The 56,856-nt window shown below is 58.6% G+C and carries 54 protein-coding genes and 4 pseudogenes (2 of these 58 cut by a window edge); 32 read left to right on the plus strand and 26 right to left on the minus strand.

Annotated features, from left to right (window positions below; translation table 11 throughout):
* Together INT39_RS05470 and INT39_RS05475 are read left to right on the plus strand one after the other, a co-directional pair.
* Window positions 1-231: the final stretch of a flavin prenyltransferase UbiX gene (locus tag INT39_RS05470; protein WP_193072623.1), read on the plus strand. Its footprint begins 375 nt before the window's first position; the window shows 231 of its 606 coding nt (coding positions 376-606); the start codon falls outside the window, past its left edge; its stop codon occupies window positions 229-231.
* Entirely contained in the window at window positions 231-785 is a 555-nt protein-coding gene (locus INT39_RS05475) for a sn-glycerol-3-phosphate transporter (RefSeq protein WP_193072626.1), read from the plus strand. Before INT39_RS05470 ends, INT39_RS05475 begins: the two co-directional genes overlap by 1 nt.
* Window positions 786-819: 34 nt before the next feature.
* Here INT39_RS05475 and INT39_RS05480 read toward each other — a convergent pair whose 3' ends face one another.
* Together INT39_RS05480 and INT39_RS05485 are read right to left on the minus strand one after the other, a co-directional pair.
* Entirely contained in the window at window positions 820-939 is a 120-nt protein-coding gene (locus tag INT39_RS05480; protein WP_319021325.1) for a hypothetical protein, read from the minus strand.
* A gap of 31 nt (window positions 940-970) precedes the next feature.
* A complete protein-coding gene (locus INT39_RS05485) occupies window positions 971-1,312 on the minus strand; it encodes a hypothetical protein (RefSeq protein WP_193072632.1) in 342 nt (113 codons plus the stop codon).
* A 268-nt stretch (window positions 1,313-1,580) separates the two neighbouring features.
* Between INT39_RS05485 and INT39_RS05490 the strand changes: the two genes are divergently transcribed.
* Window positions 1,581-2,081 (plus strand): pilin, encoded by a 501-nt coding sequence (locus INT39_RS05490; RefSeq protein WP_193072636.1) that lies wholly within the window; start codon window positions 1,581-1,583, stop codon window positions 2,079-2,081.
* Window positions 2,082-3,109: 1,028 nt separating this feature from the next.
* Here INT39_RS05490 and INT39_RS05495 read toward each other — a convergent pair.
* Together INT39_RS05495 and INT39_RS05500 are read right to left on the minus strand one after the other, a co-directional pair.
* Window positions 3,110-3,445, minus strand: coding sequence for a type II toxin-antitoxin system HicB family antitoxin (locus INT39_RS05495; protein WP_193072640.1), 336 nt, complete (start codon window positions 3,443-3,445; stop codon window positions 3,110-3,112).
* A complete protein-coding gene (locus tag INT39_RS05500; RefSeq protein ID WP_193072641.1) occupies window positions 3,442-3,696 on the minus strand; it encodes a type II toxin-antitoxin system HicA family toxin in 255 nt (84 codons plus the stop codon). Before INT39_RS05500 ends, INT39_RS05495 begins: the two co-directional genes overlap by 4 nt.
* A 236-nt stretch (window positions 3,697-3,932) precedes the next feature.
* Here INT39_RS05500 and INT39_RS05505 point away from each other — a divergent pair, with 236 nt between their 5' ends.
* The 3 genes from INT39_RS05505 to INT39_RS05515 all read left to right on the plus strand — a co-directional run bounded on the left by INT39_RS05505 (window position 3,933) and on the right by INT39_RS05515 (window position 6,161).
* Window positions 3,933-4,358, plus strand: a complete 426-nt coding sequence (locus INT39_RS05505; RefSeq protein WP_193072643.1) for a MarR family winged helix-turn-helix transcriptional regulator — start codon at window positions 3,933-3,935, stop codon at window positions 4,356-4,358.
* 12 nt (window positions 4,359-4,370) lie between these two features.
* Window positions 4,371-5,117, plus strand: coding sequence for a siderophore-interacting protein (locus tag INT39_RS05510; RefSeq protein WP_193072645.1), 747 nt, complete (start codon window positions 4,371-4,373; stop codon window positions 5,115-5,117).
* Between the two features lie 138 nt (window positions 5,118-5,255).
* Window positions 5,256-6,161 (plus strand): DUF4351 domain-containing protein, encoded by a 906-nt coding sequence (locus INT39_RS05515; protein WP_193072646.1) that lies wholly within the window; start codon window positions 5,256-5,258, stop codon window positions 6,159-6,161.
* Window positions 6,162-6,391: 230 nt separating this feature from the next.
* On the opposite strand, the gene INT39_RS05520 is transcribed toward INT39_RS05515, so the two are convergent.
* The 3 genes from INT39_RS05520 to INT39_RS05530 all read right to left on the minus strand — a co-directional run bounded on the left by INT39_RS05520 (window position 6,392) and on the right by INT39_RS05530 (window position 8,916).
* Window positions 6,392-6,847, minus strand: a complete 456-nt coding sequence (locus INT39_RS05520) for a MaoC family dehydratase (protein ID WP_193072647.1) — start codon at window positions 6,845-6,847, stop codon at window positions 6,392-6,394.
* Window positions 6,848-6,984: 137 nt separating this feature from the next.
* Window positions 6,985-8,214, minus strand: a complete 1,230-nt coding sequence (locus INT39_RS05525) for a DedA family protein (RefSeq protein ID WP_193072648.1) — start codon at window positions 8,212-8,214, stop codon at window positions 6,985-6,987.
* Window positions 8,215-8,916, minus strand: coding sequence for a DNA-3-methyladenine glycosylase (locus INT39_RS05530; protein WP_193072650.1), 702 nt, complete (start codon window positions 8,914-8,916; stop codon window positions 8,215-8,217).
* Window positions 8,917-9,004: 88 nt separating this feature from the next.
* Between INT39_RS05530 and INT39_RS05535 the strand changes: the two genes are divergently transcribed.
* From INT39_RS05535 to lipB, 11 genes are all read left to right on the plus strand, one after another.
* Entirely contained in the window at window positions 9,005-10,270 is a 1,266-nt protein-coding gene (locus tag INT39_RS05535) for a glutamate-5-semialdehyde dehydrogenase (protein ID WP_226944567.1), read from the plus strand.
* Window positions 10,267-10,905 (plus strand): nicotinate-nucleotide adenylyltransferase, encoded by a 639-nt coding sequence (nadD, locus tag INT39_RS05540; RefSeq protein WP_193072652.1) that lies wholly within the window; start codon window positions 10,267-10,269, stop codon window positions 10,903-10,905. The genes INT39_RS05535 and nadD overlap by 4 nt, the downstream gene beginning before the upstream one ends.
* 21 nt (window positions 10,906-10,926) lie before the next feature.
* Window positions 10,927-11,289, plus strand: coding sequence for a ribosome silencing factor (rsfS, locus tag INT39_RS05545; protein WP_193072661.1), 363 nt, complete (start codon window positions 10,927-10,929; stop codon window positions 11,287-11,289).
* Window positions 11,290-11,294: 5 nt separating this feature from the next.
* A complete protein-coding gene (rlmH, locus tag INT39_RS05550; protein ID WP_193072663.1) occupies window positions 11,295-11,762 on the plus strand; it encodes a 23S rRNA (pseudouridine(1915)-N(3))-methyltransferase RlmH in 468 nt (155 codons plus the stop codon).
* A 3-nt stretch (window positions 11,763-11,765) separates the two neighbouring features.
* Window positions 11,766-13,649 carry a penicillin-binding protein 2 gene (gene mrdA, locus INT39_RS05555; protein ID WP_193072664.1) on the plus strand — a complete coding sequence of 628 codons (1,884 nt, stop codon included), beginning with the start codon at window positions 11,766-11,768 and terminating at the stop codon, window positions 13,647-13,649.
* A 59-nt stretch (window positions 13,650-13,708) separates the two neighbouring features.
* On the plus strand, window positions 13,709-14,788 hold the full coding sequence (gene rodA / locus INT39_RS05560) for a rod shape-determining protein RodA (RefSeq protein ID WP_226944590.1): 1,080 nt from the start codon (window positions 13,709-13,711) through the stop codon (window positions 14,786-14,788).
* 28 nt (window positions 14,789-14,816) lie between these two features.
* Complete coding sequence (mltB, locus tag INT39_RS05565) at window positions 14,817-15,833, plus strand: lytic murein transglycosylase B (RefSeq protein ID WP_413468901.1); 1,017 nt, start codon at window positions 14,817-14,819, stop codon at window positions 15,831-15,833.
* On the plus strand, window positions 15,830-16,723 hold the full coding sequence (locus INT39_RS05570) for a septal ring lytic transglycosylase RlpA family protein (RefSeq protein ID WP_193072668.1): 894 nt from the start codon (window positions 15,830-15,832) through the stop codon (window positions 16,721-16,723). The genes mltB and INT39_RS05570 overlap by 4 nt, the downstream gene beginning before the upstream one ends.
* Before the next feature lie 111 nt (window positions 16,724-16,834).
* Window positions 16,835-17,962: a D-alanyl-D-alanine carboxypeptidase family protein gene (locus INT39_RS05575; RefSeq protein WP_193073039.1), complete on the plus strand. Its 1,128-nt coding sequence runs from the start codon at window positions 16,835-16,837 to the stop codon at window positions 17,960-17,962.
* A gap of 16 nt (window positions 17,963-17,978) precedes the next feature.
* Complete coding sequence (locus INT39_RS05580) at window positions 17,979-18,254, plus strand: YbeD family protein (RefSeq protein WP_193072670.1); 276 nt, start codon at window positions 17,979-17,981, stop codon at window positions 18,252-18,254.
* A complete protein-coding gene (lipB, locus tag INT39_RS05585; protein ID WP_193072672.1) occupies window positions 18,254-18,883 on the plus strand; it encodes a lipoyl(octanoyl) transferase LipB in 630 nt (209 codons plus the stop codon). The genes INT39_RS05580 and lipB overlap by 1 nt, the downstream gene beginning before the upstream one ends.
* A gap of 66 nt (window positions 18,884-18,949) precedes the next feature.
* Here lipB and lipA read toward each other — a convergent pair whose 3' ends face one another.
* Window positions 18,950-19,999, minus strand: a complete 1,050-nt coding sequence (lipA, locus tag INT39_RS05590; protein ID WP_193072674.1) for a lipoyl synthase — start codon at window positions 19,997-19,999, stop codon at window positions 18,950-18,952.
* A 167-nt stretch (window positions 20,000-20,166) separates the two neighbouring features.
* On the opposite strand from lipA, the pseudogene INT39_RS05595 reads away from it, so the two are divergent.
* Window positions 20,167-20,358: pseudogene (locus INT39_RS05595) on the plus strand (transposase domain-containing protein); the annotation flags it as partial.
* Between the two features lie 60 nt (window positions 20,359-20,418).
* Here the strand turns inward: INT39_RS05595 and INT39_RS05600 are convergent.
* Window positions 20,419-20,604: pseudogene (locus INT39_RS05600) on the minus strand (hypothetical protein); the annotation flags it as partial.
* A 104-nt stretch (window positions 20,605-20,708) separates the two neighbouring features.
* Here INT39_RS05600 and INT39_RS05605 point away from each other — a divergent pair.
* Window positions 20,709-21,512, plus strand: a complete 804-nt coding sequence (locus INT39_RS05605) for a FadR/GntR family transcriptional regulator (protein ID WP_193072675.1) — start codon at window positions 20,709-20,711, stop codon at window positions 21,510-21,512.
* Between the two features lie 122 nt (window positions 21,513-21,634).
* Window positions 21,635-22,792 (plus strand): L-talarate/galactarate dehydratase, encoded by a 1,158-nt coding sequence (locus INT39_RS05610; RefSeq protein WP_193072677.1) that lies wholly within the window; start codon window positions 21,635-21,637, stop codon window positions 22,790-22,792.
* Window positions 22,793-23,332: 540 nt separating this feature from the next.
* Here INT39_RS05610 and INT39_RS05620 read toward each other — a convergent pair.
* From INT39_RS05620 to INT39_RS05635, 4 genes are read right to left on the minus strand one after another with little or no spacing between them, the layout of a single operon-like run.
* A complete protein-coding gene (locus INT39_RS05620; RefSeq protein WP_193072679.1) occupies window positions 23,333-24,853 on the minus strand; it encodes a tripartite tricarboxylate transporter permease in 1,521 nt (506 codons plus the stop codon).
* Window positions 24,854-24,862: 9 nt separating this feature from the next.
* On the minus strand, window positions 24,863-25,390 hold the full coding sequence (locus INT39_RS05625; RefSeq protein ID WP_193072680.1) for a tripartite tricarboxylate transporter TctB family protein: 528 nt from the start codon (window positions 25,388-25,390) through the stop codon (window positions 24,863-24,865).
* A gap of 58 nt (window positions 25,391-25,448) precedes the next feature.
* The gene (locus INT39_RS05630; protein WP_193072682.1) at window positions 25,449-26,429 is read right to left on the minus strand and encodes a tripartite tricarboxylate transporter substrate binding protein; all 981 of its coding nucleotides are present in this window, start codon (window positions 26,427-26,429) and stop codon (window positions 25,449-25,451) included.
* 34 nt (window positions 26,430-26,463) lie between these two features.
* On the minus strand, window positions 26,464-27,861 hold the full coding sequence (locus tag INT39_RS05635; protein ID WP_226944572.1) for a glucarate dehydratase family protein: 1,398 nt from the start codon (window positions 27,859-27,861) through the stop codon (window positions 26,464-26,466).
* Between the two features lie 780 nt (window positions 27,862-28,641).
* Between INT39_RS05635 and kdgD the strand changes: the two genes are divergently transcribed.
* From kdgD to INT39_RS05675, 8 genes and pseudogenes are all read left to right on the plus strand, one after another.
* A complete protein-coding gene (gene kdgD, locus INT39_RS05640) occupies window positions 28,642-29,553 on the plus strand; it encodes a 5-dehydro-4-deoxyglucarate dehydratase (RefSeq protein WP_193072684.1) in 912 nt (303 codons plus the stop codon).
* 57 nt (window positions 29,554-29,610) lie between these two features.
* Window positions 29,611-31,053 (plus strand): aldehyde dehydrogenase family protein, encoded by a 1,443-nt coding sequence (locus INT39_RS05645; protein WP_193072686.1) that lies wholly within the window; start codon window positions 29,611-29,613, stop codon window positions 31,051-31,053.
* A 146-nt stretch (window positions 31,054-31,199) separates the two neighbouring features.
* On the plus strand, window positions 31,200-32,546 hold the full coding sequence (gene gudD / locus INT39_RS05650) for a glucarate dehydratase (RefSeq protein WP_193072688.1): 1,347 nt from the start codon (window positions 31,200-31,202) through the stop codon (window positions 32,544-32,546).
* Window positions 32,547-32,612: 66 nt separating this feature from the next.
* Complete coding sequence (locus INT39_RS05655; protein ID WP_193072690.1) at window positions 32,613-33,950, plus strand: MFS transporter; 1,338 nt, start codon at window positions 32,613-32,615, stop codon at window positions 33,948-33,950.
* A gap of 25 nt (window positions 33,951-33,975) precedes the next feature.
* The gene (gene garD / locus INT39_RS05660) at window positions 33,976-35,532 is read left to right on the plus strand and encodes a galactarate dehydratase (protein WP_193072691.1); all 1,557 of its coding nucleotides are present in this window, start codon (window positions 33,976-33,978) and stop codon (window positions 35,530-35,532) included.
* A 1-nt stretch (window position 35,533) separates the two neighbouring features.
* Window positions 35,534-36,952 (plus strand): FAD-binding oxidoreductase, encoded by a 1,419-nt coding sequence (locus tag INT39_RS05665; RefSeq protein ID WP_193072693.1) that lies wholly within the window; start codon window positions 35,534-35,536, stop codon window positions 36,950-36,952.
* Between the two features lie 21 nt (window positions 36,953-36,973).
* On the plus strand, window positions 36,974-37,912 hold the full coding sequence (locus INT39_RS05670) for a 2-hydroxyacid dehydrogenase (protein WP_193072695.1): 939 nt from the start codon (window positions 36,974-36,976) through the stop codon (window positions 37,910-37,912).
* A gap of 126 nt (window positions 37,913-38,038) precedes the next feature.
* Window positions 38,039-38,352 (plus strand): annotated as a pseudogene (locus tag INT39_RS05675) (DDE-type integrase/transposase/recombinase); the annotation flags it as partial.
* A 70-nt stretch (window positions 38,353-38,422) separates the two neighbouring features.
* Here the strand turns inward: INT39_RS05675 and INT39_RS05680 are convergent.
* The 3 genes and pseudogenes from INT39_RS05680 to INT39_RS05690 form a co-directional block, all read right to left on the minus strand.
* Window positions 38,423-38,787 (minus strand): annotated as a pseudogene (locus INT39_RS05680) (transposase); the annotation flags it as partial.
* Window positions 38,788-39,059: 272 nt separating this feature from the next.
* A complete protein-coding gene (locus tag INT39_RS05685; protein WP_193072697.1) occupies window positions 39,060-40,637 on the minus strand; it encodes a TerC family protein in 1,578 nt (525 codons plus the stop codon).
* Window positions 40,638-40,827: 190 nt separating this feature from the next.
* Complete coding sequence (locus tag INT39_RS05690; RefSeq protein WP_193072699.1) at window positions 40,828-42,108, minus strand: lytic murein transglycosylase; 1,281 nt, start codon at window positions 42,106-42,108, stop codon at window positions 40,828-40,830.
* 294 nt (window positions 42,109-42,402) lie between these two features.
* On the opposite strand from INT39_RS05690, the gene INT39_RS05695 reads away from it, so the two are divergent.
* Window positions 42,403-43,668: a sialidase family protein gene (locus tag INT39_RS05695; RefSeq protein ID WP_193073043.1), complete on the plus strand. Its 1,266-nt coding sequence runs from the start codon at window positions 42,403-42,405 to the stop codon at window positions 43,666-43,668.
* Complete coding sequence (locus INT39_RS05700) at window positions 43,665-44,294, plus strand: hypothetical protein (protein ID WP_193072701.1); 630 nt, start codon at window positions 43,665-43,667, stop codon at window positions 44,292-44,294. Before INT39_RS05695 ends, INT39_RS05700 begins: the two co-directional genes overlap by 4 nt.
* A 5-nt stretch (window positions 44,295-44,299) precedes the next feature.
* Here the strand turns inward: INT39_RS05700 and holA are convergent, their stop codons facing one another.
* Genes holA through leuS form a run of 3 tightly spaced genes read right to left on the minus strand, consistent with a single transcriptional unit; the run spans window position 44,300 to window position 48,512 of the window.
* On the minus strand, window positions 44,300-45,337 hold the full coding sequence (holA, locus tag INT39_RS05705) for a DNA polymerase III subunit delta (protein WP_193072704.1): 1,038 nt from the start codon (window positions 45,335-45,337) through the stop codon (window positions 44,300-44,302).
* Between the two features lie 3 nt (window positions 45,338-45,340).
* Window positions 45,341-45,886, minus strand: a complete 546-nt coding sequence (gene lptE / locus INT39_RS05710) for an LPS assembly lipoprotein LptE (RefSeq protein WP_193072705.1) — start codon at window positions 45,884-45,886, stop codon at window positions 45,341-45,343.
* A gap of 19 nt (window positions 45,887-45,905) precedes the next feature.
* Window positions 45,906-48,512, minus strand: coding sequence for a leucine--tRNA ligase (gene leuS, locus INT39_RS05715; RefSeq protein ID WP_193072708.1), 2,607 nt, complete (start codon window positions 48,510-48,512; stop codon window positions 45,906-45,908).
* A 192-nt stretch (window positions 48,513-48,704) separates the two neighbouring features.
* Between leuS and INT39_RS05720 the strand changes: the two genes are divergently transcribed.
* Window positions 48,705-49,013 (plus strand): hypothetical protein, encoded by a 309-nt coding sequence (locus INT39_RS05720; RefSeq protein WP_193072710.1) that lies wholly within the window; start codon window positions 48,705-48,707, stop codon window positions 49,011-49,013.
* On the opposite strand, the gene lnt is transcribed toward INT39_RS05720, so the two are convergent.
* The 5 genes from lnt to miaB form a co-directional block, all read right to left on the minus strand.
* On the minus strand, window positions 48,963-50,489 hold the full coding sequence (lnt, locus tag INT39_RS05725) for an apolipoprotein N-acyltransferase (protein ID WP_193072712.1): 1,527 nt from the start codon (window positions 50,487-50,489) through the stop codon (window positions 48,963-48,965). The genes INT39_RS05720 and lnt overlap by 51 nt on opposite strands.
* A 67-nt stretch (window positions 50,490-50,556) precedes the next feature.
* Window positions 50,557-51,396, minus strand: coding sequence for an HlyC/CorC family transporter (locus INT39_RS05730; protein ID WP_193072714.1), 840 nt, complete (start codon window positions 51,394-51,396; stop codon window positions 50,557-50,559).
* Between the two features lie 14 nt (window positions 51,397-51,410).
* Window positions 51,411-51,869, minus strand: coding sequence for an rRNA maturation RNase YbeY (ybeY, locus tag INT39_RS05735; RefSeq protein WP_193072717.1), 459 nt, complete (start codon window positions 51,867-51,869; stop codon window positions 51,411-51,413).
* Window positions 51,859-52,872, minus strand: coding sequence for a PhoH family protein (locus INT39_RS05740; RefSeq protein ID WP_193072719.1), 1,014 nt, complete (start codon window positions 52,870-52,872; stop codon window positions 51,859-51,861). The genes ybeY and INT39_RS05740 overlap by 11 nt, the downstream gene beginning before the upstream one ends.
* Before the next feature lie 124 nt (window positions 52,873-52,996).
* Window positions 52,997-54,337: a tRNA (N6-isopentenyl adenosine(37)-C2)-methylthiotransferase MiaB gene (miaB, locus tag INT39_RS05745; protein WP_193072721.1), complete on the minus strand. Its 1,341-nt coding sequence runs from the start codon at window positions 54,335-54,337 to the stop codon at window positions 52,997-52,999.
* Between the two features lie 184 nt (window positions 54,338-54,521).
* Between miaB and INT39_RS05750 the strand changes: the two genes are divergently transcribed.
* Complete coding sequence (locus INT39_RS05750; protein WP_193072723.1) at window positions 54,522-54,869, plus strand: DUF1820 family protein; 348 nt, start codon at window positions 54,522-54,524, stop codon at window positions 54,867-54,869.
* A gap of 131 nt (window positions 54,870-55,000) precedes the next feature.
* On the opposite strand, the gene INT39_RS05755 is transcribed toward INT39_RS05750, so the two are convergent.
* Window positions 55,001-55,585, minus strand: coding sequence for a tetratricopeptide repeat protein (locus INT39_RS05755; protein ID WP_193072725.1), 585 nt, complete (start codon window positions 55,583-55,585; stop codon window positions 55,001-55,003).
* Window positions 55,586-55,687: 102 nt separating this feature from the next.
* A protein-coding gene (hemL, locus tag INT39_RS05760) for a glutamate-1-semialdehyde 2,1-aminomutase (RefSeq protein ID WP_193072727.1) crosses the window boundary here: on the minus strand, window positions 55,688-56,856 show its 3' portion. Its footprint extends 112 nt past the window's final position; 1,169 of the gene's 1,281 nt are visible here — the last part of the coding sequence; the start codon falls outside the window, past its right edge; its stop codon occupies window positions 55,688-55,690.

The raw sequence follows: 56,856 nt of genomic DNA on the forward strand, positions 1-56,856 counted from the left end.
GCACTCAAGGAGCGTCGGCAACTCATCCTGGTGCCGAGAGAAAGCCCCTATTCCACCATCCACCTGGAAAATATGCTCAAGCTCAGCCAGATGGGAGCCGTAATCCTCCCCGCCAGCCCCGGCTTCTATCACAAGCCTCAATCCATCTATGACCTGGTGGATTTTGTCGTGGCGCGGATTCTCAACCAGCTGGGCATCGAGCAAAGCATGCTGCCACGGTGGGGCGAGTAATGGGGCAGCGTAGTTATCCGGGCATTCGACGGGCGACGACACTGCTGTTGGGCGGAGCCTTCATTTGCCTGCACAGCAACGCCGAAGCAGCAGGCAAAGTGGATCTGCTGGACGAGACTAAAGAATTACTCGGCGAGTTAGTCGCGCCCGTTCCTGCTGAGCCCTATTGGTATGTGCAGGGCAGTGTCTGGACCACTCACTTCAGTCCCCAGCCGGATCATAATAACCATCAGGATTTGATCGGCATTGAGCGTCACCGCGAGAACAGCTACCTATGGGGTGCGGCGACTTTCCGCCATTCCTTCGGCGGACGCTCTTATTATGCCTATGGCGGGAAACGTTTCGATTTTTCGGGTACGCCCTTCAATGCCAAGCTCACCGCGGGTTTGATGCATGGGTATAAGGGTGAGTACCGCGATAAAATCCCGTTAAACCACTTTGGCATCGCGCCGGTGGTCATTCCTTCTGTTGGCGCCAGTTGTGGACCGGTCGGTGTTGACCTGGTGCTGCTAGGCGCCGCAGCGACGATGGTTAACGTCGGTATTAAGTTCTAACTACCGCCGCAGCGAGTGCACCCGCTCGCGAGCCTCAGTTTTCCGTTTTCACCGCGCGCTGCATCAACGCCGCCATCTGCTGCTTGGCAATCACATGCCCATGCGCTGCCGCCTTGGCCAGCCACATCAAAGCGGTATTTTCATCCTTCGGCACACCAATTCCCTTGATATAAAGCTGGGCAAGGTTATGTATTGCATCCACGCTGACTACTGACTACTGACTGCTGAGCCGTGACAGCTGACTGCAGCCAATACAGAGCGATCTCGGGCTTGTCTGCCCCAAGAAACAATAGCGCCAGATCATTTTGCGCCTCGACATCACCCGCATCTGCATCAATAAACAGATCGTAATCCACGGGCTCGACTGAAACGCACAGCATCGGTATCAGATCATCGAAAGCCAACATCGCCCGGCCGCGCTCGTCATTCTCCAGGCGGGTGATCTGGCCATCGGTCAATCGACGCCAAAGCGTACGCTTGCTGATTTCGGTAACGATGATGGCGGAGTCCAGGCTGATTGCTTTCACATTATGTCCTTGAGTGAACTTTGGCATGGCATCTGCTGTGCCAAGCTGAGCGGCTGGCACAGTTCCAGCTGTGCCAGGTGGGCGCCTAACGCCTTCCGGGATTTGGAATAGTAAACACTATTGCCAGCAGCGCAAGCCCCCATGACCCGCAAACTACCGCCCACCGCGGCCCGTAGCACTGCCGGGCCTTTTAAATAAAAGCCTGGAATGGAAGCTGCAATGGTCCTTTCAGCCCAATGGCTATCTCACATACAAATGGAGTTGAGAAATGAAAGCTCAAATGCAGAAAGGTTTTACTCTTATTGAACTGATGATCGTGGTTGCGATCATTGGTATTTTGGCGGCTATCGCATTGCCTGCGTATCAAGACTATACGGCCCGCGCCCAGGCCGCAGAAGCTGTAAACCTACTCGGCGGCCTGAAAACTCCAATTATTGATATTTCCGGTACTTCAGGCCTAGCGCATGCTTGCAGTGATGACGATGCGGTAGATGCAGTTGCTGGCACCCCCGGCACCCCCGGCAAACCAGCAGGCGCTCTTCATGAAGACAGTGGCTATACTCTGTCTGGTAAATATGTGGCATCAATCACTCCATCAGTAGAAGGGACTGAGTCCTGTGCGCTGACTGCCACGTTTGCAACTACCGGGGTTAACGACAGGGTATCTGGTCAAGAGGTAATCTTTACCTATACCGTTTCGACTGGTCAATGGGTGTGCACTTCTGACCTTCCTGATGGTGTTCGTCCTGCTACTTGCGACGCAATTTAACCTTAATTGCTTCCTCGTATAAAAAAAGCCCCCCGTATGGGGGTTTTTTATGCCTTCGATTTATCACCTCGGGCCATAAAGGGGTCAGGTACATTGACGGCCGCAGCTGGTTCCTTATAGCGATGCAGCGGGTGCTACCGCTATGGCGGCTGCTGGGTATGTCAGTACAGGTTTGACTCCAATTAAAGCATGGAAGTGTGAGACGGGTTCTGCCACAGGTATCGAGTTTAAATACCTTTCCGCGAGCTGCCGTTAACTCATAGTCGACTAATTGGGTTAGATGAAAGTTTAATTCCAATCTGCCCGGTTATTCCTGGCGCTAACAACAAACCCCGGTTCGCCGGGGTTTGTTGATTTAATAATAAAGTGACTGATTTCGGCCAGATTAAAGTTTAACCCCTCTATGAGCTATCACGCGAAGCTCACAATCATATTTATAATTGCCACCCCAGTTGAAGTCGCTGCTATCAAGGCTGGCAGCCACACTCGCTGCCAAAATTCGCTTCTCTGGGTTTCCTTGTCATAGAGCTGGACGGCGAGTTTTAAAAGATTTTCCAGCTCTGTATTGGATAGTTTGTCCCTCTTATATTCTCCTGTTTCTCCGGGTAACGGCTCTTGGACAACCCGGGCTATAAGAGAAACCTGCGGAGTGGATACCCCTTCATTGCCAACACGAAAGAATTCACGATGCTGTTCACCAACGCTTAACCAGGTGTCAGCTTTGTGGTCTGCCTTTGAGCTGTTCGGTGATCCCTTGTTCGCTTCTCCGGGTATGAGGGGCAAGGGCTAGAAGCTGTATGAGGGCAATAACGTCTGGCAGGCGATCGGGAGTGGTATACCTTCTTTTATTTCTCACGCTCAGAAACTCTCCAGGGTAATTGGGGGAAAGATGAAAGCTTAATCCAGGCTGTAAAAATAGCTCAGTGCCGGGTAAACACTTCTTCTAGGGTGCGGGCATCAAGGATGTTGTCAGCCCAGCGCTCCAGTTCGACGGCGGAGGCATGTTGCAGGGTAGCGTTTTTGAGGGCTTACACATGTGCCTCTCGCTCAAGTGCCTGTATTACCCATTGATTCAAGCTTTTGCCCTCGGCAGCAGCGGCTTGGACTATCTCGGCGTGCAGCTCCGGTGCCACTCGTATATTGAACTTGCCGGAGAAGAGCTTGAGTGGTTCGACGCCATCTTCTGCACACATATCCAGAAAAACCTGCAGAGAAATTTCGCCCTCCTTCTTCAGACCCTCAATATCTGCCGCGTAGAAGTCTGCGCCGCCATTCAGTCCAGTAAACTCGCCGCGAAACAGTTCAATCTCAGGGTCATATTGGATGACGGCGCGGTAGCCATTGATCATCATGGTGTTCTTCATGGTTTTACTCCGTTGACTCTAAACCATTCACGTATGGAGGCCACTGCTCCCTTGTCTGTATTTGGGGATGGGTGCGGGCGATGAAACACTCTCCGTTCATTGAACAAACGAACACCGATCCTTGAACCCTCCCGCTCGGATATTTCAGCACCCAGATCCAGCATCAGAGCTTCAATATCGCGCCATTGGATATTGCCGCTGGCAGGGCGGGAAAAAATCTGCTCAAGGGTCTTGTGATTTTTTTTCTTCATGATCGAATGGTACTGAAATGTAGTACTTAAAAGCAAGCGTCGATTATTCGGGTCAGATTAAAGTTTAACCTCGGCAGACAACTGGGTCGGTGACCATAAAGGAGTCAGGTATATTTACGGGTAGGCTTCGAATGCGCGGATCCGCGCGATTGCTCAAGCTCGTGAGGATTCATGCTTATGGTTGATATAGTCAACCATGTTCTGTAAGTTGACCTTGTCAACCAAATGGGTGCGCTATGAAACACCGTTTCCTCGCTGATCCGCTTCAGCAATTAACCCACGCTTACAGGTCGCACATGCGGCGGGCTATTCAGGCGTCGGGTGTCGAACTCCCTGTTACTCATGTGCGTGCGATAAAGGGGGTTGCCTTAATACCCAAATGCACGGCGCAGTTGCTGGCGGTGCGGATGCAGCGGGACAAAGCGCAGATCACCCGGGTGCTCAACGAGTTGCTCGGCGCGGGGTTGATCGTCAAGCGCGGTAATCCGGAAGATGGTCGCAGCCAGTTGCTTGAGCTCAGCGCCGAGGGCCAGGCGCTGATGTTGCATGTGGCGGAATTGGAATCAGCGACTGCCGAACGCATGACTCGTGGCCTTTCTGAGGAGCAGATTGATACTTTCATCAGGACGGCCAATCAGATAACCGACAATCTCAACGACTAATCAGGAGGTACCATGTCTCGTCCAGCACCTCGCACTCTGCAGGTCATTGCTTCGCGCTATATTACGCCGAACATGCTCAGGCTCACCCTGGGCGGTGCCGAGATCGCCACCTTCCCGGAGGATCAGGAAAGCGCCTATATCAAACTGATTTTTCCGGGGGAGGACGGCGCCAAAGATCTGATGCGTACCTACACCGTACGCTATCAGCGCGCCGACGAGTTTGATGTGGATTTCGTGATACATGGCGATGGCGGGCCGGCCTCCAATTGGGCGAAGCGTGCGCGCCCAGGCGATGACATCCGCGTCGGCGGGCCAGGCCCGAAGAAGCTGGTCGATAATAGTGCGGACTGGTTTCTGCTGGCGGGTGATATGACCGCACTACCGGCAATGAGCGTCAGCATCGAGCAATTGCCAGCTGATGCGCGAGGCTATGCGGTGATTGAGGTCGCCGAGGAAGGTGATATTCAGGCTCTCGCACATCCGCCATCATTCGCCCTGCACTGGGTTGTCAACGCCCACCCCGGCAAAGATAGCCGCGTGCTCATCAATCGTGTGCGTCAGCTTGAATGGTTGTCAGGCCGTCCCAGTGTCTGGGCCGCCTGTGAGTTCAGCGAAATGCGTGAGCTGCGCCGGTATTTCAAGGAGGAGCGCCAAGTGGTACGGCAGGATCTGTACATATCCAGCTACTGGAAGTGTGGCAGTAGCGAGGATCAGCATAAGGTGGTCAAACGCGAGGATAGCGAGGCGTTCGGGGAGTAGGGCGGCTGGCATTTCCGGGTTACCTGACAGCTCATAGTCCAGTATTCAGCCAACCACTTCACACTCTTCGACATCGAATTTGCATTCTGGCATCCACCTGAAAATACTGGGAGCATATCCAGTTAGCAGGGAGCTGTAATGGCCTACAGCCATGGTCGGGACTTCAAGAATCTGATTTTGGACTATCCACAGCAGGCGCTGGAGTTTTTCGCTGCGGGTGAGTCGTCCGGGATGGGTCAGGGTCTGCGGATAACGCCGATTCGTCAGGAACAACTCAAGAGCCGTCTTGGTGATCGCTTCCGTGAACTGGATGTGCCGCTGCTGGTGGAATGGCCGGATGGGCGTCGGGAAGCATTGCTGTTCGTGCTGGAGGAAGAAACCGATCCCAGCCGGTTTTCCATTCGCCGACTGGCTAACTACTGTCTTGATCTCACTGAGCTGTTGGGCACGGATCGGGTAGTGCCGGTTGTGATCTTTTTGCGGGCCAGCGAGCGGATTCCCAGAAGGTTGGTATTGGGTGGCGATCAGTACGCCTATCTAACATTCAACTACTTGAGTTGCGAGTTGGCAGGGCTGGATGTGGATCTCTGGTTGGAGAGCAGCAACTTGGTGGCGCGCCTCAATCTGCCCAATATGAGCTGGCCGACGGAACGCAAGCTGGAGATCTATGCTGCCGCAGTACGCGGATTACAAACGCTGGAGCCGGATTTGGACAAGCAGGTTAAGTACCTGGACTTTATCGACATCTACACAGCCTTGGATGATAATGAAATGCGTGAATATCAAGAGCGTTACCCGCAGGAGACAAGCAAGATGAGTGGATTGCGAGAGCGTTGGTTGAATGAAGGGGTGGAGCAGGGCCGGGAGCAAGGTATTGAACAAGGCGAACGCGGCCTGCTGTATCGCCTGCTGGCCCGCCGCTTCGGCCCGCTGGATGAGCAAGCCGAAATTCGCCTGCAAGAGGCAAGCGCTGCCGATCTGGAGCGCTGGGCAGACAATATTCTGGAAGCCCGGACGCTGGAAGAGGTATTTACCGTCCATTGATGAGTCGGCTTCGGGGTTGCTGGGAGTGTCGAGGACCTTGGGCGGCGATCAGATTCGACGATTAAGTTTCTGAGTTACAGCAGAGCTGCATCAGATTTTAGATGGCCGGGTTCCAGCCCAGCCAGCGTTTTTTGAGGCGGCGCATTGTGTCGAGGTGGAACTCGACACTCCCGGACTCTACATCGTGTCCTGCTGGGGCGAGCGCCTGCTCAGAGGCTGCTGTGCTGGCCTCAGACGAAATACAGCGCCAGTGTCTCGGCAATATAAGCTGGCTTGTCTACCCCTTCGATCTCCAGTGTGGCACGGGATTTTACCAGCCACTGACCGGGGTTCTTTTCGGTTACATCAACCACCGTCAATTGCATGCGCACCCGTGAACCGACGCGTACCGGCTGGATGAAACGCACGCTGTCCAGGCCGTAGTTGACGGCCATCTTCAGGCCTTCCGGGCGCATGGCCAGGCCGGCGGAGAGGGAAGGGATCAAGGACAGGGACAGGAAACCGTGGGCGATGGTGCCGCCGAAGGGCGTCTGTTTGGCCTTTTCTTCGTCGAGATGGATGAATTGGTGGTCGCCGGTGCATTCGGCGAACTGGTTGACGCGCTGCTGGTCGATCAGCAGCCATTCGGAATGGCCCAGGTCTTTGCCGACAAAGGAAGTCAGTTCGGATACGGCTACAGCGGTCATGGCGTTCTCCATGGCGATATTGTTGTTGGTTCACTGGCAGGCAGCGATGAGGTGCGGCCATGGTTGCAAGGGCGCGGTGGTGGGTCAATCTGTCGACGGCTTCATAGGTTTGCTGAATGCCGTAACTGAGGTGTGGATTAGAAGCCTAGTAACAGTAACAGCCCTGCAACGAGTGGCCAGGCGGGCAGCAATACTGCCCACGGGCGTGACAGTGCTGGCAGTGGCCCGCCGCGCTCCACCAGCCAGATGGCAAGCAATGTCGCGCAGGCGAACTGGAACACGCTGCTCAGTATCACCGGTAGGGGCAGCGGCAGCACAAGCCAGGCGGTGATCAGCAGCGCGCACACGGGTAGGATATACAGCCCCCAGCTCAGGCGCAGCCAGAACGATTGCTGACGATTGACCAGCATGATGACGTTGAGAATCAAGGCCAGTTCCAGCGCCAACAGGCTGGAGTGCGTGCCGGGTAATAGCCCCAAGGCCAGGCAAAGGGCGGCGCCGATGAGTAGAAACAACAATTGCCAGCCATGGCGTAGGACGGCCAGCAGGCCCAGTGTCGGCAGGTAGAGAAGCCATAGCAGAGCTTCGCCGGTCAGTGGCTGCAACCACAGACGCAGTGCTGACAGGCGAGGGTAGTGGACGCTGGCCAACCATTCTCCGAGGGTGCCATAGGCTACCGATAGCCAAGGGGTTGCCAGCGGCAGGAAGACCATGGCCAGCAAGCAGAGTCCGGCAGCAGCCAGGCTGCTCCAGCGCTCTTGTGCGCGAAGCAATAACAGCAGCACCAGGCCGAGCAGGATCAGGCTGCCACCCAGCATTGCTGCCTGCTGCCAGAAGAACTCCGGCACCGGCCAGCGCACAGCGCTACCAGCGAGGTAGCCCGGCAGCACATACACCGGCGCCCAGGCGAGTGCGGAAAGAATGTTGACCAGTAGAAAACGCCAAAGGGGCATGTCGAACATACCGGCGATCATCGGGATGATCGGGCGGATCGGGCCGATGAAGCGGCCGAGCATAATGCTGTAGATGCCGTAGCGGCGGAAAAAGTGTTCGCCACGGTCAATCCACTGTGGATGGCGGGCAAATATCCCCAGTCGGCGGATGTCCTGATGAAACCAGCGCCCCCATAAAAAGCTTAGCAGGTCACCGCACACCGCCCCGGAAAAGGCCCAGGCCAGTGCGCCGAACAAGCTCAGGTCGCCACCCCCGGCCAGCGCGGTGGCGGCGAACAGCAGCAGTACACCGGGTATCACCAATCCGGCGACGGCCAGGGACTCGGTCAGAGCAATGAGAAAAATGGCCAGCCCCAGCCAGCGGGAATGGGTGCCCAGCCAGGCGATCAGTTCACCGCTCAGCAGACTTTCCATTCAGCTCGGTACGTTATCAAACAGTTGATAATCGCGACCTTCCTGGCGTGTTCGGCCCAGCGGGTTGCGCGTGCAGTAGGGCGCATAGGCGCTGTCGACGAAACGGTAGGGCAGGTGTTCATCGCGGCCCAGAGGGATGCCCAGGCGGGTGGTCTGGATGATCTGCTGGGGCCGATAGTCGTCATCGTCAATGATCAGGCATTCCGGGTCCGGTATCTGTGCATTCCACACAGGCACCTTCAGATGCAGCGAGCGGCACAGCAGGGTCTGGCCATTGCACAGCTTGGCGGCCGGACGTATCTGGCCATTGGCGGCTGGGTTGAGCTTCTGCATCAGCGCCAGACTGTCTGGGCCGCTGATATCGTCAACCACTGGATAGCCGGATTTGATCAACACTCCGTCGCCTTCGCCGGCGGCGCTGATGTTCAGCGAGTCGCCGCCGCGGGCGTAGTACATGTAGAGTGTCCCTGCGTCCATGAACAGGGCGCGGCGTGACGGGGTCAGACCCAGCGAGGCATGACTGCCCTTTTCTTCACGCAGATAGGCTTCGGTTTCTATTATGCGTGCCGACAGCCAGTGGCCCTGGTGATAATGGCGAATGACCTTGCCCAACAGATGCACTGCCAGTTCGCGGCTGTCACGCTGGAAAAAGGCCCGTGGCAGAGGGCTCGAGGCTCGATTGAAAGAATTGGTCGCAGACATGTCAGTGATGATAGCAGTTTCGCCCTGTCCAGCGTCTGGAGGCACCGGTATAATGCTGACTTTCGTTTGGCAGTAGGATGGTGAACAGATGAGCGCTGATCAGGTAACCGAATACATGTCCGTGCTGGGGCGCCAGGCCCGCGAAGCGTCGCGCGTCATTGCGCGGGCCACTACGGCGGTCAAGAACAAGGCGCTGCTGGCCACTGCCGACGCGATTGAAGCGGCTGCTGCCGGTCTGATCGAGGCCAATGAGCTGGATCTGCAGGCCGGTCGCGATAATGGGCTGGATGATGCCATGCTGGATCGACTGGCCCTGACGCCTGCGGGTATCCAGGGCATGATCGAAGGGCTGCGTCAGGTGGCTGCGCTGGCCGATCCGATCGGTGCGATCCGTGATATGAAATTCCTGCCTTCGGGTATTCAGGTCGGGCGCATGCGTGTGCCGCTGGGTGTGATCGGCATTATCTACGAGTCGCGGCCGAACGTGACGGTGGAAGCTGCCAGCCTGTGTCTGAAGTCCGGTAATGCCTGTATCCTGCGCGGTGGCTCCGAGTCGATCCATTCCAATCGCGCCATTGCTCAGTGCATTCGCCAGGGTCTGGACGCCGCCGGGCTGCCGCAGGAAGTGGTCCAGGTGGTGGAAACCACCGACCGCGCCGCTGTGGGAGCTCTGATCAGCATGCCGGAATATGTGGATGTGATAGTGCCACGGGGCGGCAAAGGACTGATCGAACGCATCAGCCGTGACGCGCGTGTGCCGGTGATCAAGCATCTGGATGGCATCTGCCACGTCTACGTGGATGATCGCGCTGATCTGGACAAGGCCGAGGCCATTGCGCTGAATGCCAAGACCCATCGCTACGGTGTGTGCAACGCGATGGAAACATTGCTGGTGCACCGCGATGTCGCTGCTGCGTTTCTGCCGCGCATGGCAGCACTGTACGCCGACAAGCAGGTAGAGTTGCGTGGTTGTCCGCAGACCTGTTCCATCCTGCCGCAGGCGATCGTTGCGAACGAAGATGACTGGTCCACCGAGTATCTCGCGCCGATTCTGTCGATTCGCGTGGTGGCGGACATGGACGAGGCGATGGATCACATCAACCGCTACAGCTCGCAGCATACCGAGTCGATTGTCACGGAGGATTTCACCCGGGCCAGACGTTTTCTCGCCGAAGTGGATTCCAGCTCGGTGATGGTCAATGCCTCGACTCGCTTCGCCGATGGGTTTGAATACGGCCTCGGTGCGGAAATCGGTATCTCCACCGACAAGCTGCACGCCCGTGGTCCGGTCGGCCTGGAAGGCCTGACCAGTGAGAAATATGTCGTTTTCGGTGATGGGCATATCCGCCAGTGACCCTGCGTGTCGGCCTGCTTGGAGGAACATTCGATCCGATTCACTTCGGACACTTGCGCAGCGCCGTTGAGGTACGTGAATACCTGGCGCTGGATGAGTTGCGGCTGATCCCCAATGCCACGCCGCCACACCGGGACAGTCCCGGTGCCAGCGCCCAACAGCGGCTGGAAATGGTCTGCTTGGCGACGGCGGCGGATGCCAGCCTGCTGGTGGACGACTGCGAGCTGCAGCGCGACCGGCCATCCTATACGGTCGACACGCTGGAATCGCTGCGTGCTGAGCTGGGTGCCGAGGCTACGCTGTTTCTGATTGTCGGCTGGGATGCTTTCAGTGGCTTGCCCGGCTGGCATCGGTGGGAAGAGATTCTGCAACTGGCCAGTCTGGTGGTATTACAGCGCCCGGAGCAGGATCAGGAGCTGCCGGAAGTACTCAAGGACCTGCTGGCGGCGCGCAGTGTTGGCGACGCCTCGGCCATGCAGGCCACCCATGGCGAAATTCTGTGCCTGGCGCAGACGCCACTGGCCATATCGGCCACGCATATCCGTTCACTGATTCAGGCAGGACGCTCTCCGCGATTTCTGTTGCCCGATTCGGTGCTTGGCTATATTGAAACCAAAGGGCTATACCGGCCCTGATTTTAGGAATTGAACACCATTATGCAGATTGAAAATCTGATCAAGGCAGTAGAAGGCGCGTTGGACGAGCTCAAGGCTAAGGACGTAGTACGTATTGATGTGCGTGAGCTGACCGGCGTTACCGATTACATGTTTATCGCCAGCGGTAGTTCCAACCGCCAGGTGAGTGCGCTGGCAGACAACGTCATCGAGAAGGCCAAGGCGGCAGGTGTGCGTCCGATGGGTATCGAAGGTAAGGAATCCGGCGAGTGGGTGCTGGTGGATCTGGGCGACATCGTGGTGCACATCATGCAGCCGGCCACTCGCCAGTTCTATGATCTGGAGAAACTCTGGCAGAGCGCTGAATCGCGTCGCGCGCAGCAGCAACAACCCGCTGCGGAGTAGTTCGCTTGCGAATTCGCCTGATCAGCGTGGCCTCACGCATGCCGCGCTGGGTGGAGCAGGGGTATCAGGAGTATGCTAAGCGCATGCCGCCTGATCTGCCGCTGGAGCTGGTGGAGATTCCGCTGGCCACCCGCGGCAAGAATGCGGATGTTGCCCGAATGATTCGTCGAGAAGGCGAACAGATGCTGGCGGCCACGCAGCCCGGCGAACGAATCGTTACGCTTGAGGTCGAAGGTCGGCCATGGTCGACCGAGGCGCTGGCCGAGCAGCTGGAAAACTGGCGGCTGGATGCGCGCACGGTCAACCTGATGGTCGGCGGGCCTGAAGGCCTCGCCAGCGAGGTAGCTGCGCGCAGCGATCAGCGCTGGTCGCTGTCGCCGCTGACATTGCCCCATCCGCTGGTACGTATCCTACTTGCCGAACAGCTGTATCGTGCCTGGACCATTCTGAACCGCCACCCTTACCACAAGTGATACATGGCCAAGCCGATTCGCATCAAGGACCATCTCAACGACGCAGGCATCGTACAGCGCAGAATCATTCTCGCGGTGGTGCTCATCTTGTCGTTGGCGTTTGGTCTGCTGGGGCGAATGTATTGGCTGCAGGTGGTGCAGTATGAGCACCATTCCACTCTCTCCGAAAACAACCGGGTGCATGTGCAGCCCATCCCGCCGGGGCGGGGTCGTATTTATGATCGCCATGGCATGGTGCTGGCGGAGAACAGGCCCAGCTTCAATCTGAGTATCACGCGCGAGCGAACCCCTGATCTGGATGTGACCATAGACCTGCTGCGCGTCTTGTTGCAGTTGGATGATGAGGATATCGAGCAGCTACGGCGGCGGTTGCTGCAGGCACGGCGGCCATTTGAGGCGGTGCCGGTGATGTTTGGCCTGGATGAAGAGCAGATCGCCAGAATTGCGGTGAATCAGTTTCGTCTTCCGGGCATTGATGTACAGGCCAGCTTTGTGCGGCATTATCCGCAAATGGAGCACTTCGCCCATTCGGTGGGTTACGTCGGTCGCATCAACGAAAATGAAATGCAGCGTATTGACCCGGTGGCCTATGCCGGTACGCACTATATCGGCAAAACGGGTGTTGAGCGTTTCTATGAAGACCAGCTGCACGGCACCGTCGGCTATGAAGAGGTGGAAACCAACGCCCGAGGGCGGGTCTTGCGGGTGCTCAGCCGTACTGAGCCGGTGTCCGGTACGGACTTGACGCTGCACCTGGACAGTCGGCTGCAGAGAGTGGCGGAGCTGGCGCTGGGCAATCGGCGCGGGGCGGTGGTGGCGATAGAGCCGAAGACGGGTGGGATGCTGGCATTTGTCAGTCAGCCGGGCTTTGACCCGAATCTGTTTGTCACCGGTATCAGCCATGCCGACTACGGCGCATTACGCGATTCGCTGGACCAGCCGCTGTTCAATCGGGTGCTGCGCGGTCTGTACCCACCCGGCTCGACAATCAAGCAGATCGTCGCGCTGGCAGGGCTGGACTACGGCGTTACCACGCGCTCCGCACGGGTCTACGATCCCGGTTTCTATCAGTTACCCAACAACAGTCACAAATACCGTAACTGGAACCGTTATGGAGATGGATGGGTGGATATGAGCCTGGCTATGGCGCGCTCCAATGACACCTATTTTTATGATCTGGCGCACAAGCTGGGTATCGATCGCATGCACGAGTTCATGAGCCAATTCGGTCTGGGCAGCCGGGTTGCCCTGGATATGTTCGAGGAGACCGCGGGCCTGATGCCCTCCCGTGAATGGAAGCGGGCCTCACGCCGACAGCCCTGGTATCCGGGGGAAACGCTGATCACCGGTATCGGACAGGGTTATATGCTGACCACTCCATTGCAATTGGCGCACTCCACGGCGCTGATTGCCAATCGCGGCGTCTGGAAGCGTCCGCGCATGTTGATGCATGCTGAAGGCGTTGCGCCTGACGAAGAAGGTACGCCCGAGGACGTGATCCTGAAAAATCCCAATGACTGGGATTTCATCATCAAGACCATGGAAGAGGTCATGCATGGTGAGCGCGGAACCTCCCGAGCGGCAGCCGCCGGAGCACCCTATCGCATGGCTGGCAAGACCGGTACGGCTCAGGTGGTCGCCATCGCTCAGGGCGCACGTTATGACTCGGAGGCGCTGAAAGAGCGGCATCGTGACCACGCGCTGTTTGTCGGCTTTGCCCCTGTGGATGATCCGCAGATCGCAGTGGCGGTTATGGTGGAAAATGGCGAATCCGGCGGCCGGGTGGCTGCGCCCGTGGCGCGTGCGCTGTTCGATGCCTGGTTGCTGCCTGAAACTGAGCTTGAATCCGACCTTGAAGCAGAGGTTGTTGTGGAGGCAGAACAATGAAGCCGCTGGGCAGCCTCTCTCCGCCTAATCCCAAGGGGTTGCGACGCGAGCCCTGGTGGATGCGGTTGCATCTCGATCCCTGGCTGTTGCTGTTGATTCTGGTATTGGCTGGTGTGGCCAGCTTTGTGCTCTATTCTGCCAGCAGCAAGAGCATGGCCATGGTCTATCGCCAGGGCGCGCATTATGCGATCGGACTGGCGGTGATGGTATTTATCGCTCAACTGCAGCCCCGCTTCATGGAGCGCTGGTTGCCACCGGCTTATCTGCTATCAGTGTTGTTGTTGGTGGCGGTATTGGTGGTCGGCACCGAGGCCAAGGGTGCTCAACGCTGGATCAGTATTCCCGGGCTGATCACCTTCCAGCCATCGGAAATCATGAAACTGGTGATGCCGATGAGTGTGGCCTGGTATCTGGGCCGCCGGGAGATGCCGCCGCGTTTCAAGCATGTGTGTATCTGCCTGCTGATCATTCTGCTTCCGGTGGTGCTGATCCTCAAACAGCCGGACCTGGGAACAACCCTGCTGATTGCGGCCTCAGGTATTTTCGGGTTGCTGCTGGCCGGGCTGCGTTGGCGCTACATACTCGGGGCATTGGCTCTATTGGGCCCGGGTGCCGCGGCCATGTGGTTCTTTGTCATGCATTCCTACCAGAAGCAGCGGGTACTGACCTTTCTCAACCCTGAAAGTGATCCGTTGGGCGCTGGCTGGAATATCATCCAGTCCAAAGCGGCAATCGGCTCGGGCGGCGTGTTCGGCAAGGGGTGGCTGCAAGGTACTCAGTCACATCTCGACTTTCTGCCTGAAGGGCACACGGATTTCATTATTGCCGTGCTGGCCGAGGAGTTCGGGCTGGTCGGTGTGGTGCTGCTGCTGTTCGTTTATCTGTTGATCGTGGCTCGTGGGCTGTATATCACCCATCATGCGCAGGAAACTTTCAGCAAGTTGCTCGCAGGCAGTATCACGCTGACGTTTTTTGTCTATGTTTTCGTTAATATCGGCATGGTCAGTGGCCTGCTGCCGGTGGTCGGCGTACCCTTGCCGCTGATCAGCTATGGCGGTACCTCATTGATTACGCTACTGACCGGCTTTGGCATCCTGATGTCCATCCACACGCACCGCAAGTGGATGACACAGGGATGAAAATATCTTATGGAGATCGGGATTGCTCATGATTGATCGCGTTTCAGGCTGGTTGCGCAGCAATGCGCTGGGTACTCTGCTGGTTGCTGGGTTCAGCCCTGTGCTGATGGCGGCCGGACCTTACACCGCCGACCATCCGGCAGTGGATCCCTTCGTTGAGGAAATGCGTAGCGAGTATGGCTTCAACCCCGAGCATGTACGTCGGCTGTTGGCGCAGGCCGAGCGCAAGGAATCCATTCTCGAGGCCATAGCCCGGCCTGCCGAACGGGTGCGCCCGTGGCATGAGTACCGCAAGATATTCATTACCGACAAGCGCGTGAAGGACGGCGTGGCGTTCTGGGAGAAGCATGCCGAAGCGCTGGCCAAGGCTGAAGAGGTCTATGGAGTCGAGCCGGAAGTGATCCTGGCAATTATTGGCGTGGAGACCTTCTACGGCGGTAACAAGGGCAGCCATCGAGTTATCGATGCACTGACCACGCTGGGCTTCGACTATCCGCCGCGCGCCGATTTTTTCCGCGGCCAGCTCAAGTCGTTTCTGGTGCTGACCCGTGAACAGCAGGTTGATCCGCTGGAGTTGACTGGCTCCTATGCCGGTGCCATGGGTTATCCGCAGTTCATCCCGAGCAGCTACCAGGCGTTCGCCGTCGACTTTGACGATGATGGCGTGACCGATATCTGGAACAATCCCGTCGATGCGATCGGCAGTGCTGCCAACTATTTCGCCGAACACAAATGGCAGCATGGCGCTGGCGTGGCCGTTGCCGCTGAGGTGTCGGGTGATGCCTATAGCCAGGGCTTCACCCTGGATCGCGGCCTGGAAGCCAAGATCAGTGTCGCCGAGCTTAAAAAACTGGGGTGGACGCCGAAAGAGGAGCTGGATGAGGCTACCGAGGTGATGGCCTTCGAATTCGACGCCGGCGACCATAAACAGTACTGGCTGGGCCTGCATAACCTGCATGTCATTACCCGCTACAATCGGAGCGTCATGTACGCTATGGTCGTGCATCAGTTGGCCGATTTGATAAGGGAAGCGAGGGATCAATGAACACGCCATTGCGCGACAGTTGGGGCACTGCAGCAGTCTGCCTGCTGTTGGCATTGCTGACCGCCTGCTCTTCGTCTTCGGTCAAGCAGGGGGTGGAAACCACAGCGAGCAAGCCGCGCCCGGCACAGGATGGTGCACCTGATTATTTTCAGGATGTGTCGCAGATCCCAGATGCGATACCGACTCCTCACACCGGGGCGTACAAGAATTCACCCTACCGAGTGCTGGGACGCAACTACAACCCGATGAAGGATGGTCGACATTATCGGGAATCGGGACTGGCGTCCTGGTATGGCACCAAATTCCATGATCAGCTGACGGCTAACGGCGAATCCTACGACCTGTACGGCATGACCGCAGCGCACAAGACCTTGCCGTTGCCGACCTATGTGCGGGTGACCAATCTGGACAACCAGCGCAGCATCATTGTGCGGGTAAACGATCGCGGGCCATTCCACTCCGATCGCATCATTGATCTGTCCTATGCCGGCGCCGTCAAACTGGGCTTTGCCGAGAAGGGCGTGGCGCGGGTCAAAGTGGAAGGGATCGACCCGGTAGTCTGGCAACAGCAGAACAATCCGGGTTATCTGGTGAAAGCACAGCCGCAAACACCGCCGCGGGCGGCGGTTGCCAGTCCGGCGCCCGCCGTAGATGGCGGGCTGTATCTGCAGGTCGGCGCTTTTTCCTCCACTCAGGCAGCTGAACAGTTGCGCCGCCAGTTGCAGAGCATGGTCAGCGCGCCGGTATTTGTCAGTCCGGTACAGCTGAACTCAAACACGCTGCATCGAGTGCGACTCGGTCCGGTGGAGAGTCATGACGAAGCGGAAAAATTGATGGAAACATTGCGTCTGGCCAATCTCGGCAATCCGTCTCTGGTCAGCGCCAACTGAATTCCAAATCCTTGCGTTCCATATACACCTATCAAGACAGTGAGCACCATGTTTAGAAACCTGATTCACACCCTGCTTATTTCCAGCGCTGCGCTGTTTGCTCCCTTGGCCATGGCTCAGACGCCGCAGCCCCAACCGCAACCTCAGGCCAGCGCGCCCTTGATGCCGCCAGCGCCCACATTGGCCGCGTCCAGCTACCTGCTGATTGATGCGAACAGCGGCAAGGTGCTGGTCGAGCATAATGCTGACGAGCCGTTGCCACCCGCCAGCCTGACCAAGATGATGACCAGCTACATTGCCAGCATGGAGATACTGGGCGGGCAGCTGAAGGAAGAAGATCTGGTACTGGTCAGTGAGAAAGCCTGGCGCATGGGTGGCTCGAAGATGTTCATCGAGGTGGGCAACCAAGTGCCGGTGATCGATCTGCTGCGCGGTATCATCATCCAGTCGGGTAACGATGCCAGTGTTGCCATGGCCGAGCACATTGCCGGTAGCGAAGAATCCTTTGCCAACTTGATGAACAGCCATGCCAAGCGTCTGGGTATGGTCAACAGCCACTTCGAGAATGCGTCCGGGCTGCCTGCCGAGGGCCATCTGTCCAGCGCCAGGGACATGGCCATCATGGCCAAGGCGATCATCAATGATGATCCGGAGCACTATAAGCTGTACAAGGAAAAGGAATACGTCTGGAACGATATTCGCCAGCCCAACCGCAACCTCATGCTGTGGCGCGACAAGTCGGTGGACGGTCTGAAGACCGGACATACCGACGAAGCCGGTTACTGTCTGGTGGCCTCGGCCGAGCGTGACAATATGCGCTTGATCACTGTGGTCATGGGTACCGCCAGCGAGCAGGCGCGCGCCTCCGAAACGCAGAAGCTGCTGACCTGGGGCTTCCGTTTCTTCGAGACCCGCACCTTCTACCAGCCGGGCCAGGTAGTATCCTCGGCACGTGTCTGGGCCGGACAGGACGACCAGGTGGAAGCTGGTTTGGCAGAAGGACTGGTGTTGACCTTGCCTAAAGGCCAGGCCGACAAGCTGGAAGCCGGTGTCACACTGAATTCAGTCATCAAGGCGCCCATCACCGCCGGCGACGTTCTGGGTCAGGTGGAAGTCAAGCTGGGCGAAGAAGTCGTTCACACTGCGCCGCTGGTGGCCTTGGCGGACGTCGAGCAGGCCGGTCTGTTCGGTCGTCTGTGGGACAGCATTCGGCTGTTCTTCTACGGGCTGTTCAACTGAGACGGAGGCAACCAGCATGAGCGACAAGACACCCGAGATGCCCAAAATCGAATTTCCCTGTCAGTATCCGATCAAGATCATCTGCAGTACCGGTGACGGCATTGTCGAGCAGGTATTGGCCGTGGTCCGGCTGCATGATGCCGCTCTGGACGCCGATAAGCTGGTGGTCCAGGACAGCAAGAATGGGCGTTTCCAGTCCCTGCGTCTGATCATGAATGCCACTGGTGAGGAGCAGCTGAAACAGTTGCATGACGACCTCAAGGCTACTGGTCACGTGCACATGGTGCTGTGATGCCGGAACTGATTGTCAGGCAGCTGGGGTTGGTCGAGTATCAGCCGACACTGGACGCCATGCGCACGCTGACCGCTGAGCGGGATGCCGACACGCCTGATGAGATCTGGCTGTTACAACACCCGCCAGTGTTCACCCAGGGGCAGGCTGGCAAGGCTGAGCATCTACTGGCGCCGGGCGATATTCCTGTGGTGCAGGCCGAGCGTGGTGGGCAGGTGACCTATCACGGTCCCGGCCAGCTGGTTGGTTATCTGATGCTGGATCTGCGTCGTCTGGGGTTGGGCGTTCGGGAGCTGGTCACTGTCATGGAGCAGAGTCTGGTTGATGTGTTGGCAAGCTATGGCGTGACAGCTGCGCCGAAAGCGGATGCGCCCGGCGTGTATGTGGACGGTGCGAAGATAGCCTCGCTGGGCTTGCGCGTGCGCCGTGGTTGCTCGTTTCACGGCCTGGCGCTGAATGTGGATATGGATATGCAGCCGTTTCAGCGCATCAATCCCTGTGGCTACAGTGGTCTGAGAATGGTTCAGCTCAGCGGCCTGGTCTCGCAGCCGATCACCATCGAGAACGTGGCGCAGCGTCTTGAACAGACACTGCGCCAGCGGCTGGGCTATACCGAACGATCACTATAGATGGTTCCCATGCTCTGCGTGGGAACCGCACTGTGGACGCTCTGCGTCCGGGCCAGCCTGCGCTAATTACCTGATGCTCAGGGTCGGAATCAGGCTGTCATTGACTGCCTGGCCCGGTACCGGAGCGGGTGCTGCCAGTCCCAGATTATTCTTCTCGAACACGCGGTCGGCACGGTAGCTGGAGCGAACCAGCGGGCCGGAGGCCACTTCCATGAAGCCTTTTGCCAAGCCGATTTCCCGATAGTTGTTGAACTCTTCCGGAGTGACCCAGCGCTTCACTGGCAGGTGATTGCGGGTGGGTTGCAGATACTGGCCGAGAGTGACGATGTCCACGCCGATGGCGCGCAGTTCGTCAAAGGTCTGCAGTATCTCTTCATCGGTTTCGCCCAACCCAACCATCAGACTGGTTTTAGTCAGTACATCAGGACGGTGGCGTTTTGCATGTTCCAGTACTTTCAGTGTCTTGCCATAACCGGCACGCGGGTCGCGCACTTCATGGGTCAGACGTTCGACGGTCTCGACGTTCTGCGCGAAGACTTGCAAGCCGGAGTCAACAACCAGCTCAACCGCCGTCAGGTCCGCATCGAAATCCGGGGTGAGGGCTTCCACCACCACCTGGGGAGTGCGCTGCTTGATGGCGCGCACACAAGCAGCGTAGTGAGCGGCGCCGCCGTCGGACAGATCGTCGCGGTCAACCGAGGTGAGCACGATGTAACGCAGTGCCATGAGCTCGACTGACTTCGCCGTGTTTTCCGGTTCCTCATGATCCAGCCAGCCGTTGGGGTTGCCGGTATCCACTGCGCAGAAGCGGCAGGCGCGGGTGCAGACCGAGCCCATCAGCATGATGGTCGCGGTGCCGTTGGACCAGCATTCACCCATGTTCGGGCAGTGTGATTCCTGACAGACAGTGCTCAGCCGGTGTTCGGAGACGTTGCGCTTGACCGCCTCGAAGCGATCACCAGCAGGTGCTTTGACGCGCAGCCACTTGGGCTTGGGTTCAAATATCTGAGGTTCGGCGTTAGAGCGGCGCTTCTGGCCGTCCTTGATGGCAGCAATACCTTGGGCATTGCGGAATTTTTCACCACTGGCAACGTTGTTTGGCGTGCTGTCAGACATCAGGGTTCAGGGCTCCAGGTAGAGGCTCCATGGGGAGTGTTCGAGACTCGGGGTTAGGCTTGTGGCCGCCGACGCAGTTTATCACAGATGCCGTGTGGCGCAGCTAACACATGGCTGGGCTCCTATGTTCCAGCGTCCGAACCAGCAGCCTGCACTGCGGCAGGAACGGGGCGAAGAACGTTCCAACATGCGTTCCCGATGCTGGCGCCGAACGCGCAGCCACGATGTACAGCCTGCTAGGGGCGGCAAAACTGAACGATCTCAATCCCGAGGCGTACCTCACGCACGTCCTCTCGGTCATTGCAGACCATCTGGTGAGTCGGATCGACGAATTGCTGCCTTGGAATGTGAAGCTGTAGACCCGAACGAGAATGGCGATCCGTTCGTTAAGACGGTATTTATCGGATGCTTACCTTGAATCCGGTCTCTTCTCCCCAGAAATCACAGTCGAACAGTGAAAGAAGCTCTGGCCGTAGCTGCGATTCAATTTCAATGTCGACGTCCGCCTTGTCGCCTGGTCCGCGAGGGCCATCAGGTCGTTGCCATTCGGCAATGTTGATGGTCAGGACCGCGGCGTAGGCACAGAGCAGGATATGGCGTGACATTTTTGCGCCTGCAAAAGGGTATGCTTTTTGTGTAGCTGTATGTCATCGTACAACTTGGTAAGCTATCATGGTTGCTTAGCAGCTAGTCGAGGAAAGTCGCCGATATGGATACCCAGAACGTTCAACCACGAGCCCGCCGCAAGCATCGCAGCCTGGCTCAGGAGCTGGTTACTGAGCTTTCGCAGCAGATCCGTGATGGAATAATCAAACGTGGCGATAAATTGCCCACCGAATCGGCAATCATGGAGGTGCAAGGTGTCAGTCGCACGGTGGTACGTGAAGCTTTGTCCCGCTTGCAGGCTTCCGGTCTGGTAGAAACCCGCCATGGCATCGGTACCTTTGTGCTGGATGTTCCCAGCCCCAGTGGTTTTCGTATTGACCCAGCAACCATTGTTACGCTGCGCGATGTGTTAGCGATTATTGAACTGCGTATCAGCTTGGAGGTGGAGTCGGCAGGGTTGGCTGCGCAGCGCCGCAGTTCCGAGCAGCTAGCGGCCATGCGAGCGGCGCTTGATACGCTTGGTGACAGTGCCTCGCTGTCGGGCGATGCAGTGGCGTCGGATTTTCAGTTCCACCTGATGATTGCCGAGTCCACTGGCAACCGGTATTTCACCGACATCATGAGCCATCTTGGCACCAGCATTATTCCGCGAACCCGTTTGAACTCGGCGCACATCGCTGATGATGATCAGCAGCATTATCTGGCTCGTTTGCGCCGTGAACATGAGCAAATATTTGAAGCTATCGCTCGCCAAGACCCTGATGAGGCTCGCGCCGCCATGCGGCTGCACCTGACCAGCAGCCGTGAACGCTTGCGCCAGGCACACGAATCGGCTGAAGCAGAATCCCAGTGCGCGGTCTCCACGCCCAGGAAACGCCGAAAAGCTGGTGCGCCGAGGCTTGAATGATTGCGCAATCATCATAGGATGATTCGGGCTGTGCATATTTTTGGCGACCTAGGGCGGACCATAACTACAGAGTAAATGGTTTGTCGAACGGGGTCGACTGGTTGCTACTACTAGGAGACTGTATGAACGCTACGTCTACCCCTATCCGTGCTGACGAAGACCGTATTACTTGGGTGCATTTGCGCTCGCTGGCGTTACCGCTGGCCAACCCCATTAGCGATGCTAAGGTGCTAACTGGCCGGCAGAAGCCAATGACCGAAATTGCCATTCTGATTGTCGAAATAGAAACCCGTGACGGTCATCGGGGCCTCGGCTTCAGCTACTCCAAACGTGCCGGCGGTGCGGGGCAATTCGCCCACGCCGTGGAAGTGGCACCGAACCTGCTCGGCGAGAACCCCAGCGACATTGCCAAGCTCTGGGACAGGCTTTGCTGGGCAGGCGCCTCCGTCGGCCGTAGCGGTTTAGCGACCCAGGCTATTGGCGCATTCGATGTGGCGCTGTGGGACCTCAAGGCACGTCGCTCCGGCTTGTCGTTGGCACGTTTGCTCGGTGCTCAGCGTGATTCGGTGCGCTGTTACAACACTTCTGGCGGTTTCCTGCATACCCCACTGGATCAATTGCTGAAAAATACCGATAGCTCCCGCGAGAAGTGCATCGGTGGGATCAAACTCAAAGTCGGCCAGCCGAATTATGCTCTCGACCTGCATCGGGTGAGCAGCGTACGTCAGCACCTGGGCGATACCTTCCCGCTGATGGTTGATGCCAACCAGCAATGGGATCGCCCCACCGCGCGACGCATGTGTCGGAGCCTGGATGCCTATAATCTGATCTGGATCGAAGAGCCGTTGGATTGCTATGACGCCGAAGGTCACGCCGAGCTGGTGCGTCAGTTCGACACGCCAATTGCCACTGGCGAGATGCTCACCAGTCCGGCCGAACATTGGGAGTTTATTCGTCAGCGCGCCGCTGACTTTTTGATGCCGGATGCGCCGCGAGTTGGCGGCATCACGCCTTACCTGCGCGTGCAAACCTTGGCCGAGCAGGCCGGTATTAGCCTGGCGCCGCACTTCGCCATGGAGCTGCATGTGCACTTGGCCGCGACCCATACGCTAGAGCCGTGGGTCGAGCACTTCGAGTGGCTGGAGCCGCTGTTCGAGGAGCGTTTGGAAATTCGTGATGGACGCATGCTGGTGCCAACCCGTCCGGGGTTGGGGTTAAGCCTGAGCGAGCAGGTGGCCGGCTGGACGGTGCAGCAGGCTGAGGTGGGTCAGCGCGGTTAACCCATCTCGCCGGCGGCCTGACGGATGGCGCCGCGCACTCCGACGAATGCCGGGTTGTCGTCGCGGCACACCAGATACAGCTCGCTGTGCGCGCATGCACGGTTCATTGAATCGGGCGAATGGTGACAAGCTGCGAGGCAGCAGCTTCTGTGATGAGTTCAATACGCAGCGCAGCCACGAAGCCTTGGCCAGGTAGACACCCGCCAGTGTCTACCGACCCTCGCTGAGGGGTTACTCACCCGTGTTGCGACCGATCAACTATGACACTGGTCAGCAGGTACGCAATGTTCGCCAGAATGGTGAGATCAAGTGGAAGGGTGGCTTGATATACATCAGTGAGCTGTTAGCCAGACATCCTGTGGGCCTGCGAGAGGTGGAAGGTGACCGAGTGGAGGTGCGATACAGCTTCCATCTACTTGGTCACATCAGCCTTATAACCACACGATTGGAGCCCGCATGCCACTGGCATGCGGGGAGAGAACTGTAACCCATCTCCTCGGTTTAAGATGTTATCCATGTTCCGGTTGCACAGTGGTGGGATCAGGTGCGGAGAATTTCGTTAATCGCACTCTGCTTCGGTCTCATGGAGCTGTACACCTGCCACAGGATGAACACCAGGGCGATGCCTAGGAAGCTGCCGGAGATGGGGTTTGTGAAGAAGTCCATGAAGTTGTCATCCGATAACATCAGGCCACGACGCAGGTTGGTTTCTGCCATCGGCCCGAGAATGAAGCCGATGATGAACGGCGCCGCCGGCATGCCGGCCTTGACGAAGCCATAACCGAGCACACCGAACAGCAGGATCGACCAGACGTCGAACAGGCGGCTGGACAGGCCAAAGGCACCGACTACGCAGAGCACCAGGATGATCGGTAGGAGGATGTGCTTGGGCACGTCGAGCAGCTTGACGAATAGGCGCAGGCCGTAGAACTCCATGAACAGCACTATGAAGGTGGCGACAATCAGGGCGGCGAAGATGGTGTAAACCAGTGGGCCCTGGCTGATGAACAGCAGTGGACCAGGCTGGATGCCGTGGATCAGGAAGCCGCCGAGCATGATCGCGGTGACGGTGTCACCCGGAATACCTAGGGTCATCAGGGGCATCAGAGCGCCACCGATACCGGCGTTGTTGGCGGTTTCACTGGCGACCACGCCACCGATGTTGCCCTTACCATAGGTGTGACCGTCCTTGGCGCGCTTCTTGGCGATGATGTAGGCCACCAGGTTCGAGGTGCCTGCACCGATGCCTGGCAGGATACCGATGCTCAAGCCGATCAGGCCGGAGCGGCCAGCGTTGGGCAGTTGCTCACGGAATTCCTTGAGCGAGAAACCGAAGCCCTTGATGTTCTTCATGCTCACCGACTTGGTCTTGCCCTGTACCGCGTGGCGGCCGGTTTCGGCGAGTTTGATGATCTCGGCAACAGCGAACATGCCGATCATCACCGTGAGCATGGAGAAACCACCATTGAGCTCGCTGACGCCGAAAGTGAAGCGGCGGATGGCTTCTACTGGGGCGATACCCACGGTAGAAACGGCAAAGCCCAGCGCGCCGGCGAACAGCCCTTTGACCATGGAGCCCGCCGACAGGGTGGCGATCAGGGTCAGGGAGAACACGGCGATGGCGAAGTATTCATGCGGCCCGAAGCTGAGGGCCACCTTGGCCAACTGGGGAGCGATGAACACCAGTGCTGCGATACTGAACAGGGTGCCGAGGAAGGAAAACACGATGCCGACACCTAGTGCCTTGGCGCCGCGGCCTTGTTCCATCAGCGGGCCGCCATCGAACACCGTAGCGATTGATGAGGGGGTTCCGGGGATTTTCAGCAGGATCGCCGAGATCAGGCCTCCGGAGGTGGCGCCGATGAACAGTGCTACCAGTAGCGACAGGCCGGCTTGCGGGCCCATGGTGAAGGTCAGCGGGAGACACAGGGCAACCGCCATGGTGGCGGACAGGCCAGGTACGGCACCGAAGACGATACCCGCGGCCACGCCGATGGTTATCAGCAATAGGATGTTGATTGAAAAGACGGCACCGAAGCCGTGCTGCAATAAGTCGAGCATGGTCTATCCTCAGATAACGTTGTTCAGCAGGCCTGCGGGGAGCAACAGATCGAAGGCCTCGCGGAACAGCAGGAAGATGACGGCCGAGCAGATCACCGAGATCACCAGGTAGGTCAGGTGGTTGGCCTTTTGCTTCACCGGGGTCAGGACCAGGAACTGTAAGTACAGGTAAATCACTGTCATGATCGGAAAGCCCAACGGCCTGAGCAGTGCCATGTAGCCGAGGATCAAAACTAGGGTCAGGATCACGGTCCTGGGTTCTATGGCATTAGATGCAGCTTCTTCTTTCGGGACTTCAGGCAAGTCGCTGGACATCGGTATGGCGGCTTCGGTGTTGGCCGGAGCCTTGCTGGCGAAAGCACTGAGAAGTTGCATTACGCCCAGCAGTGTCAGCAAGCCCGCCAGCAGAGCGGGAACCGTGCCGGCGTCGACGCCGCCGCGACCAGGGAGTTGGTAAGCCATCACCATATAGGCGAGGCTGGAACCGATCATGGCGAGGCCGATAATCAGCTCTTTTTTGTTCAGAGTGGTGCTCATGTGAAACCTCGAAGAGCGAAAGCATAGCGCCGGCTCTCAGCCGGCGCTGTGTCATGACTCACTTACCTTGGCGCAGAGCATCCTTGAACTGCATGAAGTCTTCACGGGTCTTGGCCAGAATCGCTCTCGATTCTTCGGTGTTGAAGTAGGCCACTGGCTGCATGAATTTCTTCAGGTCTTCAGCGTATTGCGGCTTCTCGGTGATTTCTTTCATGATGTCGGCCATTTTCTTGACGATGGCCGGGTCAGTATCTTTCGGGAAAGCTACCACGTAAGGCTTGTCGAGGGTGATATCGATGCCCTGCTCCTGAAGGGTCGGAATGTCGCCCAGCAATGCATTGCGCTCATCATTGGGCTGGCCCAGAGCGAACATCTGGCCACCGTTGATGTAGTCTTGCAGGGAACCGTAGCTGATGGCGCCCAGGTCGAGACGACCGCCGAGCATGCCCACTACGCGGTCAGATACGGTGCCGCCGTCGACCATCTTCAGTTTGGTGTCGGTAAGGTTTTCCAGCATCAGACCCTGAATATGGGAAAAACTGCCCATTTCGGTGCCATAAGTGATGCTGTCCGGATTGGCTTTGGCCTTCTCGACCAGCTCTTTCATGCTGGTGATGCCGGACTCTTTGGAGGATGCGAAGATTGCGCTCTTGTCGACACCGGCGATGCAGGCCACGTCGAAGGCTTCATAGCTGTCTTCGGTCAAACCGGCCACTTCGTTGACGATCAACTGGCCTGGGTGGGTGAAGAGGATGGTGTTGCCGTCTGCGGCAGAGCCTTTTACGTGCTCGGCTGCCAGAGTGCCACCGCCGCCGGCGACGTTGGTTACGACCATGGTCTTGCCGGTAATCTCGTGGAAGTACTTGGCCATCATGCGGGCGTTGAAGTCAGTGTCGCCGCCTGGGTTGGCGATGACTACGACCTGGATCGGGCGGTTAGGCCAGTTGGCCGCGTCGGCGGCGAAGGCGGTCGATTGGGAGGCAATAGCGCCCATGCCGACCAGGGCTGCGAGGAAGGAGGTGCGGATTGTTTTTTTCATTGGATGCTCCGTAGATGGAAGGCGGCTGCGTGAATCAGGCGGTGCGGCCGAGGCTGGGACGTTTCGGGTCATACTGCCAACCCGGAACCAGGTACTGCATGGCCATGGCGTCGTCACGCGCGCCGCTGGCTACTGATTTGTAGAGTTCGTGGGCGGCCATGATCTGGGCCATGTCTGGCTCGATACCGAGGCCGGGTTTGTTCGGTACCTGCACTTGACCGCCGACGATTTGTAGTGGTTTGCGGGTCAGACGCTCTTCGCCTTCCTGCCAGATCCAGTGGGTGTCGATGGCGGTGATACGCCCTGGCACGGCAGCGGCGGCATGGATGAACATGGCTAGGGAAATATCGAAATGGTTATTGGAGTGCGAGCCCCAGGTCAGACCGAACTCTTGGCACATCTGGCCGAGGCGTACGGCACCCTGCATGGTCCAGAAGTGCGGATCGGCCAGCGGGATATTCACCGCCTCCAGGCGCAGCGCGTGGCCCATCTGCCGTCCGTTGGTGGCGACCATGTTGGTGGCGGTGGGGATGCCGGTGGCGCGTTTGAACTCAGCCATTATCTCGCGCCCGGAATACCCATTCTCCGGGCCGCAAGGGTCTTCGGCGTAGGCCAGTAGGTGGCCTTGGCCTTTGCACAGGCTCACGGCTTCAGCTAGCGACCAAGCGCCGTTGGGGTCGAGGGTTACACGGGCGTCTGGAAAGCTAGCCTTGATCGCGCGGATCGCGTCCATCTCCTCGGCACCCTGCATCACGCCGCCCTTGAGTTTGAAGTCGGTGAAGCCGTAGCGGGCGTGTGCGGCTTCGGCCAGACGAGCGATGTCCGCCGGCGTCATCGCAGCCTGGTGGCGCAGGTGGTACCAGTTGTCGCTTGGGCCTTGGCCTGTCAGGTAGGGCAGGTTGGTACGCTGGCGCTCTCCTATATAGAAGAGGTAAGCCAGCATGGGCACGCTGTCACGCTGCTGGCCGCTGCCGAGCAGTTCGGCCACTGGCACGTCGAGGTGCTGGCCGAGCAGATCGAGCAGGGCCGCTTCGACTGCGGTAATCACATTGTCCAAGCGCAGGTTAATCTCGTGGGGCTGCTTCAGTAAGCGCTCTTCGGACTTCGAGGTGACCTGATGCTGGGTGGCCTGCGGGCCGTTGTCGCGCCCGGCGATGGCCTGGCGCAGGCTATTGAGGATGCGATTGTAGCGGCCGACCGGTTGGCCGATCACCAAGTCGCGGTAGCGCTCCAGAGTCTGGCGAATACCTTCGCCGCCCGGCACCTCGCCACAGCCGGTGCGACCGGCACTGTCTTTAAGTAGCACCAGGTTGCGGGTGAAGTAGGGCGCGTGGGCACCGCACAGGTTGAGCAGCATGCTGTCGCGACCGGCCACCGGGATCACCTGCATATCCATTACTACCGGTGCTGTTGTGTGCGTCAGATCAACCATGACTGTCTCGCTCTCTTCATGATGCAGCGGCTGTTGCCGCCTGCTGGTGAAAGTAGGCTGGCGTTAGCGTGTCTGAAGTGAATGCCGTGGGCGGCACGGTCAAGTGTACTGAGCGAAGTCTGTAAGCTGCGCTGGGTGCATGCATGCAGGGAAATGGAAAGCGGATGAGTAACGCCATGGATGACTGGGGTGATTGCATGCAGCATGCGGTCTGGGCTAAACCGCTGCGGTATACGGGGCAGGACTGGATGACGCAACGCTGTGTGAACCGTCGAGGTCGGAGTCATAGCATGTCTACAATCAGCTTGTTATTGTCTTGTCATACGTTGTCGTACGACTTTTCTGGATTATGTGTATTTTTTACGCTGTTTGTCAACGCTGAAATTAGCCGTGCAGGCAGTGCGCAGTTGTCGCTGGGCTTCTCGGTCTCCAAACTGATCCGATTGGGTGGCTCGCATGTATAGGCGAGATACGCTTAAAAAACGCCGAAAGGCGTAAAAATCGTGCCGAAATTGGTGAAAAACCCCCTAGATTAGGCCATTTACAGGATGCGGTAGGTCTGAGTGCTTGAAAAAGTATCAACCGCTGGCGGCCTGCTAGCACCACTCTGTACTCTGCCGAGGTTGTGGGTGAAAGGTTTCAATACGAGCGAGACGTGTTGTTCATGAATATGCATTTCTAAAGAAATAGAGGTAGTTTTTACTGTAGTTGTACGATAACGTATCTCTGCAGCTTCGGCTACGCTATTTCTCACAACTCGCTCTAAAGGGTGTTCGCATAATGAATCCACAAGAACTGAAGTCCATCCTCTCTTCCGGTTTGCTGTCTTTCCCAGTGACCGATTTTGATGCTGCCGGTGATTTTCGCGCAGATAATTATGCTCGCCGCCTAGAGTGGTTGAGCCCGTTTGGCGCTTCGGCATTGTTTGCCGCCGGTGGTACGGGTGAGCTTTTCTCCCTGACCAATAAAGAGTATTCGTCCGTAATCAAAACTGCAGTCGACACCTGCGTTGGCGGTGTGCCGATTTTGGCCGGTGTGGGTGGTCCGACACGTCAGGCTATTGAGATGGCGCAGGAAGCTGAGCGTCTGGGCGCTAAAGGCCTGTTGCTGCTGCCGCATTACTTGACCGAAGCCAGCCAGGAAGGCGTCGCCCTGCACCTGGAAGCCGTGTGTAAATCGGTGAAGATCGGTGTGGTCGTTTACAACCGCAGCGTTTGCCGCCTGACTGCAGAGCTGCTGGAACAAGTTGCTGAGCGTTGCCCGAACCTGATCGGCTTTAAAGACGGTATCGGTGAAATTGAACTGATGGTTTCCATTCGTCGCCGCCTCGGCAATCGCCTCAGCTACCTCGGCGGCCTGCAGACAGCTGAAGTCTATGCCGCTGCTTATAAAGCCTTGGGCGTTCCGGTTTACTCCTCGGCTGTATTCAACTTCATCCCGAAAACTGCGATGACCTTCTACAACGCAATGGCACGTGACGATCACGCGACCGTTGGCAAGATCATTGACGAGTTCTTCCTGCCGTACCTGGCCATCCGTAACCGCTGCGCCGGTTATGGCGTGAGCATCGTTAAGGCGGGTGCCAAGATCGTTGGTCATGATGCAGGTCCAGTGCGCACGCCGCTGACTGACTTGCTACCGGAAGAGTATGAGATGCTCGCCGCGTTGATTGAAGCGCAAGGCGGGCAATAAACGTCATCATTTAATAGCGGCGCGTTAAGACGCCGCTTTCCATTCAGGAGGCTGTCCGTGGCTAATCCACAACGTTATGACAACTACATCAGCGGCGAGTGGGTCGCGGGTGCCAAGTACTCGATCAATATCAACCCATCGGATTTAGCCGATGTGGTGGGTGAATACGCCCAAGCCGATGTCGATCAGGTTAATCAGGCTATCGCCGCTGCCCATGCCGCGTTCCCGGCCTGGTCGATCTCTGGTATCCAGGCGCGCAGTGATGCGCTGGATAAAGTCGGCAGCGAAATTCTTGCTCGCCGTGAAGAGCTGGGCGCATTGCTGGCACGTGAAGAGGGCAAGACCCTGCCTGAGGCCGTCGGCGAAGTCGGTCGTGCCGGTAACATTTTCAAGTTTTTCGCTGGTGAGTGCCTGCGCCAGGCTGGCGAGTTGCTGGCTTCGGTACGCCCTGGTGTATCAGTAGAAGTCACTCGCGAGCCGTTGGGCGTGATCGGTCTGATCACCCCATGGAACTTCCCTATCGCAATTCCGGCGTGGAAAATTGCCCCGGCCTTGGCCTACGGCAACTGCGTAGTGTTCAAGCCGGCAGATCTGGTACCCGGTTGCGCTTGGGCCATCGCCGAAATTATTTCCCGTGCAGGCTTCCCGGCTGGTGTGTTCAACCTGGTCATGGGTAGCGGTCGAGTGGTCGGTGAAGCCATCGTCGGTGACAAGCGCGTTGCCGGTGTCAGCTTCACCGGTTCTGTCGACGTCGGCCGTAACATCGCCGCTAACTGCGTAGCTCGTGGCGCCAAGGTACAGCTGGAAATGGGTGGCAAGAACCCGCAAGTGATCCTTGATGACGCTGATCTGGACAGCGCCGTTGAGCTGTCCGTACAGAGCGCGTTCTACTCCACCGGCCAGCGTTGCACAGCGTCAAGCCGCTTCATCGTGACTGCCGGCATCTACGACAAGTTCGTTGCAGCCATGGCCGAACGTATGAAGTCGATCAAGGTCGGTAACGCCCTGGGAAAAGGCGTGGACATCGGTCCGGTGGTGTCTCAGTCCCAGCTTGATCAGGACTTGAGCTACATCGAGATTGGTAAGCAGGAAGGTGCTCGCCTAGTGAGTGGCGGCGAGCGGATAAGTTGCGAGAAAGATGGCTACTACATGGCCCCGACGCTGTTTGCCGACAGCACCGCCGATATGCGCATCAGCCGTGAAGAGATCTTCGGCCCAGTTGCCAACATCGTCAAAGTTGCAGACTACGAAGAAGCGCTGGCCATGGCCAACGATACCGAGTTCGGTTTGTCCGCCGGTATCTGCACCACGTCGCTGAAGTACGCTAACCACTTCAAGCGGCACTCCCAGGCCGGCATGGTCATGGTTAACCTGCCCACTGCTGGGGTGGATTACCATGTGCCGTTCGGTGGCCGGAAAGGTTCATCCTACGGTGCGCGTGAGCAGGGCCGCTATGCGGCCGAGTTCTACACTACCGTGAAAACCACCTACATCGGCTAACACCGCTGAGGTGTCCGTAGAAGGGGCTTTAGCCGGATAGAGTTGATCGGGCTTCATCGATCTATCTGGTGCCAGAAGCCCCTCCCACACCGCAATACAGTCCCAGTCCGTAGTGACATCCGTATAAAAACAACAGGGTAACGGTCATGAATCCACAGAATACTGTTGGTAACACCCCACTGATCACCGAATTGCAAGTGGTCCCGGTCGCTGGCCACGACAGCATGTTGCTCAATCTGAGCGGTGCCCACGGCCCTTACTTCACCCGCAACATCCTCATCCTAAAAGACAGCGCTGGCCATATTGGTGTCGGCGAAGTCCCCGGTGGCGAAGCCATCCGCCAGACCCTGGAGGATGCCCGCGCCATGCTGGTCGGTCAGCCGGTTGGCAATTACAACGCGCTGCTTAACCACGCGCGTCGCGCCTTCGCCGACCGCGACAGCGGTGGCCGCGGTCTGCAGACCTTCGACCTGCGCATCGCCATTCATGCGGTTACTGCCCTGGAATCAGCGCTGCTCGATCTGCTCGGTCAGCACCTCGGTGTACCCGTCGCTGCCTTGCTCGGCGAAGGCCAGCAGCGCGATGCCGTGGAAATGCTCGGCTACCTGTTCTTTGTTGGCGACTGCGATAAGACCGACCTTGGCTATCGGGACGAGCGTAATGCCGACGATGCCTGGTGCCGCGTGCGTAACGAAACCGCGATGACTCCAGAGTCCATCGTCCGTCAGGCCGAGGCAGCGTATGCGCGCTACGGTTTTAAGGACTTCAAACTGAAAGGCGGCGTACTCCACGGCGAAGACGAGGTCGAGGCCATCCGTGCCCTGGCCGCAGGCTTCCCTGAAGCGCGCGTGACCCTGGACCCAAATGGCGCCTGGTCGTTGGATCAAGCCATCGCCCTGTGTCGCGACCTGCACGGCGTGCTGGCTTATGCCGAAGACCCGTGCGGTGCCGAGAATGGCTACTCCGGCCGCGAAGTCATGGCCGAGTTCCGCCGCGCCACTGGCCTGCCGACTGCCACTAATATGGTCGCCACCGACTGGCGGCAGATGGGCCATACCATCTCGCTACAATCGGTAGACATCCCGCTGGCCGACCCCCACTTCTGGACCATGGCTGGTTCCGTGCGCGTGGCGCAAATGTGCAACGACTGGGGCCTGACCTGGGGTTCGCACTCGAACAACCACTTCGACATCTCGCTGGCGATGTTCACACACGTGGCCGCCGCCGCGCCGGGCAAGGTCACCGCCATCGACACTCACTGGATCTGGCAGGACGGTCAGTACCTGACGCGCAACCCGCTGCGTATCGAGGGTGGTTTGGTGCAAGTGCCGAACATCCCAGGCCTCGGCGTGACGTTGGATTGGGACGCGCTGGCCAAGGCGCACGAGCTGTATAAGGCCAAAGGACTGGGTGCACGCGACGATGCCACCGCCATGCAATACCTGATGCCCAACTGGAGTTTCGACAATAAGCGACCCTGTATGGTGCGCTGAGCCGGGTGAGTCCGGAGGTCAATAACGCTGGACTCATCTCTCTCGAATTTTCCGCGAGTTCGCCTGATGCATGCAGAAAAACCAGGCAAGGTGCGTTTCTCCATCTTGCTGATGCTGTTCCTCGTCACCACGGTCACCTTTGCTGACCGCTCCAGCCTGTCGATTGCTGGTGCGGCGCTGCAGGCTGACCTGGGTATCGATTCGGTGACGCTCGGCTTTATCTTCTCGGCATTCGGCTGGGCCTATGTCATCGGGCAAATCCCCGGTGGTTGGCTGTTCGACCGTTTTGGCGCCAAGCAGGTCTATGTCATCACGCTGTTCTGCTGGTCGCTGTTCACCTTGTTACAGGGCTTCGTCGGTATGTTACCGCTGGCCTGGACAGTCGCCACCCTGTTTCTCCTGCGCCTGGCAGTAGGTTTCGCCGGGGCGCCGTGTTTCCCGGGTAATGCGCGCATCATCGCTGCGTGGTTTCCGACTGCTGAACGCGCCACCGCCACGGCGATCTCCAGTTCGGCGCAATACGCCGCCACCGCCATATTCGCCCCGCTGATGGGCTGGGTGGTGCAGGCCATGGGCTGGCAGTATGTTTTTTTCGTGCTCGGCGGTCTAGGCCTGCTGCTGTGTGGCGTGTGGCTCAAGTTGATGTACGGCCCGCGCGAACATCCGCGCATTGGTGAGGCCGAGTTCGCCTACATAGAAGCTGGCGGCGGCTTGATCGATCTCGCCCCGCGTCCGGCTGGCGAGGCAGGCTCACAGGGGCGCTACCTTAAGCTATTGCTGACCCAGCGGACCATGATCGGCATCTATTTTGGCCAGTACTGCAATAACGCCATCACCTATTTTTTTCTCACGTGGTTCCCTGTGTACCTGGTGCAGGCGCGTGGTATGACCATTCTCACCGCCGGTTTTTCCGCCTCGCTGCCGGCGATCAGCGGCTTTGTTGGCGGCGTGCTCGGCGGCCTGGTGTCGGATGGTTTGTTGCGTCGCGGTTATTCCCTGACCTTGGCGCGCAAGCTGCCAATTGGCTTCGGCATGCTGCTGTCGAGCTGCATAGTACTGTGCGTTTACGCTGAGAGTGATGCCGCGGTGATTGGCTTGATGGCCCTGGCCTTTTTCGGCAAAGGTTTTGGCTCCCACGGCTGGACGCTGGTGGCCGACACCTCGCCACGGCGGATCGTCGGCCTGTCTGGTGGACTGTTCAATACATTCGGCAACTTGGCCGCGATTACTACGCCTATCGTGGTCGGCTACTTGGTTAGCCGCACGGGCTCATTTGACGCAGCGCTGATGTATGTCGGCGCTAACGCTTTGCTGGCGGTGATCAGTTACCTGTTTATCGTTGGTCGTATTCACAGGATCGAGCTGGACGACGAGCCACCTCAGGCCGGCACGCCGGGCACCTGAGCCGTATTGAGAGGAGTACATATCCATGCAATTGATTCCCCATCAGGACTCGCCTCGCTACATCCGTTTGCACCCTGCCGATAACGTCGGCGTGGTGGTCAACGAGCAGGGTGTGGCCACGGGCGGGCGTTTCGCCGATGGCCTGGAAGCCATCGAAGGTATTCCGCAGAGCCACAAGGTGTCGCTGCAAGATATTCCCTTGGATGGCGACGTAGTGCGCTACGGCGAAGTCATCGGTTACGCCCTGGAACCCATCGCCGCTGGGCGCTGGGTTACTGAGGCGCAGCTGCGCATGCCATCCGCGCCGGCACTGGATAATCTGCCTAAAGCTACCTTGCCGGCGCCTGTGGTCGAGCCGTTGGAAGGCTACACCTTCGAGGGTTTCCGCAACCCGGATGGCACGGTCGGCACGCGCAACATCCTCGGCGTGACCACCACGGTGCAGTGCGTGATCGGTGTGCTCGGTCATTGCGTGGATCGGGTGCGCAAGGAGCTGCTGCCCAAGTACCCCCATGTTGATGATGTGGTTGCCCTGTCGCACAGCTACGGTTGCGGCGTGGCGATCACCGCGCCAGACGCGGTGGTGCCGATTCGCACCCTATACAACATCAGCCGCAACCCTAACCTCGGTGGCCAGGCGCTGGTGATCAGCCTCGGCTGCGAGAAGCTTCAAGCCAATCAGCTGATGGATGGTGATCAGCTGACCAGTGGTATCCATGAAGAAGAGTGGTTGTTCCGCCTGCAAGACTCCAGCAACGGCTTCGCCGGCATGGTCGGGCAGATTATGGCGATGATCGAAGCGCGCTTGCAGGTATTGAACGAACGCCGCCGCGAGACAGTTCCAGCCTCTGAGCTATCGGTGGGCATGCAGTGCGGCGGCAGCGATGCGTTTTCCGGTATCACCGCCAACCCGGCCCTCGGCGTAGCCGCCGACCTGTTGGTGCGTGCCGGCGCCACGGTGATGTTCTCCGAGAACACTGAGGTACGCGACGGCATTCACCTGCTCACCCCGCGCGCGGCAACGGTGGAAGTCGCCGATGCGCTGATCCGCGAGATGGATTGGTACGATAGCTACCTGCAGCGCGGCATGGCCGACCGCAGCGCTAACACTACGCCGGGCAACAAGAAGGGCGGGCTGAACAACATCGTCGAAAAGGCCATGGGTTCGATTGCCAAGTCCGGCTCCAGCGCCATTGCCGGGGTGGTTTCGCCCGGCGAGCGGATTCGCGGTAAGGGCTTGTGGTTTTGCGCTACGCCAGCCAGCGACTTTATCTGCGGCACCCTGCAGTTGGCCGCTGGGATGAACCTGCACATCTTCACCACCGGCCGTGGCACGCCGTACGGCCTGGCCATGGTGCCGGTAATTAAAGTAGCGACCCGTACGCAATTGGCCGAGCGCTGGCCCGACCTGATTGACGTCGATGCCGGGCAAATTACCTCTGGGTGTATGACCCTGGATGAAATGGGCTGGCGCATCTTCCAGTTGTATCTGGACATCGCTAGCGGCAAAACACACACCTGGACTGAGAAGCACAAACTGCACAACGACCTGATCCTGTTCAACCCGGCGCCGGTGACCTGATATGAATGCTTTACCTGAAACCTTGCTTAAGACATTGCATGAGGTGGTGGGCGATGCGGGCCTGATCACCGACGCCGAACGTATGCACAGTTATCTCAGCGATTGGCGCAACGCCTACCATGGCCAGGCCGCGATGGTGCTGCGTCCAGCCTCTACCGGGGAGGTCGCAGCGGTAGTGCGCTTGTGCAGCGAGGCGGGTGTCGCACTGGTGCCGCAGGGTGGTAATACTGGCCTGTGCGGCGGCTCGATTCCGGATGATTCGGGCAAGCAAGTGGTGCTGTCGCTGACCCGCATGGTGCGTATCCGCGCCGTCGACAGTGGCAACGAAACCATGACGGTTGAAGCCGGCGTGATCCTTCAGCGTCTGCAGGAGGCGGCGGCCGAAGTGGGTCGGCTGTTCCCGCTGTCGCTGGGCGCTGAAGGCAGTTGCACGGTCGGCGGCAACCTGGCGACTAACGCCGGCGGTACTGCCGTGCTGCGTTACGGCAATATGCGTGATTTGGTCCTGGGCCTGGAAGTGGTACTGCCCGATGGGCGTATCTGGAACGGCCTGCGCGGCTTGCGTAAAGACAACACCGGCTACGACCTCAAGCAGTTGTTCATCGGCTCCGAAGGCACGTTGGGCATCATCACTGCCGCCGTGCTCAAGCTGTTCCCAGCGGTACGCAGCCGGACTACCGCCTGGGTGGCATTACCCAGCCCGCAAGCGGCGGTTGAGCTGATCGGGCAGATGCGCAGCCTCTGCGGCGACCGTCTGACTGGCTTCGAATTGATGTCGCGGCAGAGCCTGGATTTTGTCCTCAGTCATGTGGCGGGCTGTAACGATCTGTTCGGCGAGATACATCCTTGGTATGTGCTGATCGAACTCAGCGATACCTTGGCCAACGCGCCGTTGAACGACATGCTGGAAAGCAGTTTGGGCGAGGCCTTCGAGCGCGGCACCGCCCTTGATGCGGTAGTCGCCTCCAGCGAAGCGCAAGTGGCTGCGCTGTGGGCACTGCGCGAAGGGATCTCGGAAGCGCAGAACCATGAAGGGCCGAGTCTCAAGCACGACATCAGTGTGGCGGTCAGCAGCATCCCAGCCTTTATCGAGGAAGCAGATATGCGCTTGCAGAAGGCGTTCCCCAGCGTGCGCATTGTCGCTTACGGCCATGTCGGTGACGGCAACTTGCATTACAACATCAGCAAGCCCCTGGGCGCCGAAGATTCTGCGTTCAAGGCGCAGGGCGAGGCGATCATGCGGGTGATTTTTGATGTCACCGTCAGCTTTGCCGGCAGTATCAGTGCCGAGCATGGCTTGGGCCAGTCCAAGCGTGACGCGGCGCGCCACTACAAAGACCCACTGGAGTTGGAGCTGATGCGTAGCATCAAGCAGACATTGGACCCGGCTGGCCTGATGAATCCCGGAAAATTGCTGTAGCCCATGTATCAAGGAGCCCCCATGAGCAAACCCCAGGTACTGCAGATCGGCGCGCTGAGCGAGCGGTTCAACCGCACGCTGGCAGAGCGCTATGACGTCACCGCGCTGTGGCAGCAGGCGGACCCTATGCAATTTCTCAAGGAGCACGGCGCTACCTTCGAACTGCTGGTGTCGTCGGCACGCTTCGGCTGCAGCGGCGAGCAGCTGGCATGCCTGCCTAATCTGAGCGTCATTTGCAGCTTCGGCGTCGGTTGCGACCCTTATCCGCTGGAGCAGCTGCGTGATCGCGGCATCGTTATCAGCACCACCCCGGACGTACTCAACGACTGCGTCGCCGACTTGGCTATGGGCCTGATGATCGACAGCGCACGGCAACTGACCGCCGCCGACCGCTTTGTGCGCGCCGGACATTGGCTGAGTGGTAACTATCCATTGACGCATAAAGTCAGTGGCAAGAAGCTCGGCATCGTCGGCCTTGGCCGTATCGGCCAGGCCATCGCCCGCCGAGCCCAAGGCTTCGACATGCCCGTGCGCTACCACAAACGCCGGCAGGACCCGGACAGCTCTTATGGCTATGCGGCGGACTTGCTGGAGCTGGCGAGTTGGGCGGACTTTCTTGTGCTGGCCTGCCCGGGCGGAGCAGCCACCCATCACCTGATCGATGCCAAGGTTCTATCTGCGCTCGGCCCGCAAGGCATTCTGGTCAATATCGCGCGTGGCAGTGTGGTTGATCAGGCAGCGCTGGTGTCGGCTTTGCTGGATGGCAGCTTGGGCGGAGCTGGATTAGATGTGTTTGACGGCGAGCCTGCGGTGCCACAAGCGTTGTTCGGCCTGCCTAATGTGGTATTACTGCCGCATGTCGGCAGTGCTACGCAAGAAACCCGCTTGAGTATGGAAGAGCTGGTGTTGGCTAACCTGTACGCTTTTATCAACAACGGTCAATTACTCACTCCTTTATAGGGAGTACGTTCCCTGATACGCAGTACGGCCATTCGCTGCCTGTTTATACGCTGCGCCGGGCCACAAGCCCTGCGGCGTTCTTCCCTAGCAGGCCATTGAAACATTCGACTCCAACGGCCCTAGCCCGTGATGGGTGAGCTTCAGTTGAAGTGCCTCGTTCGGGTGAAGAAATACCGTGCTTACAAGGAAGAAGCAGGCAGAGCTGCACCCAATCTCTTGCAGCGTGACTTTGATGCGCAAAAGCCCAATCAGAAGTGGGTAACCGATGTCACTGAGTTCAAGGTCGCAGGGCAGAAGCTTCATCTGTCGCCCATTCTGGACCTCTACAACGGCGAGATCATCTCCTACGATATCGCCAGGCACCCCTTATTCGAGATGGTTGGCAAGATGCTTAAACCGCGTTTGTACGGCTCCGGCCACATGAGAAAGCGGTCTTGCACTGAGACCAAGGCTGGCAGGATGGATTCAATTGGTCGTCGCAACACTGGGTTGTTGAACAGATTTTAGATACTCGTTCGTGCCGCGTTGCCATGGACTATGAGGGTCAGCGAAGAAGATCTCACTCCAGATTCGATGGTAAATCGGACGTGATCCGATAGCTCTTTCCCACGATTCCAGGCCAAAGATCGTCACAGTTCGATGGGAAGATCAGGCACCGTTTTTTTCAATGCGTTGGTCATGGTAACAGCCCCGTAGCCAGCCAGCGCAGGGCCGTTCTTCGTCCGAGGAATTAACCCATAGCCTGCCTCGCGATGCAGATGAACAAGCATGGTGAAGCGAGTTGAACGCTCGACCAGCGTTCCAATCGCAGAACGGTTCAGGCCGATGATCAGGTCGCCCTCCCAATGCCCTGGTACAGCGCGGTCTTCCACCTCAGGATATGTGATTTTACATGAATAACGGCATCCCGCCCCGATGACGGAACCAGCGTGGGCCTACCGGTGTTGATACGCGAACGGCTTCCGCTGCCTTTTCGCTTGTGATGCCGGTTGCTATCTGCCTGAGCCCTGTTCAATACAGGACCCAAACCCGCTGGTCGTAGATATGTGATCCGTCCAACTTTGGGTCACTCCAGAGCGTGGGAGCCATACTGTGGACACTCCTGCGTCCGAACCGGCAACCTGCACTACGGCCTGACTTTTGGTTTTTACTTTGTTGTTGAGAAGGCGTTTTCTGCTGCCCAGGTCAGCTCGACCCGGGCAATGCGCATATGCTCGATCTCCAGGATGCGTATCTGCCAGCCGTCTACGGTCAGCAATTCATCCTGTTCGGGCATATGCTCAAGCTGGTTCAGGATCAGCCCGGCGAGGGTGGTATACAGTGAACTGCGTGGCAGCGGTTCGGGTAGCTGGCGGTTGATCTCTTCCAGGTTTTCACTGGCATCGATTTCGTAGCGGCCGAGTTCCAGAGGCACCACGCTGGGTGTCAGATCCATGCCCTGTTCCGCTTCCGGCAACTCACCGGCGATGGCTTCCAGAATATCTGTCAGGCTGACAATACCTTCCAGAGTGCCGAATTCATCCACCACAAAGGCCATCTGCTTACCTTCATGGCGGAAGGCTTCCAGTGCCTTGATCGCGTTCTGTGTTTCGAACAGCACAACGGGTTGTTCAATATAGTCCTCGAAGTGCAGCGCCTCGCCGCGCAGCATAGCGCTCAGCAGCACCTTCTTCTGCACGATGCCCAGAGGTTCATCCTGCTTGCCATCACGGATGACTGCAAGGCGGGAGTAGGGCGATTCCAGCAACTGGTTGCGCTGTTCTTCCAGGCTGTTGCTCAGGTCCAGCGTATGCACCTCGCGGCGCGGTGTCATCAGCGCCTTGATATTGGTATCGGCCAGACTCAGGACACCACGAATCATGTCGCGCTCGTTTTCCTGGAACAGGGTTTCCGTTTCCGCATCAGGTTCAAGCGTAGCGTCGGAGGCGGGCAGGGCATTGTCACCCTTGCCCAGCAGACGCAGGATATTGTTGGCGGTGCGTTCACGCAAGGTCCCGCCGGTATCCAGCCACTTCTGCTTGTTACGCTGGGCGAGCTGATTGAAGAACTCGACCAGGATCGAGAAGCCGATGGCCGCATACAGATAGCCTTTGGGTATATGCAGGCCTACCCCTTCGGCCACCAGGCTGAAGCCGATCATCATCAAAAAGCCCAGACACAGAATGATCAGCGTCGGGTGGGCGTTGACGAAGCGCGTGAGACGTTTGCTGGCCAGCAGCATGACGGCCATCGCCACGATCATGGCGATGGCCATGACGGCCAGTTCGTCAGCCATGCCGATGGCGGTGATGACGGAGTCGATGGAGAACACTGCATCCAGAATCACGATCTGGGTAACCACCACGCCGAAGCTGGAATAGGCCACTTTGGCAGCGCTGGTCTGTATCCGCCCTTCCAGGCGTTCATGCAGCTCCATGGTGGCCTTGAACAGCAGGAACAGACCACCGACAAGCATGATCAGGTCGCGTGCAGAAACGGCATGATCCTGAACATGGAACAATGGAGTGGTCAGGGTGACCAGCCAGGCAATACTCATCAGCAGCGCGAGACGCATGATCAGCGCCAGCGACAAGCCGAGAACACGCGCTCTGTCGCGCTGTTCGGGCGGCAGTTTTTCCGCCAATACAGCGATGAACACCAGGTTATCGATGCCAAGCACGATTTCGAGGGCAATCAGGGCAAATAGGCCCGCCCAGACAGTAGGATCAGCCAACCATTCAAACATGGGAGACCTCCACTATGGGCTGAGACAAGGCAACTGCAGAAATCGATTGTAAGGATGGGGTGCGAAGACGGCCTGTCATCGCGTTAGTTCGGGGGGGGGGGACAGAGTTCAAAACGATAAACCGGTAGCTATTGGAACGCTCTTTATACGCTTTCTTCTGTCCCCAGACAAACGGATATTTGCTGCAGCTTCAGTTCGTCTGTTGGCGCAGTGCTTTCAATAGCTGTTGGTCCGGGTAGCCATCGGCGGGCCAGCCGAGCGCAATTTGAAGGCGGCGTATTGCCTGACGGGTATTGGCGCCGATAATGCCATCGACACTGCCGGGGCCATAGCCTTGTGCTTCCAAGCGTTCCTGCAGTTCCAGGCGTTCGGTACGGGACAAGGGTTTGTCATCGGTGGGCCAGTTGGCGTAGATCTGCCCCTGCCCCTGGAAGCGCTCTGCCAGCAGCGCGATGGCGAGGGCGTAGCTGGTGGAATTGTTGTAACGCAGAATGCTGCGGAAGTTATTCATGATCAGGAATGCCGGGCCACGATGGCCGGCCGGCAGAATAAGTGTGGCGTGAGCATTGGAACGCGTGGCCAGCGGGCGGCCGAGTGCATCGGTGACGCCCAGTGCGGACCACTCTGACATGGGCTTACGGATGGACATGTCGGCCAGCGCATAATCAAACCCGTCTGCCAGACGCACTTCCATGCCCCAGTTTGCACCGGACTGCCAGTTCGAGGCGCGAAGATAATTGGCAGCGGAGGCAAGGGCGTCCGCTTCGGTATGCCAGATATCCCGCTTACCGTTGCCGTCGAAGTCCACCGCGTGATCGTTGTAGGTAGTGGGAATGAACTGGGTCTGGCCCATGGCGCCAGCCCAGGAGCCTGTCATGTCATCGACCGTGGTGTCACCCCGCTGCAGGATTTCCAGGGCGGCCAGCAATTGGGTCTGGGCGAAATTGGAGCGACGTCCCTGGTGGGCGAGTGTGGCCAGTGAACGGATCACTGAGCGGTTACCCATATTGCTGCCGAAGTTGCTTTCCAGTCCCCAGATGGCGACCAGAATATGGCGGTCAACACCATAGCGCTCTTCGATCTCTTGCAGAACGCTGGCATGCCGGGCCAGCATGATGCGACCGGTGGACTGTCGCTGTGAAGACAGGGCACCGTCCAGATACTCCCAGACCGGCCGGGCGAATTCCGGCTGACTTCCGTCGGCCTTCAGAACCGCAGGATCAGGCTCGATCTCTTGAAAAGCGCGATCAAACAGCTTGGCATCGATACCTGCGGCCAAGGCCTGATCACGAAACTCATCGCGCCATTGGTTGAAACTGCGCTCCACGCTGACCACCCCGGCGCTTCTCGATCCCGGCTGAACCGACGCTTCCAGGCGGCTTTCACCGCAGGCAGAAAGTACCAGCAGGCTGGCTGCAAGGGCAGCAAGGCGGCGGCATGGGGTGTTGAAGCGAGCGGGCAGATTGAGCATGTATCAGTTTCCGGCAAATTCAGATTCCGGCCCACTGTATCACGCGATCTGGCGAGGGCGAACCGGTGGGCGCTGGTTGTACTGCTGTTTGAGGGCGGAGTCAGCATCAGGTTCCTTCGTCGCCTCGGTGAAAGATAAAAATATTCGATTTAGGACAGGGCTGGTAGTATTCGGGGATGACGTTTTGCAGCCAGGCTGTTTGCGCATATTCGGGGCGTATTGGCGCTGTTGGTACACGTTGATTATGTAGAAGAATAAAGAATGCAAAGGAATAGTAAATTCAGTCGATGGCGGATGCTGGCGATTCCCGCTGTCTTGGGTGTGTTTTTTACCGCATGGTTTTTACATCCGACTTACGAAATGTCGGATTTCTCACCTTTCCCTATTCAGGATTTCGAGTCCTCCTTTCTACATCAGGATGCAGAGTTCCAACAGGGTTTCGCTTCATCGGACCTGGATGAGTTTGTCCACTCGCCCTCCGTTGCGGCTTTGCCTGAGGGGGATCTGATGGCGGTCTGGTTTGCCGGCTCCAGAGAAGGTGCCGCCGATGTTGATATTCGCGCTGCGCGATTCGACGCGGTAAGCGGCAGCTGGGATGAAGAGCGCGTTCTGGTTACGCGGGAAATGACCCGCCGCGCGATAGGCAAGCCAATCCGTAAGCTGGGTAACCCGGTGATCGCCTACTCACCGGATGATCGCTTGTGGTTGTTCTATGTGTCGGTCTCGGTGGGTGGTTGGGCAGGCAGCGCGGTGAACGTCATGGTGTCCGACGATCTCGGTGCCAACTGGTCCAAGCCACGGCAGCTGATCACCACACCCTTCGTGAATATAAGCACGCTGGTGCGCGCTGCGCCGGTGTTTCACGAAGATGGTTCGATCGGTCTGCCGGTATATCACGAGTTTCTCGGCAAGTTTCCCGAGTATCTGTATATGGATGCACAGGGGCGGGTGGTCGACAAATTCCGCATTGCCGATGGCACCAATTCATTGCAACCCACTATAGTCCCTCTGGGTGGTAAACGAGCCGTAGCCCTGTTGCGGGATGCGAGCGAGGTCGGGCACGTACTGGCTACCGTCACCGAAGACGCCGGGCGTACCTGGAAACCCGAGTGGGCGGTTGCGCCATGGAATCCCAATGCATCCCTCGCTGCTGTACGTTCCAGCCAGGGCAGTTTGCTGGTGGCGCAGAATAACCTGATTGATGGGCGCTTCAGTCTGAGCTTGGACGAAGCCTCGGAAAGTCTCACAGAATGGTCGCTGGTAGCCTCCCTTGATGCTTCACCGGACCCGCAAGGCAAGCCCTTTCCGCGATTCAAGTATGAGGAATTGATCGGTGAGAAGTTTCTATCGACCGGCGGCGCGGCGCGCCGGGGGCTGCTGGCCGACTACCTGCGCGAGATCGATCAACGCATGTGCCGCAAAGGCATGTGCGACTTCCAGTATGAGTACCCATATATGATTCGTGCCACCGATGGCCGCTACCACGTGGTCTACGCCTGGAATAACAGTTTTATCAAGCACGTGGCATTCAATGATGCCTGGGTGGAGGCGCAGCTGTGATTCCCGTAAGCCTGCAGTCTTGCCTGAGCTTTGCCCTGATTGTGTTCCTGTTGTTGCCGAACCGCCGAATCCCCATGCGCTACCGTGGTCCGCTGTTGCTTGTGGTGCTGGTCATAGGAATCATCCCCCTGCCCACCGGGTTGTCATTGGCCGGTTACCTGCGCGGACTGACTGACGAGCTTTCTATCACGGCGATGGTCTGGATGCTCGCCGGAACGGCGCTACGGCTGGGCTGGCTGCAGCCTGGGTCGAGTGCTTGTTCGTGGCAGTTATGCTCGGTATTCGCCGTGTTGGGGGTGTTGCTCTATCCCGCGTCGATGGGTGTGGGAATGCTCGACACCTACGGCTGGGGATACTCGCCGCGGATGTTGATTGCACTGATAGGAATGCTGGCGTTGGCACTTCTGTTGCTGGGCAACATGCTCGGTGTGCTCATATTGACGTTGGCCACATTGGCCTTCACGCTGGGTATCAAGGCTTCGGACAATTACTGGGACTACCTGATTGATCCCTTCGTCGTGTTCTATTCCATCGGGGTATTGGCAGCTAACTCGATAGCCGCCCTGTTGAAATGGCGTCGCAGCCAGTTCGCTCCGGCACCGCAGTTGGATGAAGGGCTGGATTGAGCGGGTTAGCTGGTAGCCAGAGGCAGTCTGGCGCCGGCTGCTTTTACCAGCATCAGCGCCAGACTGTCCCAGGACGAGCCTGAAGCCTGACCCTTGATCTGCTCATCGGCTTGCTGAGCGAGGCGCAGCATCGCTTCCCAGGTGGTCACCGTGTGACGTTGCAGGGCGCGAGACACCAGAGGTTTGCGCTTGTCCCAGATCGGCGGGCGCTGGCTGGAAAAAACCTTGTCCTGAGGGATGCCACGGGCGAGATCGTGGGCCATGTTATGCAGGCTGCGCAATTCTCGGGTGACCGCCCAGAGCACCACTGGTGCTTCCACGCCTTCTCCTTTCAAACCCTGCAATATACGCAGCGCATGCTGGGCATCGCCCTGCAACATGGCGTCGGTGAGATTGAAAACATCGAAGCGGGCGCTGTCGGCAACCGCCAGCTGCACCGTCTGCAGGTCCAGCTGACCGCTGTCGCAGAATAACTTGAGCTTCTCGATCTCCTGCGCGGCGGCCAACAGGTTGCCCTCGACGCGCACACTCAGCAGCTCCAGTGCTTCGGGCGTGGCGTGCAGACCGGCGGCAGCCAGACGATCACGCATCCAGCCCGGCAACTGTTGTGCATCTATCGGCCAGATCTGTACGAAGCGGCTGCTGCCATGCTCGATCAGGCCCTTGGCCCATTTGCTGCGTTGGGTGCTGCCGTCCAGCTTGGGCAGGGTAACCAGCAAGGTCGTGTCGGGGGGAGGGTTGTCCAGCCAGGCCAGCAGAGCCTTGCCGCCTTCATCCCCAGGCTTGCCGCCGGGAATGCGCAGTTCGATCAGACGCTGTTGAGCGAACAGTGACAGGCTGTGACTGGCATCATGCAAGTGACCCCAGTCGAAACTGCGATCCACGTGAAATACCAGGCGCTCTTCGCTGCCGGCCTCGCGACAGGCACGGCGAACCAGATCGGCAGCTTCACCGGCGAGCAGCGGATCATCGCCGCTGATCACATAGACCGGCGCCAGCCCGTCACCGAGCTGGCGCTGAAGCTGCCCTGCGTTGAGCTTCACGACTCAGGGAGCCTGACGATCAAGCGCCTGTTCGCGAGCCGCGAGATCGCTGGCGGAAATACTCGACAAGCGGAACATCAGCTGACGAGTCAAGTCCTGAAGCATCTCGCGGTGCAGCAAGTCTTCTTCTTCGCTGGTACCGATCAGGTTGTCCTTGTCGTTCACATAGACCCGCTGGGTGGAGAGGGTTTCCGGCCCGATAAGAGGGCGATTCTGGCGGTCGCTGATCTGGAATGTCAGCTCACTGGTGAGCTCATATTCGGCAGGAGTCGACCGGTAGGTATAGGTGACCGCGCGCCGATCCTTGCGTTCATCCAGCAGCTGCAGGTGGTAGGGTGCTGAGGTGCGTACGTCCACACCATTGATCTGGAGTGCTTCCAGCACACTCTGGTAAGTAGGGCCGTAGCTATTGCGGGCAGTGACGCTCAGTTCATCCAGCTTGACGTCGTCGACCCCAGTACCGCGCAGATGGAAGCCGCAGGCGCTGAGCAGCAGACTGGTGCCGAGCACAGCACAACTCAGCAGATGACGTGGACGTTGCAGTGGCATGCCGATTCTCCGTTGCGTATCAATTGGCGACAATATTGACCAGCTTGCCGGGCACCACAATCACCTTGCGGATACTCAGGCCTTCAGTAAAACGCAGAACACCTTCATTGGCTCGGGCAGTGGCTTCCACGTCTTCGCGGCTGGCATCGGCCGGCACCTGAATGTGGCCGCGCAACTTGCCATTGACCTGAATGACCAGCTCGAGACTGTCCTGTACCAGGGCAGTCTCGTCCAGCGTCGGCCAGGGTGCGTCGATCACCGGAGTGTCGTGTCCCAATGCCTGCCACAACGCATGGCCGATGTGCGGAGCGATAGGTGCCAGCAAGAGGGTGACAGTCTCCAGACCTTCCTGCAGTAGAGCGCGGTCCTGCTCGCCGGTCTGCGGTGCCTTTTCCAGTACATTCATCAGTGTCATCACGGCGGCAATGGCGGTGTTGAACTTGTGGTGCTGGCCGATATCCTGGCTGGCCTGACGAATCGCAATATGAATGGCGCGACGCAGGTCCTTCTGAGCATCACTCAAACTGTTGAGATCCAGCGCCACGCTGGAGCCCTGAGTGGTGTGCTGATTGGCCAGGCGCCAGACCCGGCGCAGGAAGCGGTGCGCGCCCTCGACACCGGCGTCCGACCATTCCAGGCTCATGTCCGGTGGGGAGGCAAACATCATGAACAGGCGGCAGGTATCGGCACCGTACTGATCGATCATGAATTGCGGATCGACCCCGTTGTTCTTCGACTTTGACATCTTCTCGATGCCGCCGATGACCACCGCCTGTCCGTCGCTTGCCAGGTGAGCGGCAATGACCTTGCCTTTGGCATCGCGCTCCACCTCGACATCAGCCGGGTTGAACCAGGTCTTGCTGCCGTTCTCTTCGAGACGATAGTAGGTCTCGGCGATGACCATGCCCTGCGTCAGCAGGTTCTTGAATGGCTCATCCGAATCGACCAGGCCCTGGTCGCGCATCAGCTTGTGGAAGAAGCGCGCGTACAGCAGGTGAAGAATGGCGTGCTCGACACCACCGATGTACTGATCCACTGGCAACCAATGGTTGGCTGCGGCCGGGTCTACCATGCCCTGCTCAAAATGCGGCGAAGCGTAGCGGGCGAAATACCAGGAGCTCTCGACGAAAGTGTCCATGGTATCGGTTTCGCGCCGAGCAGGCCGGTTGCAGGTCGGACAGGTGCACTCGTAGAACTCGGGCATCCGAGCGAGCGGCGAGCCGGCACCATCGGGCACGACGTCTTCAGGCAGCACGACCGGCAGTTGATCTTCCGGTACCGGTACATCACCACAATGCTCGCAGTGGATGATCGGGATCGGGCAGCCCCAGTAGCGTTGACGGCTGATACCCCAGTCGCGCAGGCGATATTGGGTGCGGGGTGCCCCCAGCTCCTTCTGCTTGAGCACTTCGCCGATGGCGGTGAAGGCGCTATCGAAGTCCAGACCGTCGAATTCTTCGGAATTGATCAGTTCGCCCTTGTCCCCATAGGCATCCTGCCAGGGGGCGGGCGTTTCGTCGCCTGCCGAGGTGCGTATGACCGGTTTGATCGGCAGGTGGAACTGGCTGGCGAACTCGAAATCGCGTTCATCATGCGCAGGTACGGCCATGACCGCACCTTCGCCGTAACTCATGAGGACGTAGTTGGCGACCCAGACCGGCAGCTTTTCGCCGGTCAGCGGATGCTCGACGAACAGTCCGGTGGGTCGGCCCTGCTTTTCCTGGGTGGCGATATCAGCTTCGGCTACACCACCACGCTTGCATTCATTGATGAAGGTCTGCAGTGCCGGATTGTTCTCGGCGGCCTGGGTAGCCAGCGGATGCTCGGCGGCGACTGCGACATAGGTCGCGCCCATCAAGGTGTCGGGGCGGGTGGTGAAGACCTTGAGCTTGCCGGCGCTACCGATCGAGGTCTGATCGTAGGGGAAATGTACTTCCATCCCCACGGATTTGCCGATCCAGTTGCGCTGCATCGTTTTGACCTGTTCCGGCCAGCCGGGCAGGTTGTCCATCGAGTCCAGCAGTTCTTCCGCATAATCGGTGATGCGGAAGTAGTACATGGGGATTTCGCGCTTCTCGATCTCGGCGCCGGAGCGCCAACCCTTGCCGTCGATCACCTGTTCATTGGCGAGTACGGTCTGGTCGACCGGGTCCCAGTTGACGGTACCGTTCTTGCGATAGATCACGCCTTTTTCGTACAGCTTGGTGAACAGCCACTGTTCCCAGCGATAGTACTCGGGGGTGCAGGTGGCGAACTCACGCGACCAGTCGATTGCCAGCCCCAGGCTTTTCAGCTGGGTGCGCATATAGTCGATGTTGGAATAGGTCCAGGCGGCGGGTGCGACGTTATTGTTCATCGCGGCGTTTTCCGCTGGCATACCGAAAGCATCCCAGCCCATAGGCTGTAGTACGTTCTTGCCCTGCATCCGCTGGTAGCGGGCGATCACGTCACCGATGGTGTAGTTGCGCACGTGGCCCATGTGCAGCTTGCCGCTCGGGTAGGGGAACATCGACAGGCAATAGTAGGTTTCGCGGCCTGGCGTTTCGTCCACCTTGAAGGCGTCGGTTTGTTCCCAGGCGGTCTGGGCGGCGTTTTCTATTTCGCGGGGAGAATACTGTTCTTGCATGGGCGTGGACTGTTTGTCGACTCGTATGTCAGAGAAAAAAGTAATGAGGCAGGATACACCACCGGGCCGGGCACAGGTAGGGGCTGTTGCCATTCGTCGCGAGCCGCGGGAGAAATCGGAGGTCGGGTCTATGCTGTGGCAAAGGACGTCCATCTGCCTTTGGACAGCCATATTTACCTAGGGAGAAAGATCATGAAACATGTGCAGCCGGAGCCTTTTGCCTGTGGACGCGACTCATCCTACGGGCGGCTGCTGCGCCGTCTGGATCAGGCGTTGGATGTCGCTCGTACCCGGCAATGGATGGCGGGCCAGCAGGATGTGCCGGCAGAGCTGGAAGTGTACGGTTTGAGCAAGCAGGATGTGCAATTGTTGAAGCAGATTCTCAGTGCCATGCAGCGTGATGGCATGCCTCTCTACCTCAGCAATCTCGGGCGCGCCGCCGCGCCGCCCTCAGTGCTTGCGGCGCGCGACTGCGCACAACATCAGCGCAGCCAGTACTGACACCGCCAGCGGCCAGCTGCCGAAACGCAGCCAAGGCGTAAGACCTTTGCGGGGTTGTACGTCGCCGCGCAATACCGATTGTTCGAACTGCGGTATGCGCGCGGTGATTCGACCCTGGTGATCGATCAACGCCGTTACGCCGTTGTTGGTCCCCCGGATCATCCAGCGTCCGCTTTCCAGGGCGCGCATGCGGGCCATCTGCAGGTGTTGCAGTGGGCCGATGGATTTGCCGAACCAGCTGTCGTTGCTGATGGACAGCAAGAGCTCGCTGTGCGCCGCCAGTCGGCCAGCGAAATCGGGGTAGACGGTTTCATAGCAGATCATGGGTGCCAGTCGGTATCCCGCAGCTTCGAGTGGTTCCTGCTGCAACGGGCCGCGGGAGAAGTTCGACATGGGCAGATCGAAGAAGCTGATCACTCCGCGCAACAGATCTTCCAGCGGCACGTATTCACCAAAGGGCACCAGTTTGTGCTTGAGGTATTGGCTGGGTTGGTCGCCGGCCACCATGATGCCGTTGTAGATGCGCATCTCACCTTTGGCGTCCACTTCGTCGACCGGAATGCCGGTAATCAGCGTGCTGCCTTGCTGGGCCAGGTTGGTAGCCATGCCCTGGACGAAGGGCATGGCGCGGCTGCTGAGTACGGGTACGGCGGTTTCCGGCCAGAGGATGATGTCTGCTGGCTGGGCATAGCTGAGGTCGCGGTAGGTCGCCAGCGTGTGGTCGATATGCGCGGGATCCCACTTGCGCGACTGTTCGATATTGGCCTGAATCAGCGCCACTGAGAGCGGTGCACCCGCTGGCCGGGTCCATTCGACGCTGCTTAGCAGGGCGCCGCCGATCCAGATCGCGGTCAGTAGCGCGCCCGCCAGCAAGCCATGGCCGAGGCGGCGCCACAGACGCCACTCGCTGAGCAGGCAGGCGCTGAGGACGCTAAGGAAGCTGAGCAACCAGACACCGCCCAGTGGCGCCCAACCCGCCAGCCAGGTATCGGTATGGGCATAACCCTGATACAGCCACGGAAAACCGGTGAGAAACCAGCTGCGAAAGAATTCCTGAGCCACCCACAGAGCGGCAAACCCCGTCGCGGCCAACCAGGGATTGCCACTGGGTCGCAGCCAGCGCGCCCAGAGCCAGCCCATTGCCGCCGGCAGTAACGCCAGTCCAGCGACAAACAGTGCAGTCAGCAGCGCTGCCAGTGCCGGGGGCGCATTGCCATGCACATGAATGCTGACGTAAACCCAGGATACGCCGCTGAGAAACAGCCCAACACCCCAGCACCAGCCGCGCCACAATGCTTGGCGTCCATTCAGATCGTGCAGTCCCTGATACAGCAGGGCCGCCGACAACAGTCCCAGAGGCCAGATATCGAAGGGGGTAAACGATAGGGTGGTCAGCGCACCGGCGATCAGGGCGAATACATCGCCGCGCCAGCCGGGCAGGCGCAGTAACTCAAGCAGTTTATCCAGCAGTCGCATGAGAGCTCTCATCAAACATCTATTTTCACGGGCCTGCAGATAATCTGTGGGAGCACTCCCATCAATATCAAGGCTGGATCACGGACACCCGCAGCAGATGCACGCGACGGCTGTCGGCATTGAGAATGCGTACCCGGAATCCATCCAGCTCGACGATCTCGTTGCGCTTGGGCAGATGGCCGAAGGCATTCATTACCAGTCCGCCAAAGGTATCGAACTCTTCGTCGGAAAAGCCGGTATCAAACTGCTCGTTGAAATCCTCGATCGGGGTCAGCCCCTTGATCAGGTAGTCGCCGGAGGGCAGGGGTTTGATGTAGTCCTCGTCATCGATGTCGTGCTCGTCCTCGATGTCGCCGACGATCTGTTCCAGCACGTCCTCGATGGTGATCAACCCGGAAACACCGCCATACTCGTCAATCACGATGGCCATGTGATTATGGGTCGAGCGGAATTCCTTGAGCAGCACATTGAGCCGCTTGGACTCAGGGATGCAGGTGGCCGGGCGCAGCAAGTCCTTGATATTGAAGCGCTCGGTATTGCCTTCCAGCAGTAACGGCAGCAGATCCTTGGCCAGCAGGATACCGAGGACGTCGTCGATGCTTTCGCCGATTACCGGGAAGCGGGAGTGAGCCGCCTCGATGACCGATGGTAGAAACTCGCGGGGCGTCTGGGATGCCTTGATGGTGGTCATCTGCGAGCGCGGGATCATGATGTCCCGCACCTGCATGTCGGCGACTTGCAGTGCGCCTTCGATGATCGCCAGTGCCTCGATGTCGAGAACCTCGTTGTGCTGCGCTTCGCGCAACAAATCGAGCAGTTCCTGGCGGTTACGGGGTTCGTGGGCAAAAGCCTGGGTCAGTCTCTCCAGCCAGGACTTGTGTCCGTTGCTCGATCGATCTTCGCTCATGGGGTTATTACTCATCACTCGTCGGTTTCAAGATAGGGATCGGCAATGCCCAGTTCGGCAAGCAGCCGGCGCTCCAGGGCTTCCATTTCCTCGGCTTCGTCGTCATCGATATGGTCATAACCCAGCAGGTGCAGGCAGCCATGGATGACCATGTGCGCCCAGTGAGCTTCTGCGGGCTTGCCCTGTTCGGCAGCTTCGCGATTGACTACCGGAACGCAGATGACCAGATCGCCGAGCAAGGGGATGTCCAGTTCAGGAGGCAGGTCAGCGGGGAAGGACAGCACATTGGTGGGGTAGTCCTTGTGCCGGTACTCGCTGTTCAGTGCCTGGCTTTCGTCGGTATCGACCAGACGTATGGTCAGCTCTTGTCCGGGCTTGTCACGCAGGGCCAGGGCGGCCCAGCGTATCAGACTGTCGTCATCAGGTTGCCCGATAGCCTCGGTAGCCCTTTGTATGTCTACCTCAACGGTCATTACGGCGCTCCTCGCGCTCCTGCTCCTGGCGGCTGTCAAAGCGTTCATAAGCCTCGACGATGCGCTGCACCAGCGGATGACGCACCACATCCTTGGATTTGAAGTGAGTAAAGCCGATACCTTTCACATCCTCGAGCACATCCATCACGTGGGTCAGGCCTGAGCGCGTGCCACGGGGCAAGTCGACCTGGGTGATGTCCCCGGTGATCACTGCCGTGGAGCCAAAGCCAATGCGCGTGAGGAACATCTTCATCTGTTCCAGCGTGGTGTTCTGGCTTTCATCGAGGATGATGAAGCTGTTGTTCAGGGTGCGCCCGCGCATATAGGCCAGCGGTGCGACCTCGATCACCTGCTTCTCGATCAGTTTGGCGACCTGTTCGAAACCGAGCATTTCATACAGGGCGTCGTACAACGGACGCAGATAGGGGTCGATCTTCTGCGACAGGTCGCCGGGCAGGAAGCCCAGCTTCTCGCCGGCCTCGACTGCCGGGCGGACCAGCAGAATGCGCCGGATCTGCTCGCGCTCCAGCGCATCCACCGCGCAGGCGACGGCCAGATAGGTCTTGCCGGTGCCGGCCGGACCAATACCGAAGTTGATGTCATGTTCCTGAATCGAGCGCACATAACTCTGTTGGTTCGGCCCGCGCGGTTGAATGGTCATGCGCTTGGTGCGCAGTACCACGGGCTTGTGGCCGTCAGTCTGTTGCAGTGACTCGCTGAGGTTTTCCAGTCCCGACTCTTGCAGATACAGATGCACGGTATCCGGCTCCAGATCCTTGTTGTCCCGCGTTTCGCGGTACAACTGACGCAAGACTGCCTCGGCAGAACGGGTGATGGCTGGATCGCCGATCAGCTCGAAGTGGTTGCCGCGGTTGCGGACCTCGATACCGAGGCGTTGCTCGATAAGACGAAGGTTTTCATCGAATTGACCGCAGAGACTGGCAAAGCGCCGGGAGTCTACGGGCTCGATGCTGAAGCGATGAATAGTCGAGGAAGCGTTCAAATTGGTCCGTTAGTGGCCATGTGGCTATCAGGAAAGACAGCATAGCCCGCAAATCGGGCTATGCAAAGATGGGCAATGAGTCGCAGCCCGCCATGCACAGCGGGCTGGACGGAGGGCGCTGAAATCAATGCACTGTTTCGCTCAGCAGCGTACCACGCAGAGAGTGGGGCAGTGCTTCGTCGATCTGCACATCGATAAACTGGCCGATCAGCTGCGGTTTGTCACAGCGGAAGTTGACGATGCGGTTATGCTCGGTCCGGCCCTGCAGCATGCCCGGGTCCTTCTTCGAGTAATCTGTGACCAGAATGCGCTGGGTACTGCCGACCATGCGCCGGCTGTTCTCGAAACCCTGCTGATTGAGCCGGGCCTGGAGAATCTGCAGGCGCTGCTTCTTGATGTCCATGGGGGTGTCGTCGGGCAGGTCGGAAGCCGGCGTGCCGGGGCGGGCGCTATAGATGAAGGAGTAGGAGAAATCGAAACCGACTTCCTCAACCAGCTTCATGGTCTGCTCGAAATCGCGGTCGGTCTCGCCGGGGAAGCCGATGATGAAGTCCGAGCTGAGAATGATATCTGGCACCGCCGCCCTGAGTTTGCGTATCCGGGACTTGTATTCCAGCGCGGTGTGGTTGCGCTTCATGCCGGCCAGTACGCGGTCGGAGCCTGATTGCACCGGCAGGTGCAGATACTTCACCAGCTCCGGCACTTCGGCGTGGGCGCGGATCAGGCTGTCGGAAAACTCCAGCGGATGCGAGGTGGTGTAGCGGATGCGGTCGATGCCATCGATTTCCGCTACCACCCGGATCAGGTCAGCCAGGTCGGCGATGCCGCCGTCGTGCGTCTGGCCGCGATAGCCGTTGACGTTCTGGCCCAGCAGGGTGACTTCGCGCACGCCGTTCTCGGCCAGATGCACGCATTCGGCCAGCACGTCATCAAACGGGCGACTGACTTCTTCGCCGCGAGTGTAGGGCACCACGCAGAAACTGCAGTACTTGCTGCAGCCTTCCATGACCGAGACATAAGCGGTCGGACCGTCCACGCGGGGTTCGGGCAAATTGTCGAATTTCTCGATTTCCGGGAAAGAAACGTCCACTTGTGCATTGCCGGTGGTGCGGGCAGCGTTGATCATTTCCGGCAGGCGATGCAGGGTCTGTGGGCCGAAGACCACATCTACGTAGGACGCACGGTCGCGAATCGCCGTGCCTTCCTGGCTGGCAACGCAGCCACCGACACCGATGATCAGATCCGGGTTCTTTTCCTTCAGCGGCCGCCAGCGCCCCAGCTCGGAAAACACTTTCTCCTGCGCCTTCTCGCGAATCGAACAGGTATTGAGCAGGATGAAATCGGCCTCGTCGGGGCGGTCGGTCAATTCCATTGCCTGATGTTCACCGAGCAGGTCAGCCATGCGCGAGCTGTCGTACTCGTTCATCTGGCAACCGTGGGTCTGGATAAAAAGTTTTTTTGCCATGGGATTTGCAGAGGTGACTCGTGGAGAAAAACGGCGATTATACACGGAAGGCCGGGGTGATGTTATGCCTGCGGCGACGGGCTGCACACCACAGTTGATAAGGTTAAATGTGATATGATCCGCGACCTTTGACCGGGCGTCCGATGCCTGCGGTCCTATTCATGTTGTACGATGTGTGAGTTCAATGAGCAAAGATAAGCAACAGCCCATCTTTCGGGTGATTTTTCTCAATCAAGGTCAGGTTTACGAGCTGTACGCCCGTCAGATTTTTCAGAGCGAGCTGTGGGGGTTTCTGGAAATCGAAGAGCTGGTGTTCGGCGAACGCTCGCAGATGCTGGTTGATCCGGGCGAGGAAAAGCTCAAGAACCAGTTCGAAGGCGTCAACCGCAGCTTTATCCCGGCACATTCCATAGTGCGCATCGATGAAGTCGAGCGCGTTGGTCAAGCCAAGATCAGTGAAGCCAAGGCGGGCGGCAACGTCATGTCGTTCCCGATGCAGCCGGGGCCGGGTCAGGGACCGGGTAACAACTGATCCTGGTCAGCGCTCGAAGACGGTTTTTTGTGGGAGTGGCCTTGGCCACGAAGAGGCCTGCCTGAAACCCACGCGGCCAAGGCCGCTCCCACAAAGCTCCCACAAATCTGGCGTTCGGACTGGCCGACTATTTACTGAACGGCCGGTTCAGCCTCATCAGCGCCGCCCGGCAACTGCCGCAACTGCTCCTCACGGATATGCCGTAGGTAGTTGCGAAACAGTGTGCCCAATACCTGAGTGGCGGCGGCGACTTCTTCGTCGGACATCTGCTCGGTCAGCCTGTCACTGGCATCCATTGCCGCATCCTGACCATTGACCGCAGCCATCTTCAGAATGATGTAGGCCTGCGGCAGGTTGCGCTCGACGCCCTCGCCATCAATGTGCATCAGGCCAAGGCGGTACTGTGCATCCGGATGGCCCTGAACCGACGCCTGTTCATACCACTTGAGCGCCTGCTGCAGATCCCGCTCGGTGCGTTCGCCATGGTAATACAGCTCGCCCATTTCAAATTGCGCCTGCATGTCGCCGGCCTCGGCGGCAGCTGTGCAGTTTTCCAGCGCCAGTGGCAGGCTCTCATCATCGACGCGATTGAAGGCGCAGCGCTCTTCGGTGCTGATCACCAGCGGCGCAAGGGATTGGGCGGACGCGACGGGAGTGCCGATGCTCAGTGTGCACAGGGTGAATGCGCTGAAGAACCTGACAAGAGAGCTATTCATTATTGGCGGGCCGTCTGATCCTGAAGGAGGGAAGATGTTGCTATTGTGCGCCTGATCCGTGCGCCAGCCAACCGCCATGACGGCGGTTGGCTGGCCCTTTGATTAAAGGGAAGCGAAAGCCCGCTCGGCGGCATCCAGCGTCAGCTGCAGTTCGGTATCGCCATGGGCGATGGAGGCGAAGCCTGCTTCGAAGGCGCTGGGTGCAAAATACACACCCTGTTCCAACATGCTGTGGAAGAACCTGGCAAAGCGCTCGGCATCGCTGGCCATGACATCCTCGAAGGTCAGGATGTTATCGGCTCCACTGAAATACAGTCCGAACATGCCACCCGCTTGAGTAGTAACAAAGGGCACGCCGGCCGTATCGGCGCGATCCTGCAGTCCCTGCAGCATGCGGCTGGTATAGCTGGTCAGTTCGTCATGAAAACCGGGACGGCTGATGAGTTTCAGAGTGGTCAGGCCGGCGGCCATCGCCAATGGGTTGCCGGACAGCGTCCCAGCTTGATAAACCGGCCCCAGCGGTGAGATGTATTCCATGATGTGCTGCTTGCCACCGAAGGCGCCGACCGGCATGCCGCCGCCGACGATCTTGCCGAAGGTCGACAGGTCAGGGGTGACGCCATAATAGGCCTGTGCGCCACCGAGAGAGACGCGGAAGCCGGTCATGACTTCGTCGAAAATCAGCACCACGCCGTGTTCATCACAGGCTTCGCGCAGTCCTTCGAGGAAACCGGGTACGGGCGGTACGCAGTTCATGTTGCCGGCCACCGGTTCGACGATGATGCAGGCGATGTCCTTACCGACCTTGCTCAGGCTTTCACGCACGGCAGCGATGTCGTTGTAGGGCAGGGTCAGGGTGTGCTGGGCAAAGGCCGCCGGCACGCCGGGCGAGCTGGGTACGCCGAAAGTCAGTGCGCCGGAGCCGGCCTTGACCAGCAAGCTGTCGGAATGACCGTGGTAGCAGCCTTCGAACTTGATGATGGTATCGCGACCGGTATAACCCCGCGCCAGGCGAATCGCGCTCATGGTCGCTTCGGTACCGGAGCTGACCATGCGCACCATGTCCATCGACGGCACCATGGAGCAGACCAGCTCCGCCATCTCGGTTTCCATCGCGGTCGGCGCGCCGTAGGACAGGCCGTGATCCAGCTGGCGACGGACGGCATCAAGTACGTCCGGGTGGCTGTGGCCGAGGATCATCGGACCCCAGGAACCCACGTAGTCGACGTAGCGTTTGTCGTCTTCATCAACGATGTAAGCGCCTTCGGCAT

The organism is Pseudomonas sp. FME51, from assembly GCF_014897305.1.

Bases quoted from the DNA above. Each gene is read 5' to 3' on its own strand.
- INT39_RS05475 (WP_193072626.1), top strand. From the start codon at position 231: ATGGGGCAGCGTAGTTATCCGGGCATTCGACGGGCGACGACACTGCTG.
- INT39_RS05490 (WP_193072636.1), top strand. From the start codon at position 1,581: ATGAAAGCTCAAATGCAGAAAGGTTTTACTCTTATTGAACTGATGATC.
- INT39_RS05495 (WP_193072640.1), bottom strand. From the start codon at position 3,445: ATGAAGAACACCATGATGATCAATGGCTACCGCGCCGTCATCCAATAT.
- INT39_RS05500 (WP_193072641.1), bottom strand. From the start codon at position 3,696: ATGAAGAAAAAAAATCACAAGACCCTTGAGCAGATTTTTTCCCGCCCT.
- INT39_RS05505 (WP_193072643.1), top strand. From the start codon at position 3,933: ATGAAACACCGTTTCCTCGCTGATCCGCTTCAGCAATTAACCCACGCT.
- INT39_RS05510 (WP_193072645.1), top strand. From the start codon at position 4,371: ATGTCTCGTCCAGCACCTCGCACTCTGCAGGTCATTGCTTCGCGCTAT.
- INT39_RS05515 (WP_193072646.1), top strand. From the start codon at position 5,256: ATGGCCTACAGCCATGGTCGGGACTTCAAGAATCTGATTTTGGACTAT.
- INT39_RS05520 (WP_193072647.1), bottom strand. From the start codon at position 6,847: ATGACCGCTGTAGCCGTATCCGAACTGACTTCCTTTGTCGGCAAAGAC.
- INT39_RS05525 (WP_193072648.1), bottom strand. From the start codon at position 8,214: ATGGAAAGTCTGCTGAGCGGTGAACTGATCGCCTGGCTGGGCACCCAT.
- INT39_RS05530 (WP_193072650.1), bottom strand. From the start codon at position 8,916: ATGTCTGCGACCAATTCTTTCAATCGAGCCTCGAGCCCTCTGCCACGG.
- INT39_RS05535 (WP_226944567.1), top strand. From the start codon at position 9,005: ATGAGCGCTGATCAGGTAACCGAATACATGTCCGTGCTGGGGCGCCAG.
- rsfS (WP_193072661.1), top strand. From the start codon at position 10,927: ATGCAGATTGAAAATCTGATCAAGGCAGTAGAAGGCGCGTTGGACGAG.
- mrdA (WP_193072664.1), top strand. From the start codon at position 11,766: ATGGCCAAGCCGATTCGCATCAAGGACCATCTCAACGACGCAGGCATC.
- rodA (WP_226944590.1), top strand. From the start codon at position 13,709: ATGCGGTTGCATCTCGATCCCTGGCTGTTGCTGTTGATTCTGGTATTG.
- mltB (WP_413468901.1), top strand. From the start codon at position 14,817: ATGATTGATCGCGTTTCAGGCTGGTTGCGCAGCAATGCGCTGGGTACT.
- INT39_RS05570 (WP_193072668.1), top strand. From the start codon at position 15,830: ATGAACACGCCATTGCGCGACAGTTGGGGCACTGCAGCAGTCTGCCTG.
- INT39_RS05575 (WP_193073039.1), top strand. From the start codon at position 16,835: ATGGCTCAGACGCCGCAGCCCCAACCGCAACCTCAGGCCAGCGCGCCC.
- INT39_RS05580 (WP_193072670.1), top strand. From the start codon at position 17,979: ATGAGCGACAAGACACCCGAGATGCCCAAAATCGAATTTCCCTGTCAG.
- lipB (WP_193072672.1), top strand. From the start codon at position 18,254: ATGCCGGAACTGATTGTCAGGCAGCTGGGGTTGGTCGAGTATCAGCCG.
- lipA (WP_193072674.1), bottom strand. From the start codon at position 19,999: ATGTCTGACAGCACGCCAAACAACGTTGCCAGTGGTGAAAAATTCCGC.
- INT39_RS05605 (WP_193072675.1), top strand. From the start codon at position 20,709: ATGGATACCCAGAACGTTCAACCACGAGCCCGCCGCAAGCATCGCAGC.
- INT39_RS05610 (WP_193072677.1), top strand. From the start codon at position 21,635: ATGAACGCTACGTCTACCCCTATCCGTGCTGACGAAGACCGTATTACT.
- INT39_RS05620 (WP_193072679.1), bottom strand. From the start codon at position 24,853: ATGCTCGACTTATTGCAGCACGGCTTCGGTGCCGTCTTTTCAATCAAC.
- INT39_RS05625 (WP_193072680.1), bottom strand. From the start codon at position 25,390: ATGAGCACCACTCTGAACAAAAAAGAGCTGATTATCGGCCTCGCCATG.
- INT39_RS05630 (WP_193072682.1), bottom strand. From the start codon at position 26,429: ATGAAAAAAACAATCCGCACCTCCTTCCTCGCAGCCCTGGTCGGCATG.
- INT39_RS05635 (WP_226944572.1), bottom strand. From the start codon at position 27,861: ATGGTTGATCTGACGCACACAACAGCACCGGTAGTAATGGATATGCAG.
- kdgD (WP_193072684.1), top strand. From the start codon at position 28,642: ATGAATCCACAAGAACTGAAGTCCATCCTCTCTTCCGGTTTGCTGTCT.
- gudD (WP_193072688.1), top strand. From the start codon at position 31,200: ATGAATCCACAGAATACTGTTGGTAACACCCCACTGATCACCGAATTG.
- INT39_RS05655 (WP_193072690.1), top strand. From the start codon at position 32,613: ATGCATGCAGAAAAACCAGGCAAGGTGCGTTTCTCCATCTTGCTGATG.
- garD (WP_193072691.1), top strand. From the start codon at position 33,976: ATGCAATTGATTCCCCATCAGGACTCGCCTCGCTACATCCGTTTGCAC.
- INT39_RS05665 (WP_193072693.1), top strand. From the start codon at position 35,534: ATGAATGCTTTACCTGAAACCTTGCTTAAGACATTGCATGAGGTGGTG.
- INT39_RS05670 (WP_193072695.1), top strand. From the start codon at position 36,974: ATGAGCAAACCCCAGGTACTGCAGATCGGCGCGCTGAGCGAGCGGTTC.
- INT39_RS05685 (WP_193072697.1), bottom strand. From the start codon at position 40,637: ATGTTTGAATGGTTGGCTGATCCTACTGTCTGGGCGGGCCTATTTGCC.
- INT39_RS05690 (WP_193072699.1), bottom strand. From the start codon at position 42,108: ATGCTCAATCTGCCCGCTCGCTTCAACACCCCATGCCGCCGCCTTGCT.
- INT39_RS05695 (WP_193073043.1), top strand. From the start codon at position 42,403: ATGCTGGCGATTCCCGCTGTCTTGGGTGTGTTTTTTACCGCATGGTTT.
- lptE (WP_193072705.1), bottom strand. From the start codon at position 45,886: ATGCCACTGCAACGTCCACGTCATCTGCTGAGTTGTGCTGTGCTCGGC.
- leuS (WP_193072708.1), bottom strand. From the start codon at position 48,512: ATGCAAGAACAGTATTCTCCCCGCGAAATAGAAAACGCCGCCCAGACC.
- INT39_RS05720 (WP_193072710.1), top strand. From the start codon at position 48,705: ATGAAACATGTGCAGCCGGAGCCTTTTGCCTGTGGACGCGACTCATCC.
- lnt (WP_193072712.1), bottom strand. From the start codon at position 50,489: ATGCGACTGCTGGATAAACTGCTTGAGTTACTGCGCCTGCCCGGCTGG.
- INT39_RS05730 (WP_193072714.1), bottom strand. From the start codon at position 51,396: ATGAGCGAAGATCGATCGAGCAACGGACACAAGTCCTGGCTGGAGAGA.
- ybeY (WP_193072717.1), bottom strand. From the start codon at position 51,869: ATGACCGTTGAGGTAGACATACAAAGGGCTACCGAGGCTATCGGGCAA.
- miaB (WP_193072721.1), bottom strand. From the start codon at position 54,337: ATGGCAAAAAAACTTTTTATCCAGACCCACGGTTGCCAGATGAACGAG.
- INT39_RS05750 (WP_193072723.1), top strand. From the start codon at position 54,522: ATGAGCAAAGATAAGCAACAGCCCATCTTTCGGGTGATTTTTCTCAAT.
- INT39_RS05755 (WP_193072725.1), bottom strand. From the start codon at position 55,585: ATGAATAGCTCTCTTGTCAGGTTCTTCAGCGCATTCACCCTGTGCACA.